The 57,671-nt window shown below is 35.6% G+C and carries 54 protein-coding genes and 3 tRNA genes (1 of these 57 running past the window's edge); 31 read left to right on the top strand and 26 right to left on the bottom strand.

Annotated elements, in window-relative coordinates:
• Positions 1 to 222 precede the first annotated feature (222 nt).
• Genes ACUTSE_RS09295 through ACUTSE_RS09305 form a run of 3 tightly spaced genes read left to right on the top strand, consistent with a single transcriptional unit; the run spans position 223 to position 2,179 of the window.
• Complete coding sequence (locus ACUTSE_RS09295) at positions 223 to 1,074, top strand: TraB/GumN family protein (protein ID WP_445640025.1); 852 nt, start codon at positions 223 to 225, stop codon at positions 1,072 to 1,074.
• Between the two features lie 6 nt (positions 1,075 to 1,080).
• Positions 1,081 to 1,593 (top strand): RNA polymerase sigma factor, encoded by a 513-nt coding sequence (locus tag ACUTSE_RS09300; RefSeq protein ID WP_445640026.1) that lies wholly within the window; start codon positions 1,081 to 1,083, stop codon positions 1,591 to 1,593.
• On the top strand, positions 1,583 to 2,179 hold the full coding sequence (locus ACUTSE_RS09305; RefSeq protein WP_445640027.1) for a hypothetical protein: 597 nt from the start codon (positions 1,583 to 1,585) through the stop codon (positions 2,177 to 2,179). Before ACUTSE_RS09300 ends, ACUTSE_RS09305 begins: the two co-directional genes overlap by 11 nt.
• A 212-nt stretch (positions 2,180 to 2,391) precedes the next feature.
• Here the strand turns inward: ACUTSE_RS09305 and ACUTSE_RS09310 are convergent, their stop codons facing one another.
• From ACUTSE_RS09310 to ACUTSE_RS09320, 3 genes are all read right to left on the bottom strand, one after another.
• On the bottom strand, positions 2,392 to 4,365 hold the full coding sequence (locus ACUTSE_RS09310; RefSeq protein ID WP_445640028.1) for a heavy metal translocating P-type ATPase: 1,974 nt from the start codon (positions 4,363 to 4,365) through the stop codon (positions 2,392 to 2,394).
• A gap of 151 nt (positions 4,366 to 4,516) precedes the next feature.
• Positions 4,517 to 5,842, bottom strand: a complete 1,326-nt coding sequence (locus ACUTSE_RS09315; RefSeq protein WP_445640029.1) for an MATE family efflux transporter — start codon at positions 5,840 to 5,842, stop codon at positions 4,517 to 4,519.
• Between the two features lie 116 nt (positions 5,843 to 5,958).
• Positions 5,959 to 6,648, bottom strand: a complete 690-nt coding sequence (locus ACUTSE_RS09320) for an OmpW/AlkL family protein (protein ID WP_353103754.1) — start codon at positions 6,646 to 6,648, stop codon at positions 5,959 to 5,961.
• Between the two features lie 166 nt (positions 6,649 to 6,814).
• Between ACUTSE_RS09320 and ACUTSE_RS09325 the strand changes: the two genes are divergently transcribed.
• Positions 6,815 to 7,174 (top strand): CoA-binding protein, encoded by a 360-nt coding sequence (locus tag ACUTSE_RS09325; protein ID WP_002990387.1) that lies wholly within the window; start codon positions 6,815 to 6,817, stop codon positions 7,172 to 7,174.
• Here ACUTSE_RS09325 and ACUTSE_RS09330 read toward each other — a convergent pair.
• Positions 7,154 to 8,653, bottom strand: a complete 1,500-nt coding sequence (locus tag ACUTSE_RS09330; RefSeq protein WP_445640030.1) for a sodium:solute symporter — start codon at positions 8,651 to 8,653, stop codon at positions 7,154 to 7,156. The two genes, ACUTSE_RS09325 and ACUTSE_RS09330, sit on opposite strands and share 21 nt — an antisense overlap.
• Before the next feature lie 199 nt (positions 8,654 to 8,852).
• Between ACUTSE_RS09330 and recR the strand changes: the two genes are divergently transcribed.
• The 3 genes from recR (at position 8,853) to feoB (ending at position 12,091) form a co-directional block, all read left to right on the top strand.
• Complete coding sequence (recR, locus tag ACUTSE_RS09335; protein ID WP_115092662.1) at positions 8,853 to 9,473, top strand: recombination mediator RecR; 621 nt, start codon at positions 8,853 to 8,855, stop codon at positions 9,471 to 9,473.
• A 183-nt stretch (positions 9,474 to 9,656) separates the two neighbouring features.
• Positions 9,657 to 9,890, top strand: coding sequence for a FeoA family protein (locus ACUTSE_RS09340; RefSeq protein WP_002990390.1), 234 nt, complete (start codon positions 9,657 to 9,659; stop codon positions 9,888 to 9,890).
• Positions 9,891 to 9,910: 20 nt separating this feature from the next.
• Positions 9,911 to 12,091: a ferrous iron transport protein B gene (gene feoB / locus ACUTSE_RS09345; RefSeq protein ID WP_445640031.1), complete on the top strand. Its 2,181-nt coding sequence runs from the start codon at positions 9,911 to 9,913 to the stop codon at positions 12,089 to 12,091.
• Positions 12,092 to 12,113: 22 nt separating this feature from the next.
• Here the strand turns inward: feoB and ACUTSE_RS09350 are convergent, their stop codons facing one another.
• From ACUTSE_RS09350 to udk, 6 genes are all read right to left on the bottom strand, one after another.
• The gene (locus ACUTSE_RS09350) at positions 12,114 to 12,773 is read right to left on the bottom strand and encodes a SanA/YdcF family protein (RefSeq protein WP_445640032.1); all 660 of its coding nucleotides are present in this window, start codon (positions 12,771 to 12,773) and stop codon (positions 12,114 to 12,116) included.
• A 20-nt stretch (positions 12,774 to 12,793) separates the two neighbouring features.
• On the bottom strand, positions 12,794 to 14,041 hold the full coding sequence (locus ACUTSE_RS09355) for a DEAD/DEAH box helicase (protein WP_445640033.1): 1,248 nt from the start codon (positions 14,039 to 14,041) through the stop codon (positions 12,794 to 12,796).
• A 124-nt stretch (positions 14,042 to 14,165) separates the two neighbouring features.
• On the bottom strand, positions 14,166 to 15,581 hold the full coding sequence (locus ACUTSE_RS09360) for a methylmalonyl-CoA mutase family protein (protein WP_445640034.1): 1,416 nt from the start codon (positions 15,579 to 15,581) through the stop codon (positions 14,166 to 14,168).
• Positions 15,582 to 15,592: 11 nt separating this feature from the next.
• Entirely contained in the window at positions 15,593 to 16,954 is a 1,362-nt protein-coding gene (locus tag ACUTSE_RS09365) for a methylmalonyl-CoA mutase family protein (RefSeq protein ID WP_445640035.1), read from the bottom strand.
• 18 nt (positions 16,955 to 16,972) lie between these two features.
• Positions 16,973 to 17,296, bottom strand: a complete 324-nt coding sequence (locus ACUTSE_RS09370) for an FtsB family cell division protein (RefSeq protein WP_002990398.1) — start codon at positions 17,294 to 17,296, stop codon at positions 16,973 to 16,975.
• A 30-nt stretch (positions 17,297 to 17,326) separates the two neighbouring features.
• A complete protein-coding gene (gene udk, locus ACUTSE_RS09375) occupies positions 17,327 to 17,935 on the bottom strand; it encodes a uridine kinase (RefSeq protein WP_036462953.1) in 609 nt (202 codons plus the stop codon).
• A 254-nt stretch (positions 17,936 to 18,189) separates the two neighbouring features.
• Here udk and ACUTSE_RS09380 point away from each other — a divergent pair, with 254 nt between their 5' ends.
• The 4 genes from ACUTSE_RS09380 to yajC all read left to right on the top strand — a co-directional run bounded on the left by ACUTSE_RS09380 (position 18,190) and on the right by yajC (position 21,005).
• Positions 18,190 to 19,014: a siderophore-interacting protein gene (locus ACUTSE_RS09380; protein WP_445640036.1), complete on the top strand. Its 825-nt coding sequence runs from the start codon at positions 18,190 to 18,192 to the stop codon at positions 19,012 to 19,014.
• Positions 19,015 to 19,284: 270 nt separating this feature from the next.
• The gene (gene nusB, locus ACUTSE_RS09385; protein ID WP_002990404.1) at positions 19,285 to 20,226 is read left to right on the top strand and encodes a transcription antitermination factor NusB; all 942 of its coding nucleotides are present in this window, start codon (positions 19,285 to 19,287) and stop codon (positions 20,224 to 20,226) included.
• A gap of 30 nt (positions 20,227 to 20,256) precedes the next feature.
• The gene (locus ACUTSE_RS09390; protein WP_002990407.1) at positions 20,257 to 20,709 is read left to right on the top strand and encodes a DUF1573 domain-containing protein; all 453 of its coding nucleotides are present in this window, start codon (positions 20,257 to 20,259) and stop codon (positions 20,707 to 20,709) included.
• Between the two features lie 20 nt (positions 20,710 to 20,729).
• Positions 20,730 to 21,005, top strand: coding sequence for a preprotein translocase subunit YajC (gene yajC / locus ACUTSE_RS09395; RefSeq protein WP_002990410.1), 276 nt, complete (start codon positions 20,730 to 20,732; stop codon positions 21,003 to 21,005).
• Between the two features lie 113 nt (positions 21,006 to 21,118).
• Here yajC and gap read toward each other — a convergent pair whose 3' ends face one another.
• Both gap and lipA read right to left on the bottom strand, forming a co-directional pair.
• Positions 21,119 to 22,129 (bottom strand): type I glyceraldehyde-3-phosphate dehydrogenase, encoded by a 1,011-nt coding sequence (gap, locus tag ACUTSE_RS09400; RefSeq protein ID WP_445640037.1) that lies wholly within the window; start codon positions 22,127 to 22,129, stop codon positions 21,119 to 21,121.
• Between the two features lie 48 nt (positions 22,130 to 22,177).
• Positions 22,178 to 23,050, bottom strand: a complete 873-nt coding sequence (gene lipA / locus ACUTSE_RS09405) for a lipoyl synthase (protein WP_002990415.1) — start codon at positions 23,048 to 23,050, stop codon at positions 22,178 to 22,180.
• A gap of 230 nt (positions 23,051 to 23,280) precedes the next feature.
• Between lipA and ACUTSE_RS09410 the strand changes: the two genes are divergently transcribed.
• Positions 23,281 to 24,096, top strand: a complete 816-nt coding sequence (locus tag ACUTSE_RS09410; protein ID WP_445640038.1) for a DUF4261 domain-containing protein — start codon at positions 23,281 to 23,283, stop codon at positions 24,094 to 24,096.
• Positions 24,097 to 24,405: 309 nt separating this feature from the next.
• Complete coding sequence (gene nhaA, locus ACUTSE_RS09415) at positions 24,406 to 25,749, top strand: Na+/H+ antiporter NhaA (RefSeq protein ID WP_445640039.1); 1,344 nt, start codon at positions 24,406 to 24,408, stop codon at positions 25,747 to 25,749.
• A 63-nt stretch (positions 25,750 to 25,812) separates the two neighbouring features.
• Here the strand turns inward: nhaA and ACUTSE_RS09420 are convergent, their stop codons facing one another.
• The 3 genes from ACUTSE_RS09420 to ACUTSE_RS09430 all read right to left on the bottom strand — a co-directional run bounded on the left by ACUTSE_RS09420 (position 25,813) and on the right by ACUTSE_RS09430 (position 29,284).
• The gene (locus tag ACUTSE_RS09420) at positions 25,813 to 27,162 is read right to left on the bottom strand and encodes a DEAD/DEAH box helicase (RefSeq protein WP_002990421.1); all 1,350 of its coding nucleotides are present in this window, start codon (positions 27,160 to 27,162) and stop codon (positions 25,813 to 25,815) included.
• A gap of 85 nt (positions 27,163 to 27,247) precedes the next feature.
• The gene (locus ACUTSE_RS09425; protein WP_445640040.1) at positions 27,248 to 28,012 is read right to left on the bottom strand and encodes a C40 family peptidase; all 765 of its coding nucleotides are present in this window, start codon (positions 28,010 to 28,012) and stop codon (positions 27,248 to 27,250) included.
• Between the two features lie 93 nt (positions 28,013 to 28,105).
• Positions 28,106 to 29,284, bottom strand: coding sequence for an acetyl-CoA C-acyltransferase (locus ACUTSE_RS09430; RefSeq protein WP_445640041.1), 1,179 nt, complete (start codon positions 29,282 to 29,284; stop codon positions 28,106 to 28,108).
• Between the two features lie 494 nt (positions 29,285 to 29,778).
• On the opposite strand from ACUTSE_RS09430, the gene ACUTSE_RS09435 reads away from it, so the two are divergent.
• From ACUTSE_RS09435 to ACUTSE_RS09460, 6 genes are all read left to right on the top strand, one after another.
• Positions 29,779 to 29,862: transfer RNA gene (locus tag ACUTSE_RS09435), tRNA-Ser, on the top strand.
• Positions 29,863 to 29,868: 6 nt separating this feature from the next.
• Positions 29,869 to 29,946: transfer RNA gene (locus ACUTSE_RS09440), tRNA-Pro, on the top strand.
• 16 nt (positions 29,947 to 29,962) lie between these two features.
• Positions 29,963 to 30,036: transfer RNA gene (locus ACUTSE_RS09445), tRNA-Arg, on the top strand.
• 196 nt (positions 30,037 to 30,232) lie between these two features.
• On the top strand, positions 30,233 to 30,688 hold the full coding sequence (locus tag ACUTSE_RS09450) for a hypothetical protein (protein WP_445640042.1): 456 nt from the start codon (positions 30,233 to 30,235) through the stop codon (positions 30,686 to 30,688).
• A gap of 130 nt (positions 30,689 to 30,818) precedes the next feature.
• Entirely contained in the window at positions 30,819 to 31,280 is a 462-nt protein-coding gene (locus tag ACUTSE_RS09455; RefSeq protein WP_445640043.1) for a hypothetical protein, read from the top strand.
• Positions 31,281 to 31,414: 134 nt separating this feature from the next.
• Positions 31,415 to 31,867 (top strand): hypothetical protein, encoded by a 453-nt coding sequence (locus ACUTSE_RS09460; protein WP_445640044.1) that lies wholly within the window; start codon positions 31,415 to 31,417, stop codon positions 31,865 to 31,867.
• Between the two features lie 320 nt (positions 31,868 to 32,187).
• Here the strand turns inward: ACUTSE_RS09460 and ACUTSE_RS09465 are convergent, their stop codons facing one another.
• Positions 32,188 to 32,412, bottom strand: a complete 225-nt coding sequence (locus tag ACUTSE_RS09465) for a CDGSH iron-sulfur domain-containing protein (RefSeq protein WP_060875030.1) — start codon at positions 32,410 to 32,412, stop codon at positions 32,188 to 32,190.
• A 270-nt stretch (positions 32,413 to 32,682) separates the two neighbouring features.
• On the opposite strand from ACUTSE_RS09465, the gene ACUTSE_RS09470 reads away from it, so the two are divergent.
• Both ACUTSE_RS09470 and ACUTSE_RS09475 read left to right on the top strand, forming a co-directional pair.
• Positions 32,683 to 33,516: a helix-turn-helix domain-containing protein gene (locus ACUTSE_RS09470; RefSeq protein WP_445640045.1), complete on the top strand. Its 834-nt coding sequence runs from the start codon at positions 32,683 to 32,685 to the stop codon at positions 33,514 to 33,516.
• 89 nt (positions 33,517 to 33,605) lie between these two features.
• Positions 33,606 to 34,154, top strand: coding sequence for a YbhB/YbcL family Raf kinase inhibitor-like protein (locus tag ACUTSE_RS09475; RefSeq protein ID WP_002990441.1), 549 nt, complete (start codon positions 33,606 to 33,608; stop codon positions 34,152 to 34,154).
• Between the two features lie 70 nt (positions 34,155 to 34,224).
• Here ACUTSE_RS09475 and ACUTSE_RS09480 read toward each other — a convergent pair whose 3' ends face one another.
• Positions 34,225 to 34,602 carry a winged helix-turn-helix transcriptional regulator gene (locus ACUTSE_RS09480; protein WP_002990443.1) on the bottom strand — a complete coding sequence of 126 codons (378 nt, stop codon included), beginning with the start codon at positions 34,600 to 34,602 and terminating at the stop codon, positions 34,225 to 34,227.
• 98 nt (positions 34,603 to 34,700) lie between these two features.
• Between ACUTSE_RS09480 and ACUTSE_RS09485 the strand changes: the two genes are divergently transcribed.
• Positions 34,701 to 35,309: a nitroreductase family protein gene (locus ACUTSE_RS09485; protein ID WP_445640046.1), complete on the top strand. Its 609-nt coding sequence runs from the start codon at positions 34,701 to 34,703 to the stop codon at positions 35,307 to 35,309.
• Positions 35,310 to 35,399: 90 nt separating this feature from the next.
• Here the strand turns inward: ACUTSE_RS09485 and ACUTSE_RS09490 are convergent, their stop codons facing one another.
• The gene (locus tag ACUTSE_RS09490; protein WP_445640047.1) at positions 35,400 to 35,954 is read right to left on the bottom strand and encodes a hypothetical protein; all 555 of its coding nucleotides are present in this window, start codon (positions 35,952 to 35,954) and stop codon (positions 35,400 to 35,402) included.
• Positions 35,955 to 36,118: 164 nt separating this feature from the next.
• On the opposite strand from ACUTSE_RS09490, the gene ACUTSE_RS09495 reads away from it, so the two are divergent.
• Entirely contained in the window at positions 36,119 to 36,904 is a 786-nt protein-coding gene (locus tag ACUTSE_RS09495) for an alpha/beta fold hydrolase (RefSeq protein WP_445640048.1), read from the top strand.
• Here ACUTSE_RS09495 and ACUTSE_RS09500 read toward each other — a convergent pair.
• The 3 genes from ACUTSE_RS09500 to ACUTSE_RS09510 all read right to left on the bottom strand — a co-directional run bounded on the left by ACUTSE_RS09500 (position 36,899) and on the right by ACUTSE_RS09510 (position 38,758).
• Positions 36,899 to 37,102 (bottom strand): hypothetical protein, encoded by a 204-nt coding sequence (locus tag ACUTSE_RS09500; RefSeq protein WP_002990460.1) that lies wholly within the window; start codon positions 37,100 to 37,102, stop codon positions 36,899 to 36,901. The two genes, ACUTSE_RS09495 and ACUTSE_RS09500, sit on opposite strands and share 6 nt — an antisense overlap.
• A gap of 103 nt (positions 37,103 to 37,205) precedes the next feature.
• Positions 37,206 to 38,099: a lytic transglycosylase domain-containing protein gene (locus ACUTSE_RS09505; RefSeq protein WP_445640049.1), complete on the bottom strand. Its 894-nt coding sequence runs from the start codon at positions 38,097 to 38,099 to the stop codon at positions 37,206 to 37,208.
• Positions 38,100 to 38,101: 2 nt separating this feature from the next.
• A complete protein-coding gene (locus ACUTSE_RS09510; RefSeq protein ID WP_115092685.1) occupies positions 38,102 to 38,758 on the bottom strand; it encodes an alpha/beta hydrolase in 657 nt (218 codons plus the stop codon).
• Positions 38,759 to 38,977: 219 nt separating this feature from the next.
• Between ACUTSE_RS09510 and ACUTSE_RS09515 the strand changes: the two genes are divergently transcribed.
• Positions 38,978 to 39,259: a GNAT family N-acetyltransferase gene (locus tag ACUTSE_RS09515; RefSeq protein WP_445640050.1), complete on the top strand. Its 282-nt coding sequence runs from the start codon at positions 38,978 to 38,980 to the stop codon at positions 39,257 to 39,259.
• 259 nt (positions 39,260 to 39,518) lie between these two features.
• On the opposite strand, the gene mtaB is transcribed toward ACUTSE_RS09515, so the two are convergent.
• Positions 39,519 to 40,838 (bottom strand): tRNA (N(6)-L-threonylcarbamoyladenosine(37)-C(2))-methylthiotransferase MtaB, encoded by a 1,320-nt coding sequence (gene mtaB / locus ACUTSE_RS09520; protein WP_002990473.1) that lies wholly within the window; start codon positions 40,836 to 40,838, stop codon positions 39,519 to 39,521.
• An 89-nt stretch (positions 40,839 to 40,927) separates the two neighbouring features.
• Here mtaB and ACUTSE_RS09525 point away from each other — a divergent pair, with 89 nt between their 5' ends.
• The 7 genes from ACUTSE_RS09525 (at position 40,928) to trpB (ending at position 51,937) form a co-directional block, all read left to right on the top strand.
• Positions 40,928 to 42,529, top strand: a complete 1,602-nt coding sequence (locus ACUTSE_RS09525; RefSeq protein ID WP_445640051.1) for an ABC transporter substrate-binding protein — start codon at positions 40,928 to 40,930, stop codon at positions 42,527 to 42,529.
• A 71-nt stretch (positions 42,530 to 42,600) separates the two neighbouring features.
• Complete coding sequence (locus ACUTSE_RS09530; RefSeq protein WP_259189617.1) at positions 42,601 to 43,371, top strand: LytR/AlgR family response regulator transcription factor; 771 nt, start codon at positions 42,601 to 42,603, stop codon at positions 43,369 to 43,371.
• Entirely contained in the window at positions 43,368 to 46,331 is a 2,964-nt protein-coding gene (locus ACUTSE_RS09535) for a sensor histidine kinase (RefSeq protein WP_445640052.1), read from the top strand. Before ACUTSE_RS09530 ends, ACUTSE_RS09535 begins: the two co-directional genes overlap by 4 nt.
• A gap of 126 nt (positions 46,332 to 46,457) precedes the next feature.
• Positions 46,458 to 47,597 (top strand): metallophosphoesterase, encoded by a 1,140-nt coding sequence (locus tag ACUTSE_RS09540; RefSeq protein WP_445640053.1) that lies wholly within the window; start codon positions 46,458 to 46,460, stop codon positions 47,595 to 47,597.
• 63 nt (positions 47,598 to 47,660) lie between these two features.
• A complete protein-coding gene (locus ACUTSE_RS09545; RefSeq protein ID WP_002990482.1) occupies positions 47,661 to 49,520 on the top strand; it encodes an ABC-F family ATP-binding cassette domain-containing protein in 1,860 nt (619 codons plus the stop codon).
• Positions 49,521 to 49,807: 287 nt separating this feature from the next.
• Positions 49,808 to 50,458 carry a peptidoglycan-binding protein LysM gene (locus ACUTSE_RS09550; protein WP_172462214.1) on the top strand — a complete coding sequence of 217 codons (651 nt, stop codon included), beginning with the start codon at positions 49,808 to 49,810 and terminating at the stop codon, positions 50,456 to 50,458.
• Positions 50,459 to 50,755: 297 nt separating this feature from the next.
• The gene (trpB, locus tag ACUTSE_RS09555) at positions 50,756 to 51,937 is read left to right on the top strand and encodes a tryptophan synthase subunit beta (RefSeq protein WP_115092690.1); all 1,182 of its coding nucleotides are present in this window, start codon (positions 50,756 to 50,758) and stop codon (positions 51,935 to 51,937) included.
• 61 nt (positions 51,938 to 51,998) lie between these two features.
• Here the strand turns inward: trpB and ACUTSE_RS09560 are convergent, their stop codons facing one another.
• The 4 genes from ACUTSE_RS09560 to ACUTSE_RS09575 form a co-directional block, all read right to left on the bottom strand.
• Positions 51,999 to 54,191 (bottom strand): peptidase domain-containing ABC transporter, encoded by a 2,193-nt coding sequence (locus ACUTSE_RS09560; protein ID WP_445640054.1) that lies wholly within the window; start codon positions 54,189 to 54,191, stop codon positions 51,999 to 52,001.
• A 1-nt stretch (position 54,192) separates the two neighbouring features.
• Entirely contained in the window at positions 54,193 to 55,503 is a 1,311-nt protein-coding gene (locus tag ACUTSE_RS09565; protein WP_445640055.1) for a radical SAM protein, read from the bottom strand.
• A gap of 50 nt (positions 55,504 to 55,553) precedes the next feature.
• Entirely contained in the window at positions 55,554 to 55,760 is a 207-nt protein-coding gene (locus ACUTSE_RS09570) for a hypothetical protein (RefSeq protein WP_445640056.1), read from the bottom strand.
• Positions 55,761 to 55,850: 90 nt separating this feature from the next.
• A protein-coding gene (locus ACUTSE_RS09575) for a TonB-dependent receptor domain-containing protein (protein WP_445640057.1) crosses the window boundary here: on the bottom strand, positions 55,851 to 57,671 show its 3' portion. Its footprint extends 258 nt past the window's final position; 1,821 of the gene's 2,079 nt are visible here — the last part of the coding sequence; the start codon falls outside the window, past its right edge — the gene reads right to left on this strand; its stop codon occupies positions 55,851 to 55,853.

Consider the following 57,671-nt stretch of genomic DNA (forward strand, 5'->3'; position numbering starts at 1 on the left):
TTTTATACCGGTTTGGAAAGGTAAGGTGATGAGAGGAAACGGACGTAGGGGCCAATGGGAATTGGCCTTCTTACATGATGCATATTGTATCACTGAATCCACCATAAAAAAGCAAAGAAGCGAAAAAACAAAAAACATTCCCTAAAAAATAATCTTCAAAAAAAATGTAACGTTTTCGTATTTTTAGTACTTACTACTAAAATACCAATCAATCTACAGTATATGAAACGTTTATTTCTACTTCACTTTCTTTTTATATGCACCTTTTTTACTAGTTTCGCTCAAGAACAACTACCGAAATCTATTCTTTGGGAGATTAGTGGCAATGGTTTAGTAGAATCTTCCTATTTATTGGGAACGTTTCACCTCGTCTGTACAGAGGATTTACACGTAGCGGATAAAGTTTTAACGGCTATTGAGGCTGTGGATCAAATTGCTTTAGAGGTGAATTTGGCGGATATCGATGAATTAATGAGCATACAAGAATTAATGGTTTCCAACACTACGTTATCCTCTCAACTGACTGAAGAAGAGCAAGAAGAGTTTCGTCTGCTGTTAAAAAGTAAATATGCCATTGATTTAGATGTCGTAGATCGTTTTCCTGCGGTCATTGCAATGAGCATGTTGGCTGTTAAAGATATTCCTTGTGAAGTTACAGGATATGATATGGAAATTTTAAATGTAGGGTTGAGTAAAAAGAAATACTTTTTAGGCTTAGAACATTTTAAAGATCAAATAGAAATCACCAATCGCATTTATACTGCCAAAGAAATTCTGAAACAACTGAGAGAAAAAGAGGAAACAGCTGCTGATTTTGAGACGATGGTTGCTGCTTTTAATCAAGAAGATATAGAAATGCTTTATCAGATGGCTACTGATCCTAAGTCATTATCAGCAGAGGGAAAAACCTTATTATTGGACAATCGCAACCGCGCTTGGATAGAAAAGATGATTGTCTTAATGCCTAAAGCACCTACTTTATTTGCTGTAGGTTCGGGACATCTAGCAGGAGAAGCAGGTGTAATTGCCCTGTTGAGAGAAAAAGGATTTACAGTTAATGCAATTTTAAAGTAGCTAGTTGTGCGAGTCAACATAGAAAAAGAGTTTTTAGAACAAGTTAATGATCATAAGGGTATCTTATTTAAGGTAGCGAAGCTCTATATGGATACCAAAGCAGATCAGGAAGACTTGTATCAAGAGATGATTTGCCAGCTCTGGAAGTCTTATACTAGCTTTAAAGGCAGCAGTCAATTTTCGACTTGGATGTATCGGGTATGTCTGAATACCGCTATTACTTATTTTAAAAAGGATAGCAAAAGGTCAAAGTCAACGTTTAGTTTAAACGGAGAAGAGCATTATTTGCGGAATGAAGAGAGTTGTTTAGAAGTTGAAAATCAAATTACCTATCTCTATAAAGCTATTCATGAACTGAATGATATTGAAAAGGCTTTGATTTTCCTGTACCTAGAAGGATTTTCTCATCTAGATATTGGAATTAATCTTGGGATTTCAGAAGGAAATGCAAGAGTAAAATTGAATCGGACAAAAAATAAATTACAAGAAATTATAAAGAGAAATGGATATGAATTTTGACGATATTAAAAAATCATGGGATTCACAAGATATTAGTGTACCTAAATTAACGGAAGAAGCCTTAGTTTCCTCTATGGATCGTTTACCGTTAGATCGCATCCGAAAGAATACGTTGAAGGATATTGTTTTGCAAAGTGTTAGTGTTGTAGGAATCGCTTTTTTCCCACAATTATATAATATGCCAGCAGAAAATACGGTGATGTTTTATGTTGTTTATTTTTTGTTTGCAGTAGTTTCTTTTTACTATATCATCAAAATGGCCATGTTTTATCGTACTTCTAGTACGTTTGAAATGAACTCACGCGATAGTTTGTACGAAGTTTATTTTCATGCGCGAATGTATGTTCAACTCTATGAGAATTTCTGTTTTTCACTGGCTCCATTTGTTATTTTCTTTATTCTATCTTTTATGGGATTCACTTTAGATAAAATGATTCCTTTTTTTACTAATGTGTTTTTTGTAACCTATTTTATTGGTTTATGTCTATTTGTTTTCATCTTGTCTCACTATTGGATTAAACGTTTGTATGGTCGCTATTTGAAACAAATGAAAGAAACATTAGATCAATTTAAAGCCTTGTCTTGATATTTAAGCTAGGGAATGAAATATAAATAGTAGGTATGTTGAAGAATAATCAAACAATAAAGATCAAGCACAATCATATTAAATTTGCGTTTAGACTTTTCCTAGTAGGGATGATGATTGGCGCTTATGTGGCGTATAATCAATAAACATAAAATAAAGAAGTCCTATATGTAACCATATAGGACTTCTTGTTTTTCTCTATGCGTGTGGTATTAAATAAATTTCATTTTTTGAATTCGTACCGCATTTAAGATAGCGAGTAAAGCCACACCTACATCAGCAAAAACGGCTTCCCACATCGTTGCAATTCCACCAGCTCCTAGAATCAGTACAATAATTTTTACAACTAAGGCAAGTGTAATATTCTGGATAACAATTTTGCGTGTTTCTTTTCCAATGTGAATCGCTGTAGCAATTTTAGAAGGTTGATCCGTTTGAATCACAACATCTGCTGTTTCAATAGCGGCATCACTACCCAAACCTCCCATAGCAATTCCAACGTCACTCAGTGCTAGTACAGGGGCATCATTAATTCCATCTCCGACAAAAGCAAGTGAGCTTGTTGGATTTTCTTTTTTCAATCGCTCTACTTGTTCCACTTTACCTTCAGGTAATAATCCTCCTAAAGCAAAATCAATCCCCGTTTCTTGCGCTACTTTCTGCGTGATAGTATCCTTATCTCCACTCAACATGATTGTTTTTTGTACCCCCATGGATCTCATTAATCGAATGGCATCTTTAGAATCTTCTTTAATCTGGTCTGCAATGGTGATATAACCCGCATATTGATTGTCAATAGCAACTACGACAATACTTTCTACAATTTCATTAACCTCATCTGGATAAGCAATGCTATGTTGGGTTAATAAAGCAGTATTACCAACTAATATTTCTTGATTATCGATTACTCCTGCAAGCCCTTTACCTGATATTTCCCTTACCTTTTCTGCAACTAAAGAGGTTGGATAAGCTTCTACAATTGCTTTCGCAATTGGATGGGTGGATTGTTTTTCAATAGCAGCTACAAGTTGTACAAACTGTTCTTGTGGTAGCGTTGTTTCTACTTTTTGAACTTTAAACACACCTTCTGTTAGTGTTCCTGTTTTGTCCATTACCACAATATCTAACTTTGCCATTAATTCAAGGAAATTAGACCCTTTGAACAAAATACCGTTTCGCGAAGCCGCTCCAATTCCGCCAAAATATCCCAATGGAACAGAGATAACTAAGGCACAAGGACAAGAGATTACCAAGAATACTAAGGCTCTTTCTAACCATTGGGTAAATACATATGCTTCACCTAAGAATAGATAAGGAACAAAGGTTAATAGCACAGCTAAAAAGAAAACAATTGGCGTGTACACCTTAGCAAATTTGCGAATGTACAATTCCGTTGGTGCTTTTCGAGTACTTGCTTCTTGTACCATCTCTAGGATTTTAGCTAATGAGCTGTCTTGGTAGAGTTTTGTGGTGCGAATCTCAATTACTTGTTCTAAGTTGATCATTCCCGTTAGCACTGTTTCTCCCTTTTTATAGGAAGAAGGTTTACTTTCTCCCGTTAGTGCAGAGGTATTAAAACTTCCTTTATCAGATAATAAAGCTCCATCTAATGGAATTTTCTCTCCTACTTTTACCTGAATGCGTTCTCCGATCTGTACTTCTTCTGGATTAACAATAGTAAAGGCATTGTTGCGAAATACATTGGCTTCATTTGGACGAATATCTAATAAAGCTTTAATATTGCCTTTGGCTTTATTTACGGCTGATTCTTGGAACATTTCTCCAATGGTATAAAATAGCATTACTGCCACTGCCTCGGGATATTCTCCAATTGCAAAAGCACCTAAAGTAGCAATTCCCATAAGTGAAAACTCATTGAAGAAATCTTTCTTTAGCATTAATGAAAAAGCTTCTTTCAGTACAGGAAAACCAACAGGTACATAAGCCGCTAAATACCAAAGTACACGTAATGTAGGGTTGTTGATGAACCAATCTGCTTTTAAAACATTCGCAAATAATACGCCTAAAAAGAATAAAAGAATACTGAAACCAATGGTGTATTTACTATTCATTTCCCCGTGATTGTGGTCGTGGTCATCATGACTGTGATCCTCGTGGTTATGCGCCGGTTTTTTGTTGAATTCAAGTTTTGAATTGCAGCAACTGTCTTTATCTTGATGTATCATAACTATTTATATTTATTCTATATACAAAGTTAAGTACTTCTGTACAATATAAATAGAGCGGATGCATGTTTGCAACAGTGTTACATTTTGGGTTATGGGTTAGAAGTTATGGGTTAGAAGTTATGGGTTAAACCGTTAACCCCGTCAACAGTTAACCATTCCTCACATAGTTCTTTTTAAAAATATACATCAACGGAAAGCTTCTACAGCACATCCAGACTGCAAAGGCAATCCATACACTATACAATTGAAAACCGAGATAGTCTAAAAAGAGTAATGTAGGAAGGAAACCGCAAAAAGTAGCAAATATTAAATTGTTTCTCAAGAATTTAGCATCCCCCATTCCTTTGAATATTCCATCGTAAATATAGGCGAGGGAGTTAATGGGTTGTACTAATAGAATAATCCAAAACACAGAAGTAAATACGCGAATTACGTCAGGGTCTTGATTGAAGAGCAAACCAATCTGTTCATAAAAGGCAAAGCAAATCGCAATAAGTATAATGGAGATGATAATGGCATATTTACTGATTGCTTTACTCATGTGCCACATGGCATTATAGTTTTTTTCGCCCAATAGTTTTCCAGCCATTGCATTTCCTGCTGTCGCATATCCATCAATAAAAAAGGAAAAGAACAACCAGATATTCATCAAGATACTTTGAGCAGCAATAAAGTTTTTTCCATAACCAGTCGCATAAGCATTTGCTAGGTAGATGGCAACGTTCAAAGTTGCTGTTCGAATAATAAAATTGAAGCTCATGATGATGAAGGGCTTCAATGTAGGGTTGATATTTTTGCTAATACGCATAGTAAAAGGCGTATACTTGAAGAAATAGTAGAAAGCCATGATGAGCATAACGGTTTGGGCGATAACACTCGCATAGGCAGCACCTTGAATGTGATAAGCAGGAATGTAACCATCAATACCATACACCAATAGATACGTTAATACAACATTGAGCAATGCACCTGTTAGACTACATTTCATGGCCCAGATAGTGTTTTGTAATCCTCGAAAAACTCCATACAAGGCAAAGGTAATTAGGGTTAAGGGGAATCCCCATGCGCGGATTAAATAGTATTCTTTGGCATAGGTAAGCAGTAACCCCTCAGCATTATAAGCGGTAAAAATTTCGTGTACAAAAATAGTGGTCGTTAAAAATAGGAGTAGGCTTAAGGTGAAGTTGAACAGGATGGCTTGAGGAACCAAAGTTTTGATTGCAATGAGTCTATTGGAACCATAATGTTGAGATACCGTAGCTGATAGTGAGGTCTTGGTTTGTGCCACTACCCAAATGATAGCGGATAAGAATGATCCAACAAGACCTACTGCACCTAACGCTTCAACACTATTTTCTTTGAGATTTCCTACAATGGCAATATCTGTTAATGTAATGATGGATTCTGAGATTCCTGAAAAAATAGCCGGTATTGCAAGTTTGTTGATTCCTTTAAACGTAATTGATTGGTCCATGTAATTCTTCTCCTTATGCTAACAAGGGCAAAGGTCGTCAAAAACAAAGAGCAAAAAAAATGTTCCTAACCAAGGATATGGTTAGGAACATCTTATAAAAAAAATTAATTGAATGATTAAAAACGCATCCCTACACCAAAACCAATCAACATAGGGTCAATTTTTACTTTAGCAGGAAGATTTAATTGCTCTCCTGTTGGATTTAAATTTGTTGCATCTACTGTTACGTCTGTTTTCAAGAATAATTTTTTGAAGTCAACGTTGATAAAGAACTTATCTGTGATGTCAATATCAAATCCGAATTGGTATCCCCAACCAAATTTATTATCATATGAAATATCTTTTGCAGTACCTGATTTCTCGTTGTAGAAAATCGTGTAGTTTACCCCAACCCCAACATAAGGTTTGAAATTACTTGTTACAGGGTAGTGGTATTGCACCATTAAAGTAGGAGGCAATAACCATACACTTCCTAAGTCTACATTAGCTACTGGATCACCTTTAACAGGAGTTAAATCTGAACCTAAAGTTCCAACAGTGTGTCTAGATGTTCCTAAGATTAACTCTGCAGCAATGTTTTCTGTAAAGAAATACGTAAAGTCAAGTTCTGGAATAAAGTTGTTATTCACATCTATTTGTCCTCCAATACCTCCGATTTCTGCTCTATTGTGTGGAATGACTCCAACACCACGTAGGCGAACTTGCCATTTGTACGATTCTTTCTCGTTTGTAGGTGTTTCTTGAGCAGTAGCCGTATTACCCATTAATAAAACAGCTCCTAATAATGATAGAAATAGCTTTTTCATAGTTATCTGTATTACAATTATACTTTAACAAATGTATCTATTGTTTTAGTATAAAAACATGATTTTTATCATTGTGTTATATTTTTCTTTACACAAACTTCTTATTTTGTTGTGAATTTGTTTTATTTAAGATAAATTATTATTTTTAAGTATAAGACTTTTAAACATGAAAAAAACAATTGTATTTGGAGCTTCCTTAAAAGAAGAACGCTATTCCAATCAAGCGATTCGAATGTTGCGTGAATACGGACATCCTGTAGTAGCTCATGGTTTGAGAACAGGAAAAGTGGCAGATGTAACTATTGAAACGGATAAAAAAATGTATCGTGATATTGATACCGTTTCGTTATACCTCAACCCAGAAAGACAAGAAGAGTTTTACGACTATATTATTGAATTAAAACCGAATCGGGTGATTTTTAACCCTGGAACAGAGAACCCCGATTTTTACAAGCGCTTGATTCGACATAATATCGGATATGAAGAAGCGTGTACGTTGGTTCTTTTACGCACGAATCAGTTTTGATTTAGAGCTAATACACAGCAATAATATGAACGTAATTAAAGCATTAACGAGGATTAATTCATTGTCAAAAACATAGCCATTCAATAAAGAAGTAGCATTGTTGCTAAACCATAAGGTAGCAAAAGGCGAAAGGATACAGATGTAAGGAACAAGTTTGTCTTTCACTTGTCGATTTTTAAAGAAGATAGCAAAACTAAAGAGTCCTAATAATGGGCCATAGGTATAAGAAGCAATTTTAAAAATCATACTAACTACTGAGGCATCATTGATGGCATTAAATAAGATAATGACCAAAAACATTAAAATAGAAAAACCAAAGTGAACCAACTTTCTTCTCCAAACGTTGGACGGATTCGCTTTGTCTTTGTCCATGTGTAAGAAGTCAATACAAAAAGAAGTAGTGAGGGCGGTTAATGCAGAATCTGTGGTTGCAAAAGTAGCGGCTGTTAACCCAAGTAAAAATACTAATGCAGGAATAACAGCGAGGTGGTTGAAAGCTATTTCAGGAAATAGTAAATCGGTACGTGGTTTTTGAGTCACTGCATCTAAGGGAACATCGATACCTTGGTTGTTGGCATAGATATAAAGAAGTGCACCAATCCCTAAGAACAAAAGATTGACAAGCACGAAGATCCCCGTGAAGGAATACATGTTTTTTTGTGCTTCTTTGATGTTTTTACAGCTTAGGTTTTTCTGCATTAAATCTTGATCCAAACCAACCATTGCAATGGTGACAAATACACCACCAACAAATTGTTTGATAAAGTGGTAGCGACTTCCCATGAAATCTTCAAAGAAGAATATTTTGGAATAGTTGCTATTTTTAATAGATTCAAAAGCCTGAATAGCTGATAAATCCAATTGATGGCAAATGAAAATAATGGTTAAGATTACCGAAGAAACCAAGAAAAAGGTTTGCAGTGAATCGGTGATAATAATTGTTTTTAATCCGCCTTTGTAGGTATAAGCATAGATCAATAAGAGTGCAATTAATACTGTTGCAAAGAACGGAATACCAAAGTAATCAAATACATAACGCTGTAAAACAATTACAACCAAATACAGGCGAAAGGCCGAACCAATTGTTCTACTGAGTAAGAAAATGGAGGCTGCACTTTTATAGCTGTAGAACCCTAATTTTTTCTCAATATAGGTGTAAATGGAAACTAAGTTATACTTGTAATACAAAGGAAGGAGTACAGCTGCCGTGATAATGAAACCAACGGCATTTCCTAAAATGAACTGAAAGTATTTAAACTGTTCTCCATTTGGAGAACCTACTTCACCAGGAACAGAAATAAAGGTTACGCCAGATAAGGCTGTTCCAATCATTCCAAAAGCGACCAAATACCATTTTGCATTTTTATTTGCGCTAAAAAAGGCATCATTACTACTGTCTTTTTTACTCGTTAACTGAGAAATTCCAATGAGCATTCCAAAGTAAATAGCGATAATAATGATGATTGTGATAGGCGTCATGGTATCCGTATATTTTTGTAGTTCCAGAAAATCAAAAGTAAGTAAATTTTATAGATCTATTTCTATGGGTAGCGGTGAAAAAAAGTTGGGGATGAATGGTTTGTGACCAAGGGCTTATACTAGAGGATTTGTTTTTTGATGTGAAAGACGAACTATATAAAAACATGGAAAATAGTTGTATATTTTATATCTTTGCCGGATGGATTTTCCTTCAAAATTATTAGAAAAAGCAGTAGAGGAAATTGCTCAACTGCCTGGAATTGGCAAGCGTACTGCTTTGCGATTGGCTTTACATTTATTAAAACAACCTGAAGAGCAAACTTCTCGTTTGGCACAAGCATTGGATAAGATGCGTCGTGAGATTAGTTATTGTACAAGCTGCCATAATATAGCTGATGCAGAAATCTGTGAAATCTGTTCTAATCCTGTTCGAGATCACCAAATCATTTGTGTTGTTGAAGATGTACGCGATGTTATGGCCTTGGAAAACACACAACTATTTAAGGGAATTTACCATGTCTTAGGTGGAAAAATTTCGCCTATTGATGGTGTTGGACCAAGTCAGTTGAACATCCAATCACTAGTGGAAAAAGTAAAAAGCGGTTATGTCAAAGAATTGATTTTTGCTTTGAGTTCAACAATGGATGGTGATACAACCAATTTCTATATTTATAAACAGATCAAAGATTATGATGTCATTACCTCAACCATTGCAAGAGGAATTGCCGTCGGAGATGAATTAGAATATGCCGATGAAGTTACCTTAGGCCGTAGTTTGGTTCATCGTGTTCCCTTTGAAAATGCGTTTAAGTCGCTGTAACCTCCATTAATTACTTTTCTGGTTTAGATATAAGACGAAGAAAATGAGTGCTATAACTTCATTTTATATCTTCGACTAGGAGAGGTTGTGCCTTTTTATTTTTAAAAAGTATAAATTACGCTAAATTTATTGTTAGGCTTGTCTAATTTTGTAATTTTGTATATCTAAACAAAAGACAAAGGAATGAATTTATCGGATTTAAAATTAGGAAGTAAAGGCATCATTAAGGGCATCGCTAAAGATTGTTCCAAAGAAGTGCATCAACGATTTCTCGATTTAGGATTTGTAGCTGGAGCTGTTATCTCAGTTCACAGCATTAGTCCATTAAAAGATCCGGTAGCTTATTCTATTTATAATACAATTATTTCTTTGCGCAAAGAGGATGCTCAAATGGTATTACTTGAAGCAGAGAATTAATTAAGAGGAAAGGAACGTATATGACAACACATTCAGCCTGTGACTTATGTGATTTAAATAAAGCTGCTGATTTAAAAAAATTGGGTAATCTATCAGGTAAATACGATTATGCTATTGCGCTGGCAGGAAACCCCAATACTGGAAAAAGCACCATATTTAATGCACTTACAGGACTTAAACAACATACAGGAAACTGGCCTGGAAAAACAGTAACCCGAGCAGAAGGAAGTTTCTTATATGGAGACCAAACCTATCGATTGGTTGATTTACCAGGTACATATTCATTGATGTCTACTTCAGAAGATGAGGAAGTAGCGCGCGATTATATTTTATTTGGAGAACCCGATGTAACCGTGGTGGTCGTTGATGCTGGTCGATTGGAACGCCATTTGAGTTTGGTTGTTCAAATTCAGGAAATCACAACTAAAGTAGTGGTTTGTCTCAATTTGATGGACGAAGCAAAGCGACATGGAGTGGAGATAGATGTACGTGGACTATCTCGTGACTTAGGAGTTCCTGTTATTCCAACATCAGCCAGAAATAAAGAAGGAATTACCGATCTTCTGCATGCTATTGATCAAGTAGCAACGGGAAAATTTGTAGCACAACAAAAGAATATTACGGGAATATCTGGAGCATCGAGAAAAGCAGTTCAAGATATAGCTGCTGATTTATTGGCTTTGGATGCACAATTACCAAGTGTATCGTGGATTGCCATGCGTTTGATTCAACAGGATTCTAGTATTCAAACAGCTTTAGCTAGTGGTACTTTATCTGCTCATATTACAGAAGCACAAGTAGAACCAATCGTAGCTAAAGCGCGAAAGTACAACGAAGAATTAGGATTGGATTATTCCGATAATGTAGCAGGGGCAATTTTCGCACAGGTTTCAACTATTGTAAAAGGACGTGTCCAAGTAGATGATAATCAACGAGCGTTTCGAGTGGATCGCTTGATTGATCGCGTAGTAACCAGTAAGCTTTTAGGGTTTCCTTTGATGCTTTTAATGCTCGGTGGAATACTTTGGTTGACGATTATCGGATCCAATTATCCCTCAGAAGCACTGTCTTATCTTTTATTGGAGCAGCTGTATCCCTTTTTAAAAGAAGGAGCCGTGAGTTTACATTTTCCTTGGTGGTTGAGTGGTTTTCTTGTGGATGGAGTCTACCTAGCAACGGCTTGGGTAATTGCAGTGATGTTACCTCCAATGGCCATCTTCTTTCCGTTGTTTACCCTACTGGAAGATTTTGGTTACTTACCTCGTGTTGCTTTTAATCTCGATCGTATTTTTAAAGGAGCAGGAGCCCATGGTAAACAAGCCTTGACGATGAGTATGGGATTTGGTTGTAATGCTGCAGGGGTAGTGGCAACGCGTATCATCAACAGTCCACGTGAAAAGCTAATTGCGATTATTACCAATAACTTTTCGCTTTGTAATGGACGTTGGCCTACACAAATCTTAATGGCGACTATTTTTATTGGCGCGTTAGCACCTAAATATTTGGCTCCTACTGTTTCTACTTTAGCAGTAGTAGGAATTGTGGTATTGGGAATTGCCTTTACGTTTTTTACTTCATGGATGTTATCCAAAACGATGCTGAAAGGGGAGTCTTCTTTCTTTACGTTAGAATTACCCCCATATCGCCCGCCAAGAGTATGGCAGACGGTTTATACCTCTTTGATTGATCGAACGTTAATTGTTCTTTGGCGTGCGGTTGTATTTGCTGCACCTGCAGGGGCAATCATTTGGTTGGTTTGTAATATTGATGTTGCAGATAAAAGTATAGCACTTTGGATGATTGAAGGATTAAATCCTTTTGCCGTTCTGATTGGATTAAATGGTGTGATTTTATTGGCTTATATTGTAGCAATTCCGGCTAATGAAATTGTAATCCCTACGATTTTAATGCTTACGGCTATGGTGTTAGGTGATGCTACATTAGGGGAAGGAGCAGGGGTGATGTTTGAAGTTTCAGATGGAGAGATTGCCACCATTTTACAAATGGCGGGATGGACAACCTTGACGGGAGTCAATCTGATGCTTTTTAGTTTGTTGCACAATCCATGTAGTACAACCATCTACACGATTTATAAAGAAACACATAGTGTCAAATGGACGACAGTTGCCTCAATTTTACCGATTATCTTTGGTTTAATCGTGTGTTTTACTGTTACACAACTTTGGCATCTATTCAGTTAATACTAAAAAAAAGTCGAGTAATTTACTCGACTTTTTCTTGTTTTAGCCCTTCTCCAATGAGAATCTGCGGGCCTAAATATTTTGGTTTCTTATCAATGAAATGATCCAATAAGACTTTTACTCGAGCGAATTTTTCACGTAAAAGCGTTTTGAATCCATATTTACGGGTAACATCTTGTGCATTGAATCCCACTGTTTTTAAATTCAAATGATTGGCGATGTATACCGCTCTTTCATTGTGAAAGGGTTGTGAGATAATGGTAAAAGCATCTTCATTGAAGATGGCTTGCATGCGATAGACCGAATCTAAGGTTCTAAAACCTGCATAATCTAAATAGATGCGATCTTTTGGTACCCCTCGTTCAATCAAGGCTTCTTCCATGTCTTTGGGTTCATTGTAATTTTTGCGACTATTATCTCCACTAACGACAATGAAATCAATTTTACCTGCATGATAGAGCTCTGCAGCTGCCTCAATGCGATAGGTGAAATAGTAATTAAGTTGGCCTCCGTTTAAATACTTTGAGGTTCCCAACACCATGCCTACTTTATGATGAGGAACTTGATCAATTTCATCAAATAGTTGATCTTTTGTACTCGATGATACTTGTGCATTGGCCCACCAAATAAAAAGGAGTAGAGCGATACCCAATAGACCTATTCCCAGAATTATTCTTTTCATGCTTTGGAATTACAACGAGATTAATACCAGCGTTTTTTATTTTTTTTCGAGTTCTCGGATTTACGTGAATTGGCATTTTTCGCTTTATTTCGAAAATCCTTTTTAGGTGCTGCCTCTCCTTTTTTAGGTTCTTCTTTCCAAGGGAACGGATGATCTGTAACAATTTTAGGTTGAGTACGCGTAAATTTCACGATATCATCCCAGTATTTTTTCTCAGATTTATCGCAAAAAGAAATGGCTAAACCTTCATTTCCAGCGCGTCCTGTTCGCCCGATACGGTGTACAAAGGTCTCCGGAATATTAGGTAAATCGTAATTGATAACAATAGGCAAGGAGTCGATATCGATTCCCCTTGCAGCGATATCTGTTGCTACTAATACTTTTGTTTCCTTTTTCTTGAAACTATCTAAAGCCTCTTGACGTAAGTTTTGCGATTTATCTCCATGAAAAGCAGCTGCATTGACTCCATTCTTTTCAAGTGATTCTACTACAGCATCAGCCCCATGTTTGGTGCGTGTAAAAACCAAAACATCACTTAACTTTTGATTGCGAATCAGGTGATACAATAGCTTTTTCTTTTCTCCTTTCTCAACGAAATAGACCTGTTGCTTCACTGTTTTTGCACTGGATGAAATAGCATCAACTGCTACATATTCAGGCTTCTTTAGGAAGTTATGCGCCAATTCTCGGATTGGCAACGGCATAGTGGCAGAAAACAATAATGTTTGTCTCGTATCTGGAGTAACCTGGATGAGTTTTTTTACATCATCAATAAATCCCATATCGAGCATTAAATCTGCTTCATCTAATACCAAGCAATGCACGTGATCTAAATTGAGGTGTTTTTGTTTGTATAAATCCAATAAACGACCAGGAGTTCCAATAATAATATCAGCTCCTTTGTTTAATTGTTCTATTTGAGGTTTGCTTGATACACCACCATAAATGGTCATTAAAGTTGCGTTGGTGTATTTGGCATATAGTGTAAAATTATCTGCGATTTGTTGCGCCAATTCTCGTGTTGGTGTTACGACTAATACACGAGCATTTTTTGTGCGTTTGGTATTGCCTAAGCGATGAAGGTAATGTAAAATAGGCATGGCAAAAGCAGCTGTTTTTCCCGTTCCTGTTTGCGCGCAACCAATAACATCCTTCTCTTGTAAAACCAAGGGAATTACTTTTTGTTGAATGGGAGTAGGAGCTTGATAGTCAAGTTCTTCAATGGCGCGTAGAATGTTTTTATTCAGTTGTAAATCTTCAAATGTCATAACCTATACTTATATTATAAGACAAAGGTACGCGTTTTGATAGCAATTAATGAAGTACCCTTCAAAAAAAGCGTGTTTTCTTGTTTTTAATTGATTGTCAATTAGGGAATTGTGAAAACGAGATTTAGCGGAGTAAGGCTTGGTGAATTTCACTAAGCGTTGCACGTGCTTTCACTGCTTTAATGGCTAAGGCCAAGACATTTTCACTTGGTGTTTGTATACTTTCAGCAAGGTTGGCTAAAGCCTTTTCTACTTCTTTAGTTTGACGAGAAGGAATCGGATCAACAGCTACTATCTCATCACTAGGTTTAGATTCTACGGTAGGTTGTTTAGCAAGTTGCGTTTGAATTAGCTGTGTGAGTATGGATTGTATTCCTCCTTTATTTTCAATTTCTTGAAGGGTATCCCACGTTTTTGTAACAATATCTTGCGTTAGTTGTTCTACATAATAGCTGCCTGCCCAAGGATCAACTGTTTTACAACTTTTAATTTCTTCCATTAAAAAACGCTGCATTTGACCTGCGGTAAGCCCCGTTGATGGAGTAGGAGGTAGTTGCAAGTGAAGCGCTTGTGTACCTCCAAAAATAGCAGCAGTAGCTTCTACAGTTGTTGGACCTAAGGCCTCCATTGCTTCATTCGAATCCAAAGAGATTGGCCGTGTTTGTGTGCGAATAGATAAAGCAAGTGCTTGCTCATTCTTCACGTTCAAAGACTTGAGTAATTTCGCCCATAGTCCACGAGCAGCTCTCATTTTAGCTAGTGTTGTAAAATGATGTGTATCTGCAGACCAAACATACGAAAGATGCGTAGCTAAATAATCAACCGAAATAGCTGGTGTTGCAATGGCCTTAATTTGATCAACCCCATGTGCTAAACTATAGGCCAGTTCTTGATCAGCCGTCAGATTAAGCAACTGCAAGGCTTTGTTGGAAAGAGAAAGCGCATTGAATGCAGGGTGATGCTGGTGCATGTACCTATTTATATCCGCAACTAGTTGATGTGCTGTTTCTAAAGAGTATAATCCATTTGAAGTAAAAACAGGTAACACTAAATCATAGTGTACGTGACCCGATAAGGATTTTCCATCAAAACCTAGTTCTTCAGCTGCTGCTAAATAACAAGCCAATAAAGGTAAAATACTTTCATCGGTATACAGTGAAACAGCTATTTCATGGAGAGGGAGTTGGTCTAGTAAGACCTTCATCTCTTCAATGGAATGGATTGTATTTTGCTGTTGGGATGGATTGGAAATAAGCATGATTTCCTTTTGTCCTTGCTGAATCTGATTGCGATAAACCTGATTGCATTTTTCCAGTGTTGAACTTTGTGGAACTTGATTGCTTTGCCAAGGTTTTTGTACATACATAGTTGGAGAGATTCCTCGTACATATGGAGCAAATCCGGCAGCATAGTGAAAGTCTTCTTCTCCATCTGTTTGCGGCTTGGCAATATCCTCAATAGCTGTAGGAACAGGGGAAGCTGATTTTGTTTCGAATAGAGTAGAATCTATTTTTAAATGCTGTAAATCCTTTCTTTTCATAACGAATAATCTTAGTTGTTTTCCTCTGTTAATCGATGTTGTTCGTAGCTTTCTGCTAGGCGTTTCTCTATGATAGGGGCAATGAGTGTTTTGCGTGGTTTGTGTTTGACAAAAGGAAAAAGTTCCAATTGAGCCTGAATCTTTTCGTTGGGATTGGCTTGTAGATTGGTACCTACTAAAATTTCCTTTTGCGTCTGGAACAGCTGTTGTTCCTTTGCCGCCGCTTCCTCAATTTTGCGTTGAATTGTACCTTCGTGAAAAGAGGTGATTAAACCATCTGCTTTTTCAATCTGTTTGATAATATCCAACGCTTTTTCAGCAATTTGCTTGGTTAATTCCTCTATATAATAAGCGCCTGCTGTAGGGTTGTCAACAGCTTGGAAATCACTGTCTTTTTTTAACGTGAGTAGCTGATTTCTTGCGATTTGTTGACTCGCATAATTTTCTTTTCGATAGAGTACATCATAAGGTAGATTTCCAACAAAATTGGCCCCTCCTAAAATCGCACTCATACATTCTGTTGTTGTGCGGAGGGCATTGATTGATGCTCCATACAGCGTTTTATTTCGCTTGGTAGGTAGGCTGATAATCTTTACTACTCCTTGAGGTACTTGATATTCTTGTCCAATTAAGTCAAAAAGCAAACGCAAGGCTTTGAGTTTTGCAATTTCAAAAAAGTAATTAGAACCCATGGCAACCTCAACAAAAATAGGTTGTCCTTGCGTCCTTACTCTTGAAAGATATTCATTGAAATGATTACACGCATAAGCCACTTGTTGTACAATAGTAGCCCCAGCTTGTTGATACGCTTTGGTGTCAATGGTTAAGTTGACCGTTGCATATTGATGGGTTAGTGCGTGAACAATAGCAAAATCTTGATTGATGTTGTGAAACCAATTGCCATCTGTTACCAGTTGATAAATTGGATCAACTAAAAGATGAAGCGTATACTGATGTTGAATGGCCCATTGTGCCACGCGTTCCATATAAACTTGATCTAAAAATGAAGCTCTCAAAAAATAGGTCACTTCTCGAGGTAAAGCATCGAGTAACGGAATAACATCAAGGTCAGCTGTAGCTAAAGTAAAATAAATAACTTCGGAACCCTTTTGTAACGCAGTTTTTGCATTGCTAATGGATTTCGCTATATCCTGAATATAGATAGTATAGACAATACGCCATTGTGTGTTTTGAGTAGCGATTGGGAGCGGTTGACTTTCATCCGCAGAATAAAAAGGACGTACTTTGATGCCTTCTAAACTTTCCCAAACTAAAGTTTCATTATAATCGGCTCCATTTAGTTCGTATTGAATTTTGTTCTTCCACTGTTTAGGCGGAATACTTGTAAATTCTCCGAAAAGATGATGATTCATAGGAATTAAATGTCAGGTTTACTTCGAAGATAAGGTATCAAATTCAATGATAAAAATATCTTCATTATCTCGCTTCATATAATATTTCTCTCTAGCGTATTTTTCTGTGGCATCGCCATCTTTTAAATTCTTGATGGCTTGTTTGTCCTTGTCTATTTCATTTTGGAAATAATCTCGTCTTTCTTCTAGCTTATCAATCTCTTGATCAATTGCATGATGCTCAATTAAGGAATAGCTATCAAAGAAAATAATCCAAACAAAAAAGCCAATAGTGATTAAAAAAAACGGGTTTTTCACTATTCGGATATATCTCAGTTTGCGAAGCATGCTTTTTGAATCCATTGGCTTGATTGTTATTTATTTGGTATAAAGTTAACCTATTTTCTCATTAATTACAGTACGAACAATATCAATTGCTACTGTATTATAGGTATCATTAGGAATAATAATATCAGCATAAGCCTTTGATGGCTCGATAAACTGATCATGCATTGGTTTTAATGTGTTTTGATAACGATTAAGTACTTCAATCATATCACGTCCACGCTCAGCAATATCGCGTTTTAATCGACGAATTAAGCGCTCATCAGAATCTGCATGAACAAAAATCTTAATATCACATAATTCTCGTAATTCAGGATTACACAAAATTAAAATCCCTTCTACAATCATTACCTTTCTTGGGTGTGTAAGAATATAATCGTCTGTTCTGTTGTGTTTCACAAAAGAATATACGGGTTGATTCACACTTTTTCCTTCTTTTAATTCTTTTAGGTGTTGAACCAATAAATCAAAGTCAATCGATCTTGGATGGTCAAAATTGATTAAGGTTCTTTCCTCTAAACTAAGATTGTCTGTCGCTTTGTAGTACGAGTCTTGAGATATAATACCTACTTCTGTTTCAGGTAGTTCGTTCATAATTTGATGAACTACGGTTGTTTTTCCACTTCCAGTACCGCCTGCAATTCCAATAATTAACATGTTTGCTTCTATATTTTCAGCAAAAATAAACATTAATCAAAGAGGGGAAAAACATTTTTTGCGATTCGCACGTAGTTCTTCCTTTTTATTGGTGGAAGAATAAGATGGATAGACACCAGAGGGGCAAAAGAGGGATTGTATTGGATTATTAGCAGGAGAGGTTGTTATTTATACTTAATCTAATTTAAAAAAGTTATATTTGTCTTTCACCTCAAGGAGGAAGAAATTGATTTTTATAAATAAAGCAAGGATATATGGCTAAGAAAACTGTAGATCGAGGAATATTTACATTAAAAGAAAGAACTTATATTACGCCTCATTATATACGTATTACACTAGAAGGAAAAGATACCCAAAAGTTTAATCGTACAACAATAGGAGCGAACAATAAAATATTTTTAGCACCAGAAGGATGTGATCAAGTGTATCTACCAGAATTTGATGCTGAAAAAGGACAATGGGTACCTATGGATGAGGCTATTCGTCCTAGTGTTAGAACTTACACTCATCGTGGAATCAATTTAGAAACCAATGAATTATACGTTGATTTCGTTGCACATGGAGATGAAGGACCTGCATCCAAATGGGCGATACAAGCTCCAATTGGCGCTCAGTTAGGAGTAGCTATGGGAACAGAAGCTTCTGAATTGTATCCAGCAGCAGCTCGTTATATTTTAGTAGGAGATGCTACTGCTATTCCTGTTTTAGGAGCTATTTTAGAAGATTTACCTGCAGGTGTACAAGTCAAAGGATTCATTGAAGTAGAAACAGAAGAGGATATTCAAGATTTAGAGACGAAAGCACAAGCTGATATCGAATGGATTATTAATCCAACACCAGGTCAACATACGTTATTAGCTGAAAAAGCATTGACTTATATTGAAGAACAAGGAGAAATGGAATCTAAATTTGCCTATGTTGCGGCTGAGTTTTCCAATGTGAAATTATTGCGCAACTTCTTGCGCAAAGAGAAAAATTGGACCAAAGAAGAGCTATATGCTTATTCGTATTGGAAGTTTGGAAAAGCAGAAAATGTATCAGAAGCCGATCGCCGCGCCGAAAAAGCAAGTCTAGACTAACAATAAAATGCAATACCTCCATACATGTTGTTATTGTCATTACAAAAGGTAGATTCACTATTCTATACCTTTAATTAAATCGGGAGACGAGGTCAATAGACCTCGTTTTTTTTAGCCGTTGTTTTATTTTTTTAGCTGATGGAAGGCTGTAGTTTTTAAAAACAAGTTAAATCTACCCGATGAATTGCATTATTTAGTTTGATAAGAAATAATATTTCTTACCTTTGTCGGCTGAAATAAAAATTCAAATCATTTAAGTTCTTTAGTAGCATGTTAAATCGAAGACACATTCGTATCAAGGTTATGCAGACGCTTTATGCACTGCACCAAAGTAATTCTGACCAAATTCAAACGGGTGAGAAATTTTTAAACCACAGCATGGATAGTATACAAGAGTTGTATTTATTGATGCTAACCCTCCTGATAGAAATTCGAAAAAAAGAAGAAGAATACATCGAGATTTCTCAGAAAAAACATTTAGCTACTTACGAAGAACGCAATCCAAATAAAAAATTTATCGAAAACCAAGTACTCGAACTATTGAGTAATTCTACTTCTATTAGCAATAAAGTGGAAGAGAGAAGCATGGTGTATTGGCAAAGAAAAGACCATTACGTTCAGTCGATGTTGGAGGAGGTTAAAGCAAGTCAGTTGTATAAGGACTACATGAAATCAACGACGCGTTCTTTCCAAGAAGATCAAGATTTTATTGTGGATTTGTACACGGAAATTATTGCGCCAAATGATAAAATTTACGACTTTTTAGAAGATACGAAGTTAACATGGGCAGATGATTTTCCTGTAGTAAACACCTTGATTCAAAAGCAATTGAAACAATTGAAAAACAAGGAGCAAGCCTTTTTTGTGCCAAAAGTTTTCAAAGATTCAGAAGATAAAGATTTTGCTATGGATTTATTCCGCAGAACATTTTTAAATGGTGCTGAATTGGCTAAAGAATACGATGGTAAAACACCAAATTGGGATATTGAGCGTATTGCTGCTATTGATATTGTGGTATTAAAAATGGCTATTTGCGAGATGTTGCGTTTTTCTTCGATCCCAGTAAAAGTTACGATAAATGAATATTTAGAGGTGGTGAAAGAGTATTCTACGCCAAAAAGTAGTATATTTATCAACGGGATTCTTGATACTATATCGAAAGAATTAGAAACTCAAGGCCGATTGAATAAAATTGGAAAAGGACTTTTATAAGACGAATTAACCATAATAACTATAACTGAGATGAAAAAAGTATTTATGTTGTCTTGCGTGGCTTTATTAACCATGACAGCTTGTAAAAAGAATGATGCATCAAGTCGTATTAGCGAAGATAATGTGGCAAAAATAGAGCAAGATGCTGTAACGAAACAAAACCAAGGTAGCCCGAAGATGGAGTTTGCAGAACTTTTACATGATTTTGGGACGATTGGAAATAATGAAGCAGTAGAAACAGAATTCGAATTTACGAATACAGGAAATGCAGACTTAGTTATTATTGATGCTCGTGCTACTTGTGGATGTACAGTACCAGAATATCAAAAAACACCAATTAAACCAGGAGAAAAATCAAAACTAAAAGTTAGATTTCAAACAGGAGCAGTTGGACAACAACAAAAGACCGTTACTTTAACAACGAATACAGAAAAAGGAGAGGAGTTATTAACGATCAAAGCTAACGTTTCTCCGGCAAACTAATTTTTTAATACTTATATTTTATGGAAGGTATACAACAATTTTTACCTATGATTTTCATCTTTGTTGCGATTTATTTCTTTATGATTCGCCCGCAACAAAAGAAAATGAAACAAGAAAAGACATACGAAGCTAGTTTAAAAGTAGGAGATCGTATTGTAACTAAATCAGGTTTACACGGAAGAATTGCTGAGTTAAATGAATTAACAGTTGTTGTAGAAACAATGGCAGGAAAACTATTAATGGAGCGTTCTGCTATTTCTATGGATATGAGCCAAAAGCTTCAAGAAAAGAAATAATTATACCTAGTATAAATAAAAAAATAGGCATTGCGAAAGCAATGCCTATTTTTTTTATGTGATAGGGAGTGAACAATCTGGGTATTTGTGATGATTCACTTCTCTATGTATTTTTAGTCTTTTTTGATGGAATCGAAATAGAGAATCAAATCGATCAAACGTGAGGAATATCCAATTTCATTATCATACCATCCCACTACTTTAACCATGCGATCAAGAACAGAAGTCAGCTGTGCATCAAATAGACAAGAATGTGTATTGCCAATGACATCTACAGAAACGATAGGATCTTCCGTATAGGCTAAAATTCCCTTCAATTCATTTTCTGCTGCGTCTTTAAATGCTTGATTGATTTCTTCAATGGTTATTGCGCGTTGAACATAACACGTAATATCTGTTAGTGAACCATCTGGAACCGGAACTCGAATTCCGCCTCCACCAATTTTCCCTTCATATTCAGGAAAAATCTTCGTTAAAGCTTTCGCTGCACCTGTGGTAGTTGGTACAATAGATTGTGCTGCTCCACGGGCTCTTCGCAAGTCTTTATGTGGTTGATCATGTAAACTTTGATCGGTGGTATAGGAGTGAACCGTTGTGATGTAGGCTTGTTCCATCCCACATAATTTTTTGATGATCTTTACCATTGGAGCTGCATTATTTGTTGTACAGCTCGCATTGGAAACAATGCGTTCTTCTCCCGTTAAGATTTGTTCATTTACCCCTAAAACAATTGTTTTGATTTCATTGTCTTCAGGTGGAACAGATAAAATTACACGTTTCGCTCCTTGTTGAATATGTTCTGCTAATAGGGCTGTTGTTTTGCGTTTTCCCGTTGCTTCCACAACATAGTCAATCTCCAGTTCTGCCCAAGGTAAGTCTGCAATTTCCTTTGAACTAAAATAAGGTATTTTTTGTTGGTTGATGATGAGGTGATTGTCATCATGGGAAACATCCGCTTGGAAAATACCGTGAATGCTATCGTACTTAACCAAATGTGCCATTGTATGCACATCAGCTAAATCGTTTATAGCGACAACTTCAATGACAGGATGATTGAGCAATAACTTGAATAGATTTCGACCAATGCGTCCAAATCCATTAATTGCAACTTTAATTTTTTTCATTGGTTGTAAAAGAAGATGGTCGCCAAGCAGCGACCATCAATATTATAATTATAAAATATGTTTTTGAGCTTTGTATGATGAACGTACAAGTGCACCACTTTCAACGTGTCTGAAACCTAATTCTAATCCGATTTCTTCGTATTTTTTGAATTGTTCAGGTGTGATGAATTCTTTTACTGGTAAGTGTTTTTTACTTGGTTGTAAATATTGACCAATAGTTAAAACATCTAATCCCACTGCTCTTAAATCGTGCATGGTTTGGATTACTTCTTCTTCTGTTTCACCTAAACCTAACATAATTCCGGACTTGGTGCGTTTAGCGCCATTGTCTTTTAAATATTTTAATACGCCTAAACTGCGATCGTATTTGGCTTGAATTCGAACCTCTCTTGTTAAGCGACGAACCGTTTCCATGTTGTGTGAAATTACTTCTGGCGCTACTTCTAAGATACGATCCAATAAGCGTTCTTCTCCTTGGAAGTCTGGAATTAATGTTTCCATTGTTGTTCCAGGGCTAATACGACGAACAGCCTTAACTGTTTCTGACCATATAATAGAACCTCCATCTTTTAAATCATCTCGGTCAACACTAGTTAATACCGCGTGTTTGATATTCATTAATTTAATAGAGCGAGCAACTTTGTCTGGTTCATCCCAATCCACTGTTTCCGGACGTCCTGTCTTTACTCCACAGAAACCACATGAACGCGTACAGATATTACCTAAAATCATAAAAGTAGCTGTTCCTTCTCCCCAACATTCTCCCATATTTGGACAACTACCAGAGGTACAAATGGTGTGCAATTTGTATTTGTCAACCAACCCTCTTAATTCAGTATATTTTTTACCTGTAGGCAATTTTACACGTAACCATTTTGGTTTGGCCTGTGGTTGTATATTTTTGTCTAAGATTGTATCCATACTTTCATTTTATCAAAGTACAAATATACTGAAATCTTCTCTTTTATCTTTGGTTTTTTCGGAATTATAAAACTGTGTAGATTCCTTTTATCTACTTGGACTTCTTGTTCTTTTTTGAGGATATTCTTGCTGAAAACGCGCATTTAAAGTCAAAGTAGGTCAGAATTAAATCCATTTAAGTATGGAGATGTACGCCCTAATGTGTATTTTTGAGTTTATAAAATAACGCTATGGGATTATTCAATTGGCTGAAAAAAGAGAAGCCACAACCAGAAAAAGAAACACCAAGTACAACAGCGCAAGAAGATAGCCTATTATTGGCTATGCCTATGTTTGAAAAAGGAGGTACATACAGTATTGAAGCTGTATTGCAAAACCTACAGGAAGAGTGGGGGTACCAGGTAGAAGGAACGGATTACAACGATACAACAGCAGTATTGACAGTTGAAGGAACGATGTTTGCTATTGCTTTTATGCCAGCGCCGATTCCTACAGAGGACATTCAAAACACAGCTCAATATGCATATAATTGGAAAAGTGTAATAGAGGATGTACAAGAAGTCGATAGTCATGCCATTGTTTCGGTGTTAAGCGGACCAATGGATACGGTGGAAAGACATTTGTTGCTTTCTCGTATTTTGTATGCAATCATCGCAACTACACCGACCTGTGTGGGTGTGTATCAAGGTAGTCAAACGTTGCTAATTCCACGTGCTCAATATTTGGATTATTATGAAGAAATGAAAGAAGGAAAAGTATTAGTTCCTTTATGGGTCTATATCGGTTTGCGCAGTACGGAAGAAGGAAATAGTATTTATACGTATGGTTTGACGGATTTCGGGAAACAGGAATTAGAAGTGGTTAATTCAAGTTTAGAACTAGAAGAGTTGTATTCTTTTATTGTGAATATATGTTCGTATGTTATTGGAAGTGATGTCGTGTTCAAACATGGTGAAACGTTGGGGTATACTGCAGAACAAAAGATAAATATCACTTCTTCTACGGGTGTATTTGTAGAAGGAGAAACATTGAAGTTAGCAATGTAAGACAGTAAACGCTATTCTTTTTCAAAGGATAGCGTTTTTCTTTTCCTAGTGGTTCAAATAAAAAAATAGCAAAAGTGTTTTTATTGAAATAGGAAGGAAATAGTAATGTAACTTAGAGGCTTCTAATAAAAAAGAACGAATAGTAGATAATATTGGTTAAAAGTAAAAAATGCCTAGTGAAAAGGTGTTTTTATAACAAAAAAATTCAAAGCCTAAAATTAGAATATATTAAAAAATAAAAGGCTTGCTTGGTTAAAAGATGTAGGAAACCTATATTTGGTATTAAATATTTATACAAACTCAAAAGAAATGGAAGATAATCTGAAGTTAACACCAGCAGATAAATGGATTGTAGCACCCGTAAGTAAATTTATGCGAAAATCTACATCTGGTGGGATTGTGTTGTTCGTTGCTGCTTTGATTGCCATCTTTATGGCTAACTCTGCATGGGCAGATCAATACACCGCTTTTTGGGAAGGAAATCACATTGCTTTTTCATTTAATGACTTTTCATTGAATCACTCGTTGAAACATTGGGTGAATGATGGATTGATGGCAATCTTTTTCTTCGTTGTTGGTTTAGAATTGAAAAGAGAGTTGACCACAGGTGAGCTATCTTCTCCTAAAAAAGCAATGTTACCTATTATTGCGGCTATTGGAGGAATGGTTGTACCTGCTTCTATTTACGCTATTTTTAATGCAGGAACAGACGCAGCTCACGGCTGGGGAATTCCTATGGCAACAGATATTGCTTTCGCATTAGGTGTGCTTTATTTATTAGGAGATAAAGTACCGACGTCGTTGAAAGTTTTCTTAACGGCTCTTGCTATTGCGGATGATTTAGGTGCTGTCCTAGTGATTGCAATCTTTTATACGGAACAATTGTCCTTAATTAATTTAGGTATTGGATTGGGCTTTTTTGGATTATTGATTATCAGTAATTTATTGGGTATTCGCAATACGATTTATTACGCCATTATTGGAATTGGCGGAATCTGGTTGGCTTTTATGTTATCTGGTGTTCACGCTACTATTGCTGCCGTTTTAGCTGCTTTTGCTATCCCATCAACAGCTAAAATTCACGAACCGTTCTTCCGTAAAAAGATGAAAGAACTACAAAATAGATTCAACAGCATTGATCCAGATGATAAGATTCCGACCTTAACGGGAGAGCAAATGGATTGCGTAGAGGAAATAAAAGATTTAGCAACTAACAGTTTGCCACCAGCCATTCGTTTAGAACACAGCATGCACAATTTCGTAGCATTCTTTGTGATGCCTGTTTTTGCCTTAGCCAATGCGGCTATTCCAATTAGTACAGGTGGAGGAGAAGGATTAAGCGCAGTTACGTTAGGGGTTGCTCTAGGTTTATTAATAGGAAAGGTTTTAGGGGTATTTGGATTAACCGCTTTGATTATCAAATTAGGGGTGGTAAAAATGCCTGCGGGAATGACCTATAAAAACTTATTTGGATTAGGATTATTAGCCTCGATTGGATTTACAATGTCCTTGTTCGTAACAGAATTAGCCTTTGATATTAATTTGCACCCTGAGTTTCCAGGTCAGGCGAAATTGGGAATCTTAATTGCTTCTGGTTTAGGAGGGTTGTTGGGATTCATCGTTTTGAGTTTGGCGGGCAAAGCAAAGAAATAATAGTATCGTCATCATATTAAAAAAGCCGAAGATCAGTCTTCGGCTTTTTTTATGAATTGAAATTTAGTCTTTCTTTTTCTTTGCTGCACGTTTTGCATCAACGGCGCGGTTTCTTGGTTTGGTTTTTCTCGGTTTTCTCTTTCCAGGACCACCAAGATTAACTTTGGTGTTTTTTTCTTTTTTCGCGTGAAAAGCAGCGCCTTTTTCAAGTGGCTTTTTCGCTTTAACCAATTGCTTGGCTTTTAGTTTTGATTGTTCAAACTCCATTAATTTGTCTGACACTTCGACTGCTGAAGGAAGTTCGATTTCTCTCAATTCTTTCTCCATTAAGTCTTCCGCTTCCAATAACATTTCCTCTTCTTTAGGATCTACAATAGAGATGGCAATTCCCGTTTTATCCGCACGTCCAGTACGTCCAATACGGTGAATATATTGCTCTGGAGAATCTGTAAATTGCAAGTTAATCACGTGGCTAATATCAGAAATATCCAATCCACGAGCCATAATGTCTGTGGTTACCAATCCACGTAATTCATTGGCTTGAAACTCCGCCATAGAACGCAAACGGAAGTTTTGTGATTTATTGGAGTGAATAACCGTAAACTCTTCTGGAAAAGCCTCTTCCAATCGCTCCATCACCACATCCGCTAAACGTTTGCTGTTAATGAAAATCAATACGCGATTGAAAACTTCTTTGTCATGCAATAAATGCATCAACAAGTTCATTTTGGTATTGAAGTTTGGAACGCGATACAATTGTTGATCAATTTGTTCTAGCGGTGTTCCCGAAGCAGCTAATGAAACTTCTTCAGGAAAATCAAAGAAATCTTCCAATACCTCATCTACTTCTTCTGTCATCGTCGCAGAAAACAAAATATTTTGTTTCTTGTTGCGCATCATCGCTAAGATAGAAGTAAGTTGGGTTCTAAATCCTAAGTTTAATATTTCGTCAAATTCGTCAATGACTAGTTTTTGTAAGTTGTCAAAACGCAGGACACCATCTAAGGCTAAGTCCATCATACGACCCGGTGTTCCCACTAAAATATCAACACCATCATAAACGGCTTTGCGTTGTGTGTTAATATTGGTTCCCCCATAAACGCCTAAGGAGCGAATCGACATATACTGCGTCAGTTTATTTACTTCATCAACAACCTGAACAACTAATTCACGGGTTGGTACAATAATAACAACGCGTGGTGTATCCACATGGGCAAATTTCCATTGTTTTAAAATGGGAAGTAAATAAGCATAAGTTTTACCCGTACCTGTTTGGGCAATCCCCATCACATCTCTTCCTGATAGAATAACAGGAAATGATTTGGATTGAATAGGTGTTGGCGTAGTAATTTGAAGCTCATCTAGGGCTTTTTGTAAAGCTTTCGGTAGATTAAATTGCTCGAAAGTATGCATAAAATATCTTATTTGGACAAAGATACGTTTTTTTATGCTTGTAGTAAGTATTGGAATTAAATTGGATGAAAGACAAGCTTATAAATTACAAAATCTTTTTGATTACGCGTAATTTATGGGTGTGTTTTCCTGAATCTACATTGTAAATACCCAAGTGATCCAAACGGTCAATGCGCACTTTACCATGTGCGTGAATGATGTAGTTGTTCTCCATGATAATGCCGACATGGATGATATTTCCTTCTGCATTGTCAAAAAAGGCTAAGTCTCCAGCTTCACTTTCTTCTATAAAACTCAGTGCTTCTCCTATGGTTGCTTGTTGCGAGGCATCACGAGGAATGATATGGCCATTGATTTTATAGACCATTTGTGTAAACCCAGAACAGTCAATACCAAAAGGTGTTTTTCCACCCCATAGGTAGGGAGCATTTAAATACATAAAGGCTGTTTTTACGAATTGACTTTTTGTAAACGTTCCGGTGATTGAGCGCCCTTCAAAGGCAAATTTAAGCGGGTTAGTCGCGGCGTGTTTTAAAACGTTGAGGTTACTACCCAATGGAATAGACATCAGTTGATTGTCTGAAGAATGTAGAAACTCTACAAAATCTCCTGCATAGATAGGAGCTGTTTGATTTAACGTATCATATTCATTTTTTGAAATAATCTGATACTGCTTGTTGTCCACCCATCCTTGGTATTGGTCAAAGGCCAATTCAATTTTAGACCATTTCTCTGTTTGTTCTAGTATTGTAAACAATTCTCCAAATAGCAGTTGGGATACCAATTCGCTTTTATCGCTAGGTTCTGCGCGTAGGGGAACGATCGAAAGATTACAATAGGCAAATGTCATAGAGGGTCTTTTTATTAAAGTGCAAAAATAAAGATGAGTTTGAAGAAATCAAACCCATCTTTTATTAATATTTGTACAAATGTTTGAATTGAATTAAGCTCTTTCAATCACAATAGCAGAAGCACCACCACCACCATTACAGATAGCTGCAGCACCAATCTTAGCATTGTTTTGTTCTAATACGCTTAATAAAGTAACAACGATACGCGCTCCTGAACATCCTAGAGGGTGTCCTAAAGAAACAGCTCCACCGTTTACGTTGATTTTATCTGTATCTAAATCTAAAAGCTTAGCATTAGCTAAACCTACTACAGAGAAAGCCTCGTTAAATTCGAAGAAATCAACATCTGAAATAGCTAAATTCGCTTTTTTCAATGCAATTGGCAATGCTTTTGCAGGTGCAGTTGTAAACCAAATTGGCTCTTGTGCAGCATCAGCATAACTTCTGATATAAGCTAACGGTTTTAAACCTAAATCTTTTGCTTTTTCTTCACTCATTAAAACTACAGCAGCAGCACCATCATTGATTGTTGATGCATTGGCAGCAGTAACTGTTCCTTCTTTTGTGAAAGCTGGACGCAATCCTGTGATTTTGTCTAATTTTACGTTTGAATATTCTTCGTCTTTTGAAACGATGATTGGTTCACCTCTTCTTTGTGGAACTTCTACAGGAACAATTTCCATGTCGAATTTTCCTTCTTCCCAAGCTTTAGCAGAACGCTCGTATGATTGGATAGCGAAAGCATCTTGTTCTTCTCTTGAAATGTTGTGTACTTTTGCCGTGTTGTCTGCAGCTACACCCATCGCTTGGTTGTCATAAGCATCAACAAGACCGTCATTTTGCAATCCGTCAACTAAAGTTGTAGGACCAAATTTTTGTCCGTTTCTCATGTGTACATAGTGTGGAATTAAACTCATGTTTTCCATTCCACCCGCAACAACTACCTCAGCATCTCCAGACATAATCGCTTGAGCTCCTTGCATGATCGCTTTCATTCCTGAAGCACAAACTTTATTTACTGTAGTACAAGGAACATTGCTGCTTAATCCAGCGTAAATAGCCGCTTGACGAGCAGGAGCTTGTCCAACACCTGCTTGAACAACGTTACCCATTAATACTTCGTCAACTAAATTTACGTCTAAATTAATTTTATCAATAGCGCCTTTAATTGCAGCAGCTCCTAATCTTGTTGCTGGAACTGTAGATAATGAACCTAAGAAGCTACCGATTGGTGTTCTAGCAGCAGATACAATTACTACTCTTTTACTCATAATAAATAGTGTTTATCAACCCTGTACTAACGATTATTTGGAACAAGTTAAAAATATAAACAGCGGATGCAGGGCATCGCTTTTTTAGGCTTGTGGCAAAATAAAGTCGTGTTCTTGGATATTAGTTAGATATTTTTTGATTCAATGTTAAGGACAAATATACGTTATAAATTTATTTGGCAGAATTGTAGGGGGAAATAATCCTTGATATTAACATTAATCTTGGAGAAGGGAGGATTTTACCCTGAGATTTTAGAAAAAAAAGTGGATAGTGTAGGGGGGAGGGATGGTGTAAAAGCTGGGGGTTTGCGATATTTTACTTTTTTATTCAAAAAAAATAAAAAAAATATGAGGCTGTATCTGCTTGATAGATAATTGATTTGTTGGTTGGGCTTATTTTTTTTAGTTTTTTCTCGTTGAAATATTTGGAAACAATGAAAACTCGTGCTACTTTTGCATCCGCAATACAGAAGATAACTCTTCTTTAAAGCAACGGAGAGGTGCCGGAGTGGTAACGGAGCAGATTGCTAATCTGTCGACTGGTAACGGTCGCCAGGGTTCGAGTCCCTGTCTCTCCGCTTCTTCGGGGTGTAGCGTAGCCCGGTCATCGCGCCTGGTTTGGGACCAGGAGGTCGCAGGTTCGAATCCTGCCACCCCGACCACTACAAGTTAGTGTAGGGTCCAATAGCTCAGCTGGATAGAGCAACTGCCTTCTAAGCAGTAGGTCTCAGGTTCGAATCCTGATTGGATCACGAAAAAGTCTTAACGAAAGTTAGGACTTTTTTTGTTTGTACGAAGTTGTACTGTCTAAGTAAGGGATCCACAACATCCGAATCAAGGGATCAGGTATAAAAAGTCGGAGACTACGTAAAAAAAGCAAAAGTGATTACGGTTTAAAAAGAAGTTGTATTTTAGATAATTCCTATATTTTATGCTTAATCAGTGCACATGAAAAATATACTGTTATTATTTATTTTTATTTCTTTCGCTAATCTCCGTGCCCAAGAAATAAATTTAAGAAACCTAACTTCCGAGCAGAGAAAGGACTATGTCATTCAAGAAGCTACAAGAGCTTTGGATGTATTTCTATACAAGTTTTTAAAAGGGTTATACGGGCCCAATACACCTCCACCAACTTATTCGCCTTATCGATATGGATATGGTGAATTTAAGCTAGATACAGAGGAAAAAGTAGCTAATTTTAACGATTTCAATGGCCCTTTTATTACAGATTATACCGTTGTGAAAAACGATTACTACTATAATGTTTCCTTTGTAGCGAGTCAAGATGCTTGGTGGGGACCTGTGTTATACAAAGTTACCGTACTAAATAACGGCAAGGCCTTAATGCTCTTTGTAGAAGAGAGAGGTTGGTTTCGCATGATATACAATGCAACAGAATAAATTGAAATAAAGTATATGTTAATGGCTACTAACTAAAAACGTACTAATCTTTATCATTATACCTTAGGAGGAAATCTTGTTAAAGCGCCTAAAAAGAAGATAAAATTGATTATTCTAATGCAAGATAAATATGATGAAAAACACACTTTTATTCTTATTTCTTTTTATTTCTTTTGGGACACTACATGCCCAAGAAATAGATTTGAGAAACTTATCACCTGAACAAAGAAAAGACTATGTCATTCAAGAAGCTACAAGAGCTTTGGATGTATTTCTATACAAGTTTTTAAAAGGATTATATGGTCCCAATACACCTCCACCAACTTATTCACCTTATCGATATGGGTATGGGGAAGTAAAATTTGATACAGATGAAGAGGCAGTTGATTTTAATGATTTCTATGGTCCTTTTATGACTGATTATAATGTAGTAAAAAATGATTACTTCTATAATGTTTCGTTTATACCCAACCAAAATGAATGGTGGGGGCCTGTATTATACAAGGTTACGGTACTAAACAACGGAAAGGCTCTAAATATCTTTGTAGTAGAGAGAGGTTGGTTGCGCGTTATATACAATGTAACAGAATAAATTGAAATAAAGTATATGTTAATGGCTACTAACTAAAAACGTACTAATCTTTATCATTATACCTTAGGAGGAAATCTTGTTAAAGCGCCTAAAGAAGAAGATAAAATTGATTATTCTAATGCAAGATAAATAGGATGAAAAAAACACTATTATTTTTGTTCTTTTTTATTTCTTTTGGAACACTTCATGCCCAAGAAATAGATTTGAGAAGCTTATCACCTGAGCAAAGGAAAGACTATGTCATTCAAGAAGCTACAAGAACTTTAGATGTGTTTCTTCATGGCTTTTTAAAAAAACACGTAGATCCAAACGCTCCAGTACCAACCTATGTTCCTAGTAATCATTATAGTGAGACACAATTAACTACGGATGAAGAGATAGAAGATTTTTATTATTTTTATGAAGATATTCTTACTGATTATACCGTGGTAAAAAACGATTATGTTTATACTGCTCGTTTTACAGCATCAGGACTTAGCGGAGAGGAAATTCTCTATAGTGTTAATGTGCTTAACAATGGTAAGGCAGGAAGTATGAAGTTAGTAAAAAAAGGAATCGGTCGTATTTTATATAATGCAATAGAATAATTGAGATAAAGTATATAAACTTTATTCCGTTAATGGGAGAAATAGGAAAAAAATGATTTCATACCAAGCAAATTGATAAACACCTAAAGGTTATTGAGACCTTAACAAAATAAAAAACACTTTATTCATGTCCCATTTATGACACGAGTAAAATGTTAAGTATTTATATATTAATCTGTTAGATGTCATAAAATAATCCTGATTGGATCACGAAAAAGTCTTAACGAAAGTTAAGACTTTTTTTGTTTGTAGTAAGTCGTACTGTTTAAGTAAGGGCGAATAACCATCCGCCCCTAATTTTATTTTCGCTAGTAAATAACCTATACTTTCTTTGGTGGAAGATCGAATGCAACAGCTTCATGCTCAAAATGACCATTGTGTGCACCATCACAAAATGGTTTGTTTTTTGAAAGCCCACAACGACAGATTGAAAGTACTGTTCTACCTTGTAATCCATACGCATTTCCATTTCGGTCTACGATTTCAAAATCGCCTTCGATCTTTACCGATCCGTTATTGTTGATTGTTAGTTTTGTCTTTGACATGTCTATTTGAGTTTTGTTATTTTGTACAATAATAGAACAATAATACGAGTCCTATTACGTAGCATTTCTATTTAGAAAGATTCCTTTTTAGCAAATTCAGCTAAATCATTGGGAATAAAAGAAAAAGATAAAAAGAGGTGAAAAAGTTTTTTCAACCTTAAATACGCTTGCATTTTCGTATTTTTAACCAACCCTAATCAGCTTTGATTTGTGCGTTTTTATTGCGGAAAGATAGGATGATGCATAAGGGGAAATTAATGAATAAGTTCAATGAACCTAATTACACTTCCGAATGATTTGAACCTCGATGCTTCAGCCTCGATTCAAATTTTTGATTATTGCAGTTCCCAAGAAATCGCTCGTCAACAAATCGTTTTGAATCAATATGTATTTAGTTTTTTGTTGGAGGGAGTGAAAGAGGTTGTTTTTGATGATGCCATACAAGTTATTGATCCATCAAGTTTTCTTCTGATGAAGGCAGGACATTGTTTGATGACGGAAAAGCTATCTAAACATAGTACGTACAGAAGCGTATTGTTCTTCTTTAGCAAGGAAGATATTCAGAAGTTTGCTCAAAAAATAGAGCTAAATCCACCGCAGACACAGGAATATCAATCGATTCATTCTTTTCCATACGATGATTTTATTCTTCGATATGTAGCTAGTTTGCTTGATATTGACAAACTCTCAACAGAAACTCAACATCGATTATTAGCGGTGAAATTCGACGAAATTATGTGGTATCTTATTGAAGTCTATGGGATGGATTTGCTCTACTCTTTGTTGCATCATAATGACAGTACACAAAAGTTTACTCGTACCATTGAAAGCAATAAGTATCATAAGTTAACCATCAAGGAACTTGCTTTTTTGTGTAATATGAGTGTTTCTACTTTTAAAAGAACCTTTGAAAAACATTATGCTGAATCACCTATGCAGTGGTTTCAGAACAAACGATTGGACTATGCGCGTTATTTGTTGCATTTCGAAAAGAAAACGGCCTCGGAAATCTACCTTGAAATTGGGTATGAGAGTTTATCGAGTTTCATTCAGGCTTATAAAATCAAATTTGGGGTTACTCCTAAACAAGATCAGATGAAATGAGCTTTTATCGATAGTTTTTGAACCAATAGCAAAATCCACCTAGCTAGGCGTAGTAGTACTTTTACTTGAAATTTTTTAATTAGATTAAAATGAAAAAACAACAGGTAGTCATGCTGCTATTCTTGATGCTATCAACGTCAATATTTGCGCAAAAAACATTTACTTTATCGAGTAAGGATTTAGGTGGACAAGGAACAAAACAAATGGAATTTAACGGATTTGGCTGTGCAGGATTGAACCAATCTCCTCAATTGTCTTGGGAAAATGCACCTGAAGGGACGCAGAGTTTTGCGATTACAATGTATGATCCCGATGCACCAACAGGAAGTGGATTTTGGCATTGGGTGGTATTTGATATTCCTTCGAATGTAACTGAATTAGTTGCAAATGCAGGGGATAGTAGCTTGGATTTAGCACCCAAAGGAGCAATTCAAAGCAAGACTGATTATGGAATGAAGGGATTTGGAGGACCATGCCCACCAGAAGGACACGGATATCACCAATATATCTTTACGATTTATGCTTTAAAAACAAAAACATTAGGGTTAGATTCGAATGTGCATCCTGCTTTGGTTGGGTTTAATTTATGGAATCAAACTTTAGCAAAAGCGAGTATCGTTGCTTACTATAAACGATAGAAAATGGAGTGAATTAAATACAAAAAAAGTCTTCGATGCTCGAAGACTTTTTTTGTATCTAGCTTTTTCATTACTCTAATATCGAACATTGAATATCTTCATTTGGCGTATACGTAATGTTATCTTTCGATGCGCCTGTTGCTTTCCCCCATTGTGCAATGGCAGTGAGTAACGGAATTAGGGTTTGCCCAAAATCAGTTAATTCGTATTCCACTTTTAAAGGTGGTTTACTAGTATAAACGGTTCTGTTAATCAAACCGTGTTCTTCTAATTCCTTGAGTTGCAAGCTTAAGGTGCGTTCCGTTATCATCGGAATTGCCTTTCTCAATTCGCTATATCGTTTTTTTTCTATTAAATGAATGAGAATGACGGCTTTCCATTTGCCGCCTATATATCTCATTGTCAGACTTGTACTGCAAGGGAATTCTTGGTTGTCTATCGTATACATCTGTTGCTATCCTTTATGACCGTTATTGCAAAGATAATTTACTATACTTAAGTTTGCAACTATAAAAAGTATAGTATTAATAAAATAAATAAAAAACAATGAACACGAATTTCTTAGATTTAGCAAAACGCAGATATGCAACTAAAAAATACGACGCAACCAAAAAGATTTCGGCAGCACAAATTGAAGAATTAAAAGCAATCATTCGCTTAAGCCCTTCGTCTATTAATAGTCAACCTTGGAAGTTTACTTTTGTGACCAATGAAAAGGTAAAAGCGCAATTAGCAGCACAGTCTTATATGAATGAGAACTCTATCAATGAGGTAGGATTAGTCGTGGTATTTAGTGTAATGGAAGATATTGAGCACTTTGAAGCCCGCAATATTTCAATCTTACCGGAAGGATGGATTAAAGGCTTTTATGAACCTTTAGTACGTGCTCGTGGTGAACAAGCAACAAAATCGTGGATGGAGAATCAAGTCTACTTGTCTTTAGGGTACTTTTTATCTGCTTGTGTTAGTTTAGGATTGGATGCAACGCCGATGGAAGGAATCGATCGTCAAGCTTATAAAGAAATCCTCGGACAAGAAGGATATGCGCCTTTATTTGCTGTTACAGTAGGATATGCTGATCATACAGATACAGCACACCCAACAGTATCCCCTAAAAACCGTTTTGAATTAGAGGAAATTATAGAATCGATTTAATGGTTTACGGTTTACGGTTAAGGGTTAAGGGTTAAGGGTTAACCAATTTACAGTCAGTCAATAACTGTTAACCATAAACTGTTAACCAATTTACCACGCTCGTTTGTCCGTAGTAATAGGTTTCGTGATATCGAATACAACATTAAAGCTTGTTTTAGAACCGGCGCGTTGTAAGTTATAGCTGTATTCCTTTTCGTCAATGGTTACCCACCAAAGGTTAGATGCAGCGGCAGGGATATCCAGAGCCGTTTCTTGATCGGCAGGGAAATATTGAATATGAGGGGTGCCTGAATTAGTTGTTGTTCCACCATACATGGTTACCTCATCTGGTTTTCCATTGCGTTGACGGTGGTCGTGTTTCAATTCAATTCGGTCTCCTTTTGAGGTAAATACCCAAGTACGAGAAAGGTCATCCCCTACAAAAAAAGCAATCTTTACCTCTCTTTTATCACAAGAGGAAACGTACATAATTAATTCTTTGTTATCAAAATCTGCAGGAACAGGTGTAGAAACAATGGTCCCTTTATAGGCTTTACCGCAATGCTGTGCGAGGTTGTGTATAAACTGTTGGGAAGCATTTGCCGTTTGGGCTTTTCCACATAATACACCGCTGATACAAAACAGCAGGACAAATAAATTTTTCATGATCGATTGAATTTATAAAAGATTAAAGATAGGAGTATAAATTGGGGATTGCTAATTTTAGGAAGGATGGTAATAGAGCGTTATTGCTATATTCGCAATTAATCATCTGGAATGTGTATAAGCATTGAATTAAAAATCTTATTTTTGAAAAAAGCTAAAAAACAATGTATAAACTGACCGAGCAATTCATTCCAGTAGATGGGCAACAAATTTTTGTGCATTTGTATACCCATGAACATCCCAAGACCGATACAACCTTAGTTTTATTACACGATTCACTCGGAAGCGTGGAATTGTGGCGCGATTGGCCTAGCTTATTAGCTACTCAATTGCAATGCAACGTTATGGTTTATGATCGTATTGGGTATGGGAAATCACAACCGATGCAGACCTCTTTTCGAGCAAATGATTATTTAGCAGAAGAAGGAGCGTTTTTAGAGCGTTTACGCCTTGTTTTGCAGTTAGGTAAACTTGCGGTGTTTGGGCATAGTGACGGGGCTTCTATTGCATTGTGGTACGGGATTTTGTATCCCGAGAATACTGCTGCGATGGTGATTGAAGCAGGTCATGTTTTTGTAGAAGATGTAACAATCCAAGGAGTAGCTGATGCAAAAAAAGCATACGAGGAGACGGATTTGCGCTATCGTTTAGCAAAATACCATGGAGAACGCGTAGAAAAGTTGTGTTACGCTTGGTTTGATATCTGGTTGGACCCTGATTATCGCCATTGGACGATGGTGCCTGAATTGCCTCGTATTACGTCACCCTTGCTATTCTTACAAGGTGACTTGGATGAATATGGAACATTGAAACAAGTAGAAGATACCGTTACACAGGTTAGTGGAATTGCAGAAAAATATATTTTTGAAGGAGTAGGGCATATCCCCCATAAAGAACAAAAGGAGAAAACCTTAACGTTGATTATCTCCTTTTTAAATCGCTACTTATAGTTTGAGTAAGTGTTCAATCTTATCAAAAAATAGTTGTTCTATTCGAGGGTCTTTCGCTTGTAAATAGGAAGACTTCAAACTGTTTAAGTATTGATCTAAATTAGTAATAACACTCCCTTGGGCCAGTTCGAAAGGTACTTGAAGATTCTTGGCTTTAATTGTTTCTAGGGCAGTTTTGATATATGTTTCTTTATCCATTGTTCTTGTTGTATCGTTCACAAAGATATAAAATCATTTGCAGGATAAAAGAAGGACAAAAAGAATAGCCTAATCTAGCAATTTAGATTAGGCTATTTTTTATTTATCTCGGCAATTCAATTGTATACGTTTTGCCTTTTGTTTTTACATTGGTATTCACCAACCACGGATTGTATAATTTCAATAGTTTATAGTTAGAACCTTGTTCTATAGCAAACATAGGTAGGTCTTCAATATCTTTATCTAACGTAATTGTACGCATGGGAATAGGTGGATACTTTTCTGATTTAGGAATGTCATATCCGTATTTTTGTGGATTAGTCATGATTTCTTTCATGGCAAGGATGCGAAATACATAGCGCGAAGTTTCTTGATTCAGGAATAAATCATAGTAGTTGTCTACGTATTGAGAATTCATTGCTTTAGTCATACCTGCCATTCCGCGGTTGTAAGCGGCAGCTACCATGGTCCAAGAACCAAAGCGAGCTTTTGCATCCTTAAAGTATTTACACGCTGCTTCTGTCGCTTTTTCTAAGTGATAGCGCTCATCGATATACTCATCAACGACTAAGTTGTATTCTCCTGCTGTTCCTTTCATAAATTGCCAAAATCCAGAAGCTCCTGCAGAGGAAACAACATTGGATAAGGTACTTTCAATTACACATAGGTATTTAAAGTCATCTGGGATATTGTTCTTTTTTAAAATAGGTTCGATAATAGGGAAATAACGCTCCGCTCTTTTGATGACCAAGGTGGTAGATGAATGCAGGTTCGCATTGATGATCATTTCGCGATCAAAACGCTCTTTGACATCAATCACATCCAAAGGAGCCTTCTCACCTGCAAAATTTGCAGTTAAGGGAAGCGGAACATGGTGATCGGTTGGATTTTTTGCTTCTACAGAATCCGCAGTTGCATGTGCGGATGCAAAAATAAAAGTAGACGCTATGCCCACAACTGCCGCTGTGTAAAGCACATTTTTAAGACTCTTTTTCATTGTTATTTCAGTATAATTTTTTCTAGATGTTGATTAAACCATTTGTATTTCACTATAATCATGGCATGTGTTCCTCCTTGAACTTCAATTGCATTTCGTACGTTTTTAAACGGAAATATCTCGTCTTTCGTTCCGTGAATATGAATCACATGATCTAATTCTTCTGTTTGATCCCAGGTCAGAACGGCTTGAATACACCAATTCAGATAATGAGGATCTCGAACAGATAAATAGCGATTGTACAAGGTTACGCGTTTTTTTTGTTTGTCATTGCCATACCGTTCGATCATGCGAAGGAGAAACTCAATTCCATGCGTTGGGATGAGCTTATATAGTCGGGTATATTTAGCCCATTTAAAACGCCTCGGAAATTCTTTGTTCGTCCGTACACTCGAAATGATAATCACTTTTTGAACGTCAATGAGCTTCATTAGTTCTTGCGCGATAATGCCTCCAAATGAAACGCCTACCAAGATAGGGTTATTATGTTGAATAAGGGGAATGTATTTTTTGGTATAAGCAAGTAAGCTTTCTTTTTTTTCGCAAGGTAACCATTCTAAAAAATGCAATTCAAAACGTGTAGTATCCCATTCCAATCTTTCAAATATGAGTGAAGTTGATGACATTCCAGGAAAGAAATAAATTGGTATTTTGTTCATTTTAAATAAATTAACATAGTTAATAGGGGTGGTTTGGAAAAAAATGACGAACTTTGATAAATATAGGAATAAAACTTTTTGTTTACATCCTATATATACGCTAAAAATTTCTTGCGATATAATTTTGTTATGGAAAGATGACTCGGGTGAGTCCTTTATTCTTTTTATGCTATGAAAAAGAACATTTTGCCTAACATGAAAATATAAAATTTTAGTATAATGGAAATTAAAGACAATGAATTGCTTCGTCAGTTTGAGCTCGAAACCGATAAAGGTTTGCTTAGCGTGGAGTATTCACTTCAAGAAAGAAAAATCTTTCTTACCAAATTAAAAGGATTTGAAGAAGGTGTTCAGGCACAATCCATCGATTTCTTAAAAGGAGTACTTGATATTGTTAGAGAAAAAAGATTGAGAGTCGTTCCTACACATCCAAAAATTGTTTCTTTCTTTAGGAAAAATCCTATTTACAAAGAAATGCTTCCTCCAGGGATAAGAATTTAATCCTGTGAGATTTAAAAACCACTTATAACACACACAACATACCCCTAATGGGTGAAAAAAACAAAACCTGTTTGAACTTCAATTCAAACAGGTTTTTTTTATTTAACCCAAATTCAGCAATAGACGGATGAACGAGAGTGAATTATACAAAATAGCGCTGAACTTATGAAAAAAGCATACTATAGTATGGTTTTAGAAGAAGTGAATGAGATATAAAGTAGAATTAACTCGTAGTATTCGGCTAATGCGGAATTTGGGTTTAATCTAGAAAATCAAATCGAACGATACCGTCTTCATCAATTTTGGTTAATTTAATTGGGCGTAAAGTATTAACTAAAGCAGGATCCCAAGGTGTTTTTACTTTGACATAGTTTTCTGTAAAACCGTGGATATATCCCTCTTTGTTTTCACTTTCAAATAAGACCGTTTTGTCTAAACCAAGTTGAGATTCGTAAAAAGCTCTTCGTTTCTTTACGGATAAACCGCGTAACATTTTGCTTCTTTTGTTTCTCACCTCCATTGGCACTACACCTTCCATGTCAACCGCTTCAGTATTGTCGCGTTCAGAATAGGTGAATACATGCAGATATGAAATTTCTAAATTGCTCAAGAAATTATAAGTATCCAAAAACTTTTCGTCTGTTTCACCAGGAAAACCAACAATCACATCCACACCAATACAACAATCTGGCATCACCGTGCGAATTTTATCTACACGTTCAACGTATAGTTCACGCATATAACGGCGTTTCATTTTTTTCAAAATGTCATTGCTTCCCGATTGTAGCGGAATATGAAAGTGAGGAACGAAGGTTCTACTTTTAGAAACGAACTCAATCGTCTCATTTTTCAATAAGTTAGGCTCGATAGACGAGATGCGTAAACGCTCAATTCCCTCTACTTGATCCAAGGCTTGTACAAGTTCTAAAAAGGTGTGTTCGTGCTTCTTATTTCCAAATTCACCTTTTCCATAGTCTCCAATATTAACTCCTGTCAAGACAATTTCTTTGATGTCTTGAGCAGAAATCTCTGCTGCATTTTTCATTACATTTTCCATGGTATCACTACGAGAAATTCCTCGAGCCAATGGAATCGTACAATACGTACATTTATAATCACAACCATCCTGTACCTTCAAGAACGCTCTTGTTCGATCACCAATAGAATAAGATCCTACGTAAAAATCGGCTTCAGAAATTTCACAAGAATGCACTTGTCCCATTTCATTTTTAGAAAGGTCATTGATATAATCCGTTAGTTTGAATTTTTCAGTTGCTCCTAAAACCAAATCCACGCCATCTACATTGGCTAATTCAGCAGGTTTTAATTGCGCATAACAACCTACAGCGGCAATAAAAGCCTTGTCGTTTTTCTTTTGCGCCTTTTTTACTATTTGTTTGAATTGTTTATCTGCATTTTCGGTTACAGAACATGTATTAATTACATAAATGTCTGCCACATCCTCAAATTCAACACGATCAAAACCTTCATCTACGAAACTTCTTGCTATTGTTGAGGTTTCAGAAAAGTTTAGCTTACATCCTAGGGTGTAAAAAGCTACTTTTTTTCTATTTTCCATAATCATTCTTTACTATGAGTAGTAACTTTGAAGTATATTTACTCTTTGTTGTCACAAAGCTTGCAAATTTACGTACAAAATTCGGTTTGATGAAATCAATAATTTATTATATATCAATTCTTTGTGTTGTCTTCACTGTTTATTCTTGTCAAAATAAAAGAGATGAAAATGAGAGAGGAGCAGTATTTCGATACAATGAAAGTTCAAATATTCAAACACTTGACCCAGCTTTTGCGCGAAGTATGGCAATCATTTGGCCGTGTAACCAATTGTTTAATGGATTGGTTCAGCTGGATGATCAGCTACAAGTCGTGGGAGATATTGCTCAATCATGGCAAGCTTCTCCGGATGGGTTAACCTATGATTTTACCTTGCGCAAAGATGTGTATTTTCATCCACATCCCGCTTTTGGAACAGCACAGACGCGAGCAGTAACAGCTAACGACTTCGTTTATAGTTTAGATCGACTAACGGATGCGAGAACCGCCTCTCCAGGTGCGTGGATCATGCAGAAAGTAAAGCAGTATGAAGCGTTGAATGACACTGTCTTTCGATTGGAACTAAAAGAATCTTTTCCTGCTATCTTAGGCTTGTTATCCATGCGTTATGCCTCAGTCGTTCCTCGCGAAGTAGTTGAAGACCCGCAACATGATTTTAGAACACATCCGATTGGAACGGGGCCTTTTTATTTTAAATTTTGGGAAGAAAATGTCAAATTAGTTTTACGTCGTAATCCCAACTATTTTGAAACAGATGAAAAAGGAGTTCAATTGCCTTATTTGGAATCGGTGGCTATTACTTTTTTACCAGATAAACAAAGTGCCTTTTTGCAGTTTATACAAGGAAAGCTTGATTTTATTTCAGGTTTAGACCCTTCTTATAAAGATGATTTAATTACGCTAGAAGGAAAATTACAAGACAAGTATCAGTCCTTGGTACAAATGGAAACAGGGCCTTACCTCAACACAGAGTATTTGGGTTTCAATATGGAAGATAAACAGAGCGCTATAAGTGATAAGCGAATTCGCCAAGCGTTAAACATGGGATTTGACCGTGAAAAAATGCTCAAACACCTGAGAAGTGGCATGGGAACTACAGCAGTAGGAGGGATTATTCCCCAAGGGTTGAAAGGCAATATTCAGGTAGAAACACTGTATGATGTTACAAAGGCTAAAGCACTTGTACAAGCTTATAAAAAAGAAAATAACTTGACCAACGTGGTGATTCCTTTGTCTACCAATGCGGGCTATTTAGATATTGCGGAATACTTGCAAAGAGAATGGCAAAAAATTGGGTTAACTGTTGAAATTGACGTGATGCCACCAGCTACTTTAAGACAAGGAATGGCCTCGGGAAAGATTGCTTTTTTTAGGGGAAGTTGGATTGCTGATTACCCGGATGCAGAAAATTACCTGTCGTTATTCTACAGTAAAAACAAAGCACCTAATGGGCCTAATTATACTTTTTTTGCCAATCAGGCCTATGATCGATTGTATGAAAAAGCGTTCTTGGTTACGGATGAGCAAGAGCGAGAGCAATTGTATGAGCAAATGGATCAGTTAATTGCAGAGGAAGTGCCCGCACTTATTCTCTTCTATGATCAAGCGGTGCGATTTAGCCGAAAGGATATTCATCAATTGGGAATCAATCCCATGAATAATTTATTTCTAAAAAAAGTATGGAAGGAATAAAGAAATATAATTTTTCTTCCGATGGAGATTTATTTTAGATATAATAGTATATTTGAAATCGCAGAATATCAATGAGATATTCTATTTATGTTACAACCTTACACACGAATACTATTATGAATGAGTTAGTCGTTCTAATTGTGGATGACGAAATGAAAGTTGCGGAAGTATTAAAACACCGATTGCTGAATAGCATTCAAATCCAACATAAAATGGTGTTTTATATGGCAAAATCAGTCGCAGAAGCAGTAAAAATGATTGAGCAATATGTGCCAGATTTGGTTTTTTTAGACATTCAAATGCCTAAAGAAAACGGGTTGGCTTTGTTTGACTACTTTAAAGAGCCACTTCCGTTTGAAGTGGTTATCACCACCGCTTATAGTCAGTATGCGCTAGAAGTTTTAAATGAATATACTTGTTTACATTATTTATTGAAACCGATAGCTGTTGAAAACTTACAAGCTGCTTACGATAAATTTGTTGAAAAGGAAAGCCAACAATCTTTTATCAAACTAATCAAAAACAATCAAAAGAGAGAAGTTGTTGCGATAGAAGATATTCTATATTGTAGAGCAGATGACAATTACTGTGAAATCTATTTACAAGATCAAAAGTATTTGATATCTAAAACGTTAGGAGCAGTTTCTTCAAAATTAAAGCACCCGCAATTTCATCGTGTAGGCCGATCATATGTCGTTAATTTTAAACGAGTTAAACACATAGAGATTGGTACAAATCGCGTTGTTTTTAAAGATAAGGTAATCATTAATGATCAGGAGATTAACCATGACATTGTCGTTTCAGCAACTAAAATGAAAGAATTTAGATTGCTTGAGTTATGAGAAGGTGGCTTGTGTTCTTGCTATTTGGAATTGCATTTCCTTTGCTTTACGCACAAACAACGGTTACCAAACGTTATACAACAGAAGATGGACTGATAGCCAATGACATTAGAGCGCTTTTATTAGACTCTAGGGGTGTCCTTTGGATTGGTTCAAGAGCGGGATTGAGCGTTCGTCAGCAAGGGCAAATTGCTATTGATGAGGAATCGCTTCAACATCGTTTTACTAATATTACAGCTATAGTTGAGGATAAGGATCAAGGAATCTGGATCGGAAGCTATGGACAGGGGATATTATATAAAGGCCAAAAACAGACGCTCTTGTTTAAGGAGCAATCGGGATTATTTGCTACGCGTATCAATACGCTATTTGTTGCTGCATCTAAATTGTATATTGGAACATCAGAAGGTATCACTACGCTTGATATTCAAACGTTGACTATCGACAAACAAGAACCCCAAAATACGCTTAAAACGCCCAGTCCTGTTTCTAGTTTTTACCAAATTGGTGAGTCAGTTTTTGCGACTACAATTAATCATGGCGTTTTTAGAGTTGAAGGAAGAACGCTCATTCCTATAGGGGAAGAAAAAGAAGTTGTTGCTTCTTTTTTCGATTCCAAACATCAAGCTCTATTCTTGGGGTTAAAGTTTGACTTGGAAATTCATTCCCTTCCATCCAATCAACCGATAGCGAAACACGGAATTAAAGGGACTCGTTTTTTTCAATCCGTAGAGAATCAGGTCTATTGGGTAGGAGCGGATATTTTAAATGAAGGTGGAGGAATTTACGCTTGGGATGGGCAGCAGATAGAAAAGCTCAATCAAAAATATGGAATACACAATGCAGAACTCTATAGTTTAGCTTATGATGCTAAACGCAAGTTTTTGTACGTTGGAAGTAAGAAACAAGGATTATTCCAAGTGGATTTGGCTTCCCCTTTGCGCTTTGACCCGCGTTTTGGACCAGTAGAAGCCATTGCATTATCGGGTGATACGGCTTATGTCTTTGGTACAAAGGGATTGTGCTTGGTGCGTAACAACCAAGTTATTCATACCCTTGATAAAGCTGCTTTTAAAGCCTATCACTTGGCTCATCATAAAAAGTTTGTCGGAGTGACGACTCGAGCCCATCATTTTTTTGAAATAGAACACCAAATTCCCTCCGAACAAATTCAGTTTTACAAAGCAGTCCAAGGGCTAAATGCTATTTGGGTCAGTACGAATATTGGTTTGTTTCAATTAAATTTTCAGGGAGAAATTGAAAGTTATGTAGGAGTACACACCTATCAGTTTGATTTTATTCAAAATCAATTGTTGGAAACGGATCCTTATGGAGGGGTGAGATTGTATCAAAATATAGCTGCTTTTCGCTATCAATTTCTAGATCGAGAGGATGGAAGTTATGTTCCTCGCGATATTGTAGGCATGCAGGCCATCGGAGATAAAATGTATTTGGCGGGAGCATTGGATGGTTTATATGTATATGAGAACAACCATTTTCGCTCTTTGTTAAGTGAGGGGGTGTTTTTAGAAAATCGACTGAAGCACCTTGAAAAAGGAGAAGGGAAAACGCTATATGTGGCAACTGATTTTGGGGATATCTACTGTTTAGATGTCAGTGGACAAGAACCTAAAATCATTCGAAAAATTCCACAACAAGCTATTTTAGGGCATGGTATAACCTTTTTACATTATAGGAATAATCAATTGCTCATCGGAACAAATAAAGGAGTGACAGTTTTGGATGAAGCGGGAACTTTCTTGTTTAATACAGAGCAAGGATTGGACAATTACAATGTAAAAAGCAGTGTCGTTTTAGGAAAGCAATTGATGTTAGGAACGGATGCTGGATTGTATACGCTAGATCTAGATTATTTTAAACCTCAAAAGGTTACTTATGATCTTGTGCTATCTTCAATTAAGGTAAACGGGACAAAATTAGATTTGAAAAAACTAGAAGAACAAGGAAATCGAGAGTTAGAATTACCCTATGATCAAAATTCTATTTTTGTCAACTTTGTTTTATTAGGTGCAAAATACCCAGAAAAATTAAAGTTTCAATATCGCGTCAAACCCACGGAAGAATGGTTGGATTTAGATCAACGGACGCTATCATTGAATTATTTAAATTCGGGAGAATATCCGATTGAAATTAGAATTTATGATTACGATAAAGGAGCAGAGCAAGTGAAAACACTGCTCCACGTAACTATCATGCCTCCTTTTTATTATAGTTGGTGGTTTTTTAGTTTACTCGTACTGGTGGGAATTGGAATTGTTGTACTTATCATACAGCGCATAGAACGTCAACAAGAAAGTAAAGACAAACAGTTGCGTTATGAGAAAAAAGTAGCGGAATTAAAGGTGCTTTCTGTGCGAAGTCAATTGAATACACATTTTATTTTTAATGTGCTCAGTTCGTTTCAATATTTTATCATTGCACATAAGGAAGAAGAAGCGTTGTATTATTTAGAGCGATTTGCTTCTTTAATTCGAAAAACACTAAACCTATCTATGGTTGAACAAGTGAGTATCAAAGAAGAACTCGATTATGTTCAAGGTTATTTTGAATTAGAGAATATGCGATTGGATGAACGCGTTCAGTTGCAAATCGAGATTGATGCACAATTGAATATACATCACATTATGATTCCTCCTTTATTGCTTCAACCTTTTATTGAAAACAGCTTGGTACATGCTTTTCCCGAAAGTATTGAAAACCCCAAGATTATAGTGAAAGTGTATCGACAACAACGCGATGTGATTTTGGAAGTCATCGACAATGGTATCGGAAAACAACAAGCCCCTGAACCTTTATCGAAACACGATTCAAAAGGACTGTTTTTAGTCAAAGAGCGAATGAAGATGATTCAAGATTACTTAGAGGAGCATATTAGCATACAATCTACGACAGCAGGAACACAGGTTCGTTTGGTCTTAAAGGACACTTTAAGTGAATAAATCGAAGAAAATCACGCCAATTATTTGTTAATAAAACCAAGGAATGACAGAAAGGATTGTATTATTGTGATAAGGCAGTTGAAAATCCTAAAAGAAAGAGTGTACTGCTGATTTAATTCTTGTTTTATGAAAGGAAGATTGTTGTTTGTCGGAATTTTTATTGCGTATTTTTTAGCGAATATTTACTTGGGATTCCGCGTATACCCTTTATTTGATACAACCCCTTGGGGCATTCAAGTACTATATGGAGTAGTGGTTGCTTTTTTGGTGATATCGCCTATTTTATTTTTTACCTTTAGAAAGCGCGTTAGTGTACCCAAAGCAGCTATCTTATATAAGGTAGGAACGGGATGGTTGATGCTAATCACCTATACTTTTCTGTTGGCGTTATTATCGGATTTACTTTTACTTGTGATGGGCGACTCTATCGGGAAATCAACCCAATCATTGATTCGATTGGATCAATTGCAAGCGTGGTTTATCGTATTAGGGACTATAGGAATTGCTTGGATAGGGAATATCAATTATTATCGAAAGAAAGTTGTTCAACTCGATTTAGAAACTGAAAAACCATTGTATCAGCCGCTAAAGATAGTAGTCTTGAGCGACCTGCATTTAGGACATGCCATTAGCAGAAAAGAATTAAAACGTTGGGTAGCCTTTATTAATGAACAAGAAGCAGATCTTGTTTTATTCGCTGGGGATATTATTGATAATAGCTTACTGCCTTTGACATACTATAAATTAGATGAACTTTTAAGTGAAATAAAAAGTAAACACGGCGTTTATGCGTGTTTAGGGAATCACGAGTATCTCGCCAATGTCGAAATGAGTTTGGCTTTTTTAGCGAAAGCGAATATTACTGTCTTGAGAGATGAGGTAATTAACCTCATCGGTGGACAACTGCAACTGATAGGAAGAGATGATAAATCTAATCCGCATCGCAAGCCTTTAGCTGAATTGGTTCAACCTGATCCGACGAAAATACAACTTGTTTTAGACCATCAGCCTTATGCATTGGAGGCAGCTGAGAAACAGCAAATGGATTTTCAATTTTCAGGACATACGCATCGCGGACAAGTTTGGCCTTTTTCTTGGATTACGGATTATTTGTTTGAACAATCGCATGGATATGTAAAGAAGGGAAATACACAATATTACATTAGCTCTGGATTGGGGATTTGGGGCGGAAGATACCGCATTGGAACACAATCAGAATACGTAGTTGTTACGTTAAAAACGAAAGATAAAAAAGAGAAAGTGTAAGGGAAAAAACACAAACTTTTTTAATGGAGAATAAAAGGTTATTTTTGTCAAAATTTAGTTGAAGTGAATTATTTATCAGTAGAAAATATATCGAAATCTTTTGGGGCGCATAACTTGTTTGAAAATGTGTCATTTGGTATCAATAAAGATCAAAAGATTGCTTTTGTCGCAAAAAATGGATCGGGAAAATCGACTATTTTAAAAATAATAACAGGATTGGATGATCCTGATAGCGGACAAGTAGTTATTCGCAAGGGAATTCGCATGGAATTTCTATCGCAAGAACCTAATTTACAAGATGAACTGACCATCGAAGAAAGTATCTTCGCTTCAGATAGTGATATTCTTAAAGTAATCGAAGCCTATGAAAAAGCATTGGAAAATCCGGAGGATGAGGATGCTTATCAAAAAGCTTTTGAGCAAATGGAAATTCACAATGCTTGGGATTTTGAAACACAATACAAGCAGATTTTAACGAAACTAAAGTTAGACGATTTAAAGTTAAAAGTAAAAACGCTTTCTGGAGGACAGAAAAAGCGTTTGGCTTTGGCTATTATCTTAATCAATAAACCTGATTTGTTGATATTGGATGAGCCTACCAACCACTTAGATCTAGAGATGATCGAATGGCTGGAGAACTATTTCGCTAAAGAAAATATCACGTTGTTTATGGTTACTCACGACCGCTTTTTCTTGGAGCGTGTGTGTAATGAAATTATCGAATTAGATAACGGATTAATTTACCAATACAAAGGAAACTATTCATACTATTTAGAAAAGAAAGAGGAGCGAATAGCAGCAGAAAATGCAAGTATTGACAAAGCTCAAAACCTTTTTGTCAAAGAATTATCTTGGATGAGAAGACAGCCAAAAGCGCGTACAACAAAATCAAAATCGCGTATTGATGACTTCTATGTAATCAAAGAAAAGGCGAGCAGCAGAAGAAAAGAGCACCAAGTAGAGCTGGAAATTAACATGGAGCGCATGGGAAGTAAGGTTGTAGAATTACACAAGTTGAACAAGTCATTCAATGGAAAAGTAATTTTACAAGACTTCAGCTATATGTTTAACCGAGGAGAACGCATCGGAATCATCGGAAAGAATGGATCTGGAAAATCAACCTTCTTGAATATCCTGACGCAAACGATGAAACCCGATACTGGAAAAGTTGTGATTGGGGAAACAATTAAGATCGGTTACTATACACAAGGTGGAATTTCGATTAAGCCTGAACAGAAAGTAATTGATGTTATCAAAGAGTTTGGTGAGTACATCCCATTAGCGAAAGGGCGTTCTATCTCAGCAGGACAGCTTTTAGAGCGTTTTCTATTTGATCGCAAGAAACAGCACGATTTTGTTGAAAAATTGAGTGGAGGGGAGCTAAAACGCTTGTACTTGTGTACTGTTTTAATTCAAAACCCGAATTTCTTGATTCTGGATGAGCCGACGAACGATTTGGATATCGTAACGTTGAACGTATTAGAAAGCTTCTTATTGGACTATCCTGGCTGTTTGGTAGTGGTTTCTCACGACCGTTATTTCATGGATAAGATTGTCGATCATTTATTTGTCTTTAGAGGAGAAGGAGAAATTGAAGATTTCCCAGGAAACTATTCTGATTTCAGAACGTATGAAGACAGTATTGAGCCTGTGAAAGAGGAAGCGCCAAAAGAAAAAGTAAATTGGAAGGAAAATCAAGTACAAAATGGATTGACGTTTCAAGAACAAAAGGAGCTTCAAAAAATTGAGCGCGAAATGACAAAATTGGAAGAGCAAAAACAAGAAATTGAAAAAGAATTTGCGGACGGAAAAGTACAAGAAAATCAAATTGACGAAAAAGCAAATGCGCTGAAAAAAATAATAAAAGAACTCGAAGAAAAAGAAGAAAGATGGTTTGAATTATCAGCCAAAAAAGGGGAGTAATTTCGAGGGCAAAAAAAGTAGAAAAGAGGGTGGAAAAACAGTTTCGCTCTCTTTTTTTTTATTTTTAAATCGGAATAAAGCTATAAAATATAGTGAAAAATTAAGATTTTTACAAGATTTAAAATGTTAAAGTTTTTCGATGTATCTCTTTGCTAATCAGGGTTTGTGTGTAAAGGATAGGTTAAGGGAATGTAATTTAACGATTAAAAAATAGGCAGATTTAAAAAAGAAGGTAACTTTGCGGAGTGAAATTTCAAGTGGTGACAGGGCTTGAGAAATTAATTTTAATGAGGAAAAAATGTTCTTTTTTTATTGGCTTATTACTGCTATTAGGTGGAGTTTTTTCGGGTTTCAAAAAGTATGAAGTCATACTTCTAGAACAGTATAAAATTGTCCCTACAGAAGAGCTGTCTTACCATCTTCCTGAGGAAAAAATTGTGGAAGAAAAGAAGGCAGACGAGGCTGCAGTAATACCATTTACAGGGAAAACCTATATTGGGTTTAAACAAGCCTTAGGTGCAAGAGAATCTAATGGTTTGTATCGAATTGTTAACTCTTTTGGGTACATCGGAAAATACCAATTTGGAAGGTTAGCTCTAAGATCAATAGGAATTTTTGATTCTGAAGAGTTTTTGAATGATCCGCAATTACAGGAAAAAGCATTTGATGCGCTGGTTGCAAAAAACAAATGGATTCTTAGAAACGAGATTAAAGCGTTCGAAGGACGAAGAATCGACGGGATCAGAATCACAGAGTCGGGGATATTAGCCGCTGCTCACTTAGGTGGAGCAGGATCTGTGAGAAAATATTTAAGAAGTAATGGAGCTAATTCATTTAGCGATGGATACGGAACTTCAATCAAGACCTACTTGAAAAAATTTAGTGGGTATGATGTTTCAGAGATTGATCCAGAACGAGATGCATTAGTAATGCTGTAAACGTATAAAAGGTGGTCTGTTTGACAGATCACCTTTTTTTTATTTGGTAGTGAAAAAATAATTTCTACCTTTACACCTTCAAAACAAAGAAAAATGAATTTCAAACATACAAACAATTGGTGGTGGAGCAACTTACGTCAAGACGTCGTGAGCTGTCCTGCTATTGGTATGTATGAAGAAAAAATATAACGGAACGAGTATATATTATTCCTACACCTCTAAGGGCTTGTCATCACGACAAGCCCTTTTTTTGTGCCCAAAAATTTCAAATAAAACAATATAATAAAACAAACGAATATGAAGTATCAAGTGAATCAAGCCGGATTTTATGGCGATTTTGGAGGAGCCTTTATTCCTCCAACTTTACAACCCATCGTTGCAGAATTGCAAGCCATGTATATCGAAATAATGGAGGAACCAACCTTTCAGGCAGAATACCAAAAGCTATTAGCCGATTATGTAGGTCGACCTACGCCTTTGTACTTCGCAGAAAGACTTTCAGCGCTATACAATACGAAAGTGTATTTAAAACGCGAGGATTTATGCCATACAGGAGCGCATAAGATTAATAATACAATTGGTCAGGTATTATTGGCTAAACGCTTAGGAAAGAAGAAAATCATCGCTGAAACAGGAGCAGGACAACATGGAGTAGCAACGGCAACCGTATGTGCACTAGCAGGATTAGAATGTGTGGTTTTTATGGGAGCAACAGACATTGAACGTCAAGCACCCAATGTTGCGCGTATGAAGATGCTAGGCGCTGAGGTTCGTGCAGCAAAAACAGGAACACAGACGTTAAAAGAGGCAGTAGATGAAGCCTTGCTTTACTGGATAGAAAATCCAACAGATACCTATTATTTAATCGGTTCTGTGGTAGGTCCACACCCGTATCCTGATATGGTCGGGCGTTTTCAATCGGTCATCTCCAAAGAGATCAAACAACAATTGCTAGAGAAAGAAGGCGTAGATAAACCGAACTATGTGATCGCAAGTGTAGGTGGAGGAAGTAATGCTACGGGAGCTTTTTATGAATTCTTGGAAGAAGAAAGCGTGAAGCTTATTGTTGCAGAAGGCGGTGGTTTTGGTGTAGATACGAATCAAACGGCTGCTACTTCTTTTATTGGTAAACCTGGAGTGTTACACGGAAGCAAAACCTTATTCATGCAAGATGAAACAGGAGAGCCGCTAGAAGCGTATTCTATATCTGCTGGATTAGATTATCCTGGTTTTGGCCCTTTATTCGCCTTAATGAAACAAGAAGATCGAGCAGAGTTTTTCGCTATTAAAGATGCGGAAGCTATGGAAGCAGGGTTAGCCCTGTGTAAGTTAGAAGGGATTATTCCCGCAATAGAGAGTTCACATGCACTAGCTGCTTTACAACATAAAACGTTTTTGCCAACTGATATTGTAGTCGTAAACCTTTCCGGTAGGGGGGATAAGGATTTACAAAACTATACCAACTACTTTCAGTTGTAGTTTTTTCAGGAAAAAGCCCACGTAGGAGTGGGCTTTTTTTATGTAAAAAAACAATACTTATTTATTCACCTAGTTCTAATTGATTTTTGATTAGCCGGTAGTAATGTTTTTTGGTTTTTATTAATTGATTGTGAGATCCTTGTTCAACAATCACTCCTTCTTTCAGAACAATAATTTGAGTTGCATTTTTTACAGTTGAAAGGCGATGAGCAACGATAATAACTGTCTTATTTGTAAAAAAAGATTGTAAGTTATTATAAATTTTTTTTTCATTTTCTGCATCTAATGCTGATGTAGCTTCATCCAGAAAAATAAAATCAGGATTTTTATAAACAGCCCTAGCAATTAGTAATCGTTGCTTTTGTCCTCCACTGAGTTGAATCCCAATATTTCCTATTTTAGTATTATAACCCATCGGTAAGGTTTCAATAAATGAGCTAATGCATGCGATCTTAACTGCTTGATCTAATTTATTATAATCAATTTTTTCATCAGAGAAAACAATGTTTTCTAAAATAGTTCCACTAAAAATATGTCCATCTTGTAGAACTGTACCACATCTTTTGCGCCATTCGTTGGAATAAATATCTTTGAAATTTTGTTTATCTATTCTTATTTCACCATGCGATGGTTGATAGTATAGCAAGAGCAATTTAATTAATGTAGTTTTTCCACTTCCGCTTGATCCTACTATAGCTGTAACAGAATTTCTAGGAATATTAAATGTAAGATTTGATAAAACAAAAGGGTTGTAATTACCAGGATATTTGAAGGAAATGTTATCTATAGAGATGTTTTTAACTGTATTAGATTTAATAGGTTGGGTTTTTGAAAAATCTTCGTTTTGTATTTTATATATTTCTCCAATTCTTCTATTAGCGATTTTGGTATCTTGAATTTCTTTTACAAAGTCTATTAAGTTTTGAATGGGCCCCGTCAACTGACCTATAACATAGGATATACTCAACATGGTGCCGATTGTCATTTTATTGTCTATAATCAGTAAAGCGCAAATTCCTATAGAAATAATTTCTTTTAGTTTAGAAATAAAATTGACGCCTACTAATTGATACATGTTTAGAAATAGAGATTGTAATTGAATCGTGTTTATTTTTCTATTAATATTTAAAATTTTATTTATTATGAAAGATTGAGCATCATTAATTTTAATTTCTGCCATATTCATAATAAATTCATAGATGTAATTATTGTTTTCAGATTGACTTAAAAATTGCGCATAGTCATTAGTAGCTCTTTTTTTTAGAAAAAACAAGATCCAAATAGTTGATAGAATTGAGAGTAAAAGATATAGCAGAAAGATGTAATTATTAAAATAAAAAAGAATGCTACCGAATATAAATAGATTCAATACATTTAGTAAAAATTCTATTCCTTTCCAAGTAAGAAAATTTTGAATTTTGTATTGATCATTAAGGCGTTGTAATGTTTCTGTATTGAGATGGGTGTCAAAATAACTTATAGGAAGCTGTATTAATTTATTTAATAACTTATTTTTTAGCGTTATACTTAAATTGAAATTAACCTTTGTTAAGATTTTTTGGCTGATAAAATTGGAACAAAAATTGGAACAAAAAAGTATTAATTGAGATATAAGGAGTATATAAACAAGATTAATATTCTTTTTCTGAACTCCTAAATCAATTGTTTTCTGAAATATCAATGGAACAAACCAATTGGTAGATAGCCCCACTAATATTAATAAAAAAGAAAAGAAATACTTATTTCGATGTATTTGACTGTATTTTAATACGTCATTAAAAAAATTAGAGTTTAAAGAATTCGATCTTTTTGTTGTATCTATTTTAGTGTTCTCATACTGTTCGTTTGGTTTAGGAAATAAAATAATCCCCTTACTATTATCCCCTTTCCATTCTTTAGTAAAATCTTCTTCATTTAATGAAATTCGACCATAAGCAGGATCTGCTAAATAAAATAATCTCTTTTCCCTTTTTATAATAATTTTTTCTAGGATAACGAAATGATCTTGACGCCAATATAAAATTAAAGGAAGAGGTATGTCATTTAGATCCTCATTTGATAGCTTTAATGCTTTGAGATCAAGGTTCACTTTTTTAGAAGCATCTATAAGATCTTGTATAGTAACACCTATGCGAGTAAATTCAAAAAGATTTTTTATCTCAACAAATGAATATTTTTTCCCAAAAAAGCTTGTAATCATTGCTAAACATGCGGCAGCGCAATCAGAACTTTGGAGTTGATGGTGAAATTTCATCCTACTCTTTGGTATATGGAAAAAGAATTTCATCTATTTTTTTAATTATAATTTCATTTTTTTCGAGACTATTATTATAAATACAATAACTCGTATTTTCATTTTCTAAGGCTTGTTGTGAACAGCCTCCATTACATAATGGGAGGATACTACAATCTAAACAAGGTGAGTTTTTAAATTTAGATGACATTCGTTTGTCTAGAGAACTGTGTTCCCAAATTACTACACCTAAATTGTTAAGATATCCTTCTCTATTTCTTGTTTCAAAGTCTCTAGCTGTACATTTAAAGACATCTCCATTATAGTTAATTACACAACTATTTTTTTTATCTGCATAACATGAGTTAATTACATTATTTGGTAAATTATTTAGTACAATAAAGCCTCTGCTTCTGAGTTTTTCTATGTTTTCACTTACATAGAGGTGTATATTATCGGCTTTGCAATTTTGCCATACTCTGTGAAAATCAAATGCAAAGGAAGACTTCTTTGTTTGGATATTAATGGACTGAAAATCATTTGAAATTTTGAAACAATCATGGATGTTTTCGTCTGTGTAATTTATTCGAGCTGTAACATGGAAATTATCAAATTGAAGAAGTTTATTTATGTTAGTAACAATAGTATCATAACTACCTTTTTTCATGTTTAGAAATCTAACTTTATCATGTTGTTCCTTGTATCCGTCAAAAGTTATCTGTAGTGAAATAGTTAGGTTATTATTAATAAAATAATTTATAAAATCATCATTAATTAAAAGTCCATTTGTTGTAAATGATAAATTTAAAGAGGTTTGATATTTGTCGCATTCTTTCAAACTATGATCGATTAATGGCTTACACACTTCTTTAAAACATAGCAGTGGTTCGCCTCCAAAAAAAGAAAGATTAAAAGTTTTGGTTTTCTGTTCCTTTACTGTTTTTGAAATAAATAGTAAAAGAGAATCAAAAACAGTCTTTTTAAGTCTAGAACTTTTTACATGTGTTTCATAACAATACCAACATTTGAAATTACAATTCATAGTTGGATTAATGGTTAAATGGTAAATGGAATCATTAAAGTCAACCTTTCGAGCAAATTTTTTGACTTGATTCAGTTCATTAATTTTGGAATGTATAAGAAATTTTTCTTTTACAAGTGTTTCGAAAAAACTAGGATGTATAAATTGTAATTTGTCTATTCCTTCCGTAATTACAGTTCTTAATATGGTAGATAGTTCATTATCTATTAAAATCACTTTATCTGTTAATGAATTATATAAAGCATGTTTCTGGCCATATTTTACTATATTATTATATTGACTAAATTTCATAATTAGTATTTATTTTGAAGGAGGGAATTTCTCCCTCCTTATTTAATTGATTATTTAACTCCACATCCTACAATACAATTGCCAGTATTACAGGTGTTTGAGGTACTACAATCGCCAATGTTGGCTTTTATAATTTCATCTAATTTTCCGTTACCTCCCATATAGGCAGTAGAAAATCCACCTTTTAATTCATTTCCTATTGTTTGCAAGGATTCGAATTTTGTTACATCAAATGTTTTTTTGTTTTTTTTCATCATAATTTTGTTTTTAAAGAGTTAGAAATTATTTATACTATATTTTCCCTATTTGTTTGCATTGTACACTACAAATAAAAAGGAACAAATTTTTTAAAATGTTGCTGCTGGATCCGTATGATTGTGAAGTGTTCTGTTTATTTCATTCTTTTTTCCGCTAAAAAAGTTGTAACTAATACCTATAATGAGCATGGATTTGTTGTTGTATATATTCGTTAAGCTATTATACTTAACTAAGCTATCAGAAAGACTTTTTGTTTTGTATTGAGCCGACATTCCAATCCAGTATAGTCCCGAAGTAAATGTCCAATTTTTATGTTTGTAACTGACAAATAGATGATTAGCATTTTCATTTGTAGTTAGAAAACTACCATCTCGTGTATAAAAGGGGATATTAAACTGATATTGAATACTAAAGGCTCTATACACAGAGGTCAAACTAAAATAGTTAGAGATGAAATAGTTTTGTATCGAACTACCTTCCATCTTTTTTAATTTCTCCGAAGCAGGTTTAATTATGGCTTGTATCGTCAATAAATTAGTACCAAAAGGTTGGTAAGAACCAGAAAGCTGAATGCCGTAGGATTGCGTGTTTTTAGCATTTTCATAGATTAAGGCATATCGATCTTTTGTATCTAATGCGAAATATTGATAGATCGCATGGTTTGTGTACCAATAGAACAAATTAAGGTTTAGATCAAAATGGGTATTGGTGTAAGAATAAATAAAATTATTTCCCCATTGTTTCTTGGTTTTTAGAAAAGGATTTCCTTTTTGCACAATATTTGGAGCGACCTGAATAATATTACTGCTTAGTTCTTCGCTGCTTGGGCTATTTGAATTAAGTGTACTCGTAAAACGCAATTGATGCTTATTTGTTACAGGATAATTAATGATAAGTTTGGGCGTAAACGTCCAGCTATTATGCGTATTGTATTTGCTTTTATTGTGAATATGAGTTAAACCAAGTCCAATACTATAATTTAGCGAATGAATGGTTCCTGTGTATTCTGAATATAGGTATTGTTCGAAGTAGTTTACACGGTATGTAGATATACCATCTAGATTGTGTAAATCATTGGATATTTGATGGTTATTAAGGGTGTACCCTGATGAAAGTTTCCCTATTTCAAATTTGTGTATATAGGCTATTTCTCCAACTAGGCTTGTTTGCTCAGCTTTGAGATTCATCTGGTTATCAAAGATAGGAGTTTCCGTTACAACTTGCCATTCCTGAGCTACTTCCGAAGTATCAGTTGTAAAGTGAGAACCCACAAAGTTGACACTCAATTCATCTTGTTCCGTTATTTTAGTAGAAAAATAAAGGTCTAAAATAGGTTGTATGTAATTCGTTTTTTTTGATGTAAAGGTGTTGTGTACGCTTGGTGTAGTATTGGTATGAAAAGTATTTAGTCCAGTACCTGTTAAAAAACTATGAAGTATATTGCCCTTTAATTGCATTTGAAAAACAGTTTTGTTGGGTTGAGAAAAGGTGTATTTTAGGGCTATATTTTGACTCGTAAAACCAAAATGATCTTTTCGAGTTTCGTTACTTTTGTAATGCGTATTATTTAGCCTATAATCATAATGACGTTGAACTAATCGGTTGTTATAATCTCGGTTATAGAGTTGGTAGTCCAAAAGGAATTCATGTTTGTGGTTTGTAAAACTTAAATAACTAGAACCATTGACAAAACCAGTGGTCAAAGCAGAGGTTAAATCGGTGCCATACGTATATCCTATTTCTGGGTTTTTAGTAACTATGTTTACAACAATATCCGTGCGTTTCTCAAATCGAAGCGGGGGGATATCAAAATATTCAACGCGTAAAACATTCGTTGGTCTGATGCTTTTAATTTGGTTATCAGTCGCTTCAATACCATTGATTAAGAATAGGATTCGCTGTCCTTTTAT

It is taken from the genome of Myroides sp. TSA_177.3 (assembly GCF_052691955.1).

Coding starts and splice junctions, on each gene's coding strand:
- ACUTSE_RS09320 (WP_353103754.1), bottom strand. CDS start 6,648: ATGAAAAAGCTATTTCTATCATTATTAGGAGCTGTTTTATTAATGGGT.
- ACUTSE_RS09380 (WP_445640036.1), top strand. CDS start 18,190: ATGGCTAAGAAAACTGTAGATCGAGGAATATTTACATTAAAAGAAAGA.
- nhaA (WP_445640039.1), top strand. CDS start 24,406: ATGGAAGATAATCTGAAGTTAACACCAGCAGATAAATGGATTGTAGCA.
- ACUTSE_RS09450 (WP_445640042.1), top strand. CDS start 30,233: ATGAAAAATATACTGTTATTATTTATTTTTATTTCTTTCGCTAATCTC.
- ACUTSE_RS09500 (WP_002990460.1), bottom strand. CDS start 37,102: ATGGATAAAGAAACATATATCAAAACTGCCCTAGAAACAATTAAAGCC.
- feoB (WP_445640031.1), top strand. CDS start 9,911: ATGACAACACATTCAGCCTGTGACTTATGTGATTTAAATAAAGCTGCT.
- ACUTSE_RS09535 (WP_445640052.1), top strand. CDS start 43,368: ATGAGAAGGTGGCTTGTGTTCTTGCTATTTGGAATTGCATTTCCTTTG.
- trpB (WP_115092690.1), top strand. CDS start 50,756: ATGAAGTATCAAGTGAATCAAGCCGGATTTTATGGCGATTTTGGAGGA.
- ACUTSE_RS09540 (WP_445640053.1), top strand. CDS start 46,458: ATGAAAGGAAGATTGTTGTTTGTCGGAATTTTTATTGCGTATTTTTTA.
- udk (WP_036462953.1), bottom strand. CDS start 17,935: ATGTTAATTATTGGAATTGCAGGCGGTACTGGAAGTGGAAAAACAACC.
- ACUTSE_RS09480 (WP_002990443.1), bottom strand. CDS start 34,602: ATGTATACGATAGACAACCAAGAATTCCCTTGCAGTACAAGTCTGACA.
- ACUTSE_RS09510 (WP_115092685.1), bottom strand. CDS start 38,758: ATGAACAAAATACCAATTTATTTCTTTCCTGGAATGTCATCAACTTCA.
- ACUTSE_RS09470 (WP_445640045.1), top strand. CDS start 32,683: ATGAACCTAATTACACTTCCGAATGATTTGAACCTCGATGCTTCAGCC.
- ACUTSE_RS09565 (WP_445640055.1), bottom strand. CDS start 55,503: ATGAAATTTAGTCAATATAATAATATAGTAAAATATGGCCAGAAACAT.
- ACUTSE_RS09420 (WP_002990421.1), bottom strand. CDS start 27,162: ATGCATACTTTCGAGCAATTTAATCTACCGAAAGCTTTACAAAAAGCC.
- ACUTSE_RS09365 (WP_445640035.1), bottom strand. CDS start 16,954: ATGAATCATCATCTTTTCGGAGAATTTACAAGTATTCCGCCTAAACAG.
- ACUTSE_RS09485 (WP_445640046.1), top strand. CDS start 34,701: ATGAACACGAATTTCTTAGATTTAGCAAAACGCAGATATGCAACTAAA.
- lipA (WP_002990415.1), bottom strand. CDS start 23,050: ATGGATACAATCTTAGACAAAAATATACAACCACAGGCCAAACCAAAA.
- ACUTSE_RS09330 (WP_445640030.1), bottom strand. CDS start 8,653: ATGACGCCTATCACAATCATCATTATTATCGCTATTTACTTTGGAATG.
- ACUTSE_RS09530 (WP_259189617.1), top strand. CDS start 42,601: ATGAGATATTCTATTTATGTTACAACCTTACACACGAATACTATTATG.
- ACUTSE_RS09525 (WP_445640051.1), top strand. CDS start 40,928: ATGAAATCAATAATTTATTATATATCAATTCTTTGTGTTGTCTTCACT.
- ACUTSE_RS09430 (WP_445640041.1), bottom strand. CDS start 29,284: ATGAGTAAAAGAGTAGTAATTGTATCTGCTGCTAGAACACCAATCGGT.
- ACUTSE_RS09425 (WP_445640040.1), bottom strand. CDS start 28,012: ATGACATTTGCCTATTGTAATCTTTCGATCGTTCCCCTACGCGCAGAA.
- ACUTSE_RS09570 (WP_445640056.1), bottom strand. CDS start 55,760: ATGATGAAAAAAAACAAAAAAACATTTGATGTAACAAAATTCGAATCC.
- ACUTSE_RS09295 (WP_445640025.1), top strand. CDS start 223: ATGAAACGTTTATTTCTACTTCACTTTCTTTTTATATGCACCTTTTTT.
- ACUTSE_RS09460 (WP_445640044.1), top strand. CDS start 31,415: ATGAAAAAAACACTATTATTTTTGTTCTTTTTTATTTCTTTTGGAACA.
- ACUTSE_RS09390 (WP_002990407.1), top strand. CDS start 20,257: ATGAAAAAAGTATTTATGTTGTCTTGCGTGGCTTTATTAACCATGACA.
- ACUTSE_RS09410 (WP_445640038.1), top strand. CDS start 23,281: ATGGGATTATTCAATTGGCTGAAAAAAGAGAAGCCACAACCAGAAAAA.
- ACUTSE_RS09455 (WP_445640043.1), top strand. CDS start 30,819: ATGATGAAAAACACACTTTTATTCTTATTTCTTTTTATTTCTTTTGGG.
- ACUTSE_RS09370 (WP_002990398.1), bottom strand. CDS start 17,296: ATGGATTCAAAAAGCATGCTTCGCAAACTGAGATATATCCGAATAGTG.
- yajC (WP_002990410.1), top strand. CDS start 20,730: ATGGAAGGTATACAACAATTTTTACCTATGATTTTCATCTTTGTTGCG.
- mtaB (WP_002990473.1), bottom strand. CDS start 40,838: ATGGAAAATAGAAAAAAAGTAGCTTTTTACACCCTAGGATGTAAGCTA.
- ACUTSE_RS09465 (WP_060875030.1), bottom strand. CDS start 32,412: ATGTCAAAGACAAAACTAACAATCAACAATAACGGATCGGTAAAGATC.
- ACUTSE_RS09560 (WP_445640054.1), bottom strand. CDS start 54,191: ATGAAATTTCACCATCAACTCCAAAGTTCTGATTGCGCTGCCGCATGT.
- ACUTSE_RS09310 (WP_445640028.1), bottom strand. CDS start 4,365: ATGATACATCAAGATAAAGACAGTTGCTGCAATTCAAAACTTGAATTC.
- ACUTSE_RS09340 (WP_002990390.1), top strand. CDS start 9,657: ATGAATTTATCGGATTTAAAATTAGGAAGTAAAGGCATCATTAAGGGC.
- ACUTSE_RS09490 (WP_445640047.1), bottom strand. CDS start 35,954: ATGAAAAATTTATTTGTCCTGCTGTTTTGTATCAGCGGTGTATTATGT.
- ACUTSE_RS09305 (WP_445640027.1), top strand. CDS start 1,583: ATGAATTTTGACGATATTAAAAAATCATGGGATTCACAAGATATTAGT.
- gap (WP_445640037.1), bottom strand. CDS start 22,129: ATGAAAAAAATTAAAGTTGCAATTAATGGATTTGGACGCATTGGTCGA.
- nusB (WP_002990404.1), top strand. CDS start 19,285: ATGTTAAATCGAAGACACATTCGTATCAAGGTTATGCAGACGCTTTAT.
- ACUTSE_RS09350 (WP_445640032.1), bottom strand. CDS start 12,773: ATGAAAAGAATAATTCTGGGAATAGGTCTATTGGGTATCGCTCTACTC.
- ACUTSE_RS09325 (WP_002990387.1), top strand. CDS start 6,815: ATGAAAAAAACAATTGTATTTGGAGCTTCCTTAAAAGAAGAACGCTAT.
- ACUTSE_RS09515 (WP_445640050.1), top strand. CDS start 38,978: ATGGAAATTAAAGACAATGAATTGCTTCGTCAGTTTGAGCTCGAAACC.
- ACUTSE_RS09355 (WP_445640033.1), bottom strand. CDS start 14,041: ATGACATTTGAAGATTTACAACTGAATAAAAACATTCTACGCGCCATT.
- ACUTSE_RS09505 (WP_445640049.1), bottom strand. CDS start 38,099: ATGAAAAAGAGTCTTAAAAATGTGCTTTACACAGCGGCAGTTGTGGGC.
- ACUTSE_RS09550 (WP_172462214.1), top strand. CDS start 49,808: ATGAGGAAAAAATGTTCTTTTTTTATTGGCTTATTACTGCTATTAGGT.
- recR (WP_115092662.1), top strand. CDS start 8,853: ATGGATTTTCCTTCAAAATTATTAGAAAAAGCAGTAGAGGAAATTGCT.
- ACUTSE_RS09475 (WP_002990441.1), top strand. CDS start 33,606: ATGAAAAAACAACAGGTAGTCATGCTGCTATTCTTGATGCTATCAACG.
- ACUTSE_RS09315 (WP_445640029.1), bottom strand. CDS start 5,842: ATGGACCAATCAATTACGTTTAAAGGAATCAACAAACTTGCAATACCG.
- ACUTSE_RS09495 (WP_445640048.1), top strand. CDS start 36,119: ATGTATAAACTGACCGAGCAATTCATTCCAGTAGATGGGCAACAAATT.
- ACUTSE_RS09360 (WP_445640034.1), bottom strand. CDS start 15,581: ATGAAAAGAAAGGATTTACAGCATTTAAAAATAGATTCTACTCTATTC.